Raw genomic sequence first — 54,017 nt, forward strand, 5'->3', positions numbered from 1 at the left:
CACCACGCGTGCACCGACATGGGCCGTACGCTCAACCAATCGCTGTCCTTCCAGACGATGGATCGCCTCACGTAAAGGACCACGACTAATCCCATAAATACGTGCTAACTCAGGCTCAGAAATTTTGCTGCCCGCAGGAATTTGTCCTAACACGATTGCTGATTGAATTTGCTTAAATACATGTTCCGTCAGGGTAATACTCTGACTTGTGCTGATGGCTTGAGGAACAAGGGTATCTTGCATATTGTCGACAATCTCTACAGTTTTGATGATTTTATAACGAGATAGAAGAAAAAATGCAATAGGATTGTCGACAATGAAATAGACTGACCCAGTCAATACTATTCGATTGCCTCACAATAGAATGTTCTGAAAAAGGCACTAAATACATAAAATAATTATATATAAAACATATTCTTACTAAAATTTAAGTACTTTATTTCAATTGATTCAAGGCATTTTTCCCAATATTTATATTACGTAGGCTACGACCATGGTATGACAGCTTGATTGTAGACAATCCTTATAATCGATCGATTTTCTACGAATTTTTGTAAGTAAATACTGCACCAGAAATGTAAATAACAGCGTGCTTCATAGGCGCTTTATTGGTACATTATTGGGCATCTGGAGTCATGCTCCGCAAGACACATCCATGCACCTTGTTGAATAAAAGGACATTGTTAATGTTTCAACATATCCCACCTTATGCAGGCGACCCAATTCTCTCTTTAATGGAACAGTTTAATGCTGATCCACGCGCTGAAAAGGTTAATCTAAGTATTGGTTTGTACTATAACGAAGACAGTATCGTTCCTCAGCTTGATACCATTATCGAAGCGCAAAAACGTATTGCACCTAAAAATGATAAAACCAAACTTTATCTTCCAATGGAAGGCTTTAAGCCTTACCGTGAGGCGATTCAGGCGTTGTTGTTTGGCGCAAACAGTCCAGCAGTTCAGCAAGGTCGTGCTGTAACAATCCAGACATTGGGTGGTTCAGGTGCATTAAAGGTCGGTGCAGATTTCTTAAAAACCTATTTCCCAAATTCAGAAGTTTGGGTCAGCCAACCAACCTGGGATAACCATGTTGCGATTTTCAACGGTGCTGGCATCAAGAGCAACTACTATCCATATTTCGATGCTGAAACACGTGGCGTTGATTTTGATGGCATGTTATCGACATTAAAAACTTTGCCAGATCAAAGCATTGTATTATTACACCCTTGCTGTCACAACCCGACAGGTGCGGATCTCAATCCAGCCCAATGGGATCAGGTGATTGCGGTATTAAAAGAGCGTAACCTAATCCCATTCCTCGACATCGCTTACCAAGGCTTTGGCGATGGTATGGAACAAGATGCTTATGCGATTCGTGCTTTAGACCAGGCTGGTTTAAACTTCATCGTCAGCAACTCGTTCTCTAAAATCTTCTCACTTTATGGTGAGCGTGTGGGCGGACTAACCTTTGTCTGTGACGATGCTGAAGCGGCTCAATGCACATTCGGTCAATTAAAGGCAACCGTACGCCGCAACTACTCTAGCCCACCAACAACGGGTGCATGGTTGGTTGATCAGGTGCTCAATGATGCTGATCTGAATCAACAATGGCAAGGCGAGGTCAAAGAGATGCGTGAGCGCATTATCAAAATGCGTAGCATCTTAAAAGATGAGTTGACGAAAGCACTTCCTGACCGTGACTTTAGCTACCTTGTCAATCAAAAAGGTATGTTCAGCTACACAGGCTTAACGGGCGAGCAAGTCGACACCTTACGTGAAGAATATGCAATTTACCTTGTACGTAGTGGTCGCATCTGCGTTGCAGGTTTAAATATGAATAATATTTATAAAGTTGCCACAGCAATGGCTGAAGTGCTAGCTAAATCAGCTTAACCCATCCATCATTTTTGACATCCTCCCCCACCTAAAGGAGGGGGATTCCTACTGCTAGATGGCAATGTCCTGCCACGAAACAGATACTATAGTTCTCTGCTTCTTATTCCAATGTAGTCCTACCTTTCGGATTGCAAAGAGTGCACGGATTACAATGGGGAAAACTGTTTTTTTCGTGTTGTATCAGTCTGCTGACTAAAAATATACAACGTAATTATCATAGCACATGGATTACTAGATTCAAATGTCTTTAGCAATCCTAGCTAATCCCCACAAGGGGGACTAGCGGATTGCAGCCTTATATCCTCGGGCTAAATCCCGAGGTTTTACGTCTATTCGGATAAATGATTTAATCTGTATCTACGATTGTTCAATCCAGCCCAGTCTTTGTATACTGCAACATATTAATAAACTACACAGCTCTTCTCAAAATGACTCAACTGACTTGCTTTAAAGCCTATGATATTCGCGGAAAATTAGGCACAGAACTGAACGAAGAAATCGCCTATAAAATTGGTCGTGCATACGGACAAATCTATCAACCTAGAAAAGTGGTGATTGGGTGTGACATCCGTCTGAGCAGTGAAGGTTTAAAACAAGCCACCATTCGAGGTCTCAATGATGCGGGTGTGAATGTCCTTGATTTAGGCATGACGGGTACAGAAGAGGTTTATTTCGCAGCATTCCATCTAGATGTTCAGGGTGGTATTGAAGTCACCGCCAGCCATAACCCAATGGACTACAATGGCATGAAATTGGTACGTGAAAATGCACGTCCAATCAGTGCTGATACGGGTTTAAAAGAAATTCAGGCATTGGCGGAATCAGGTATTTTTGCCGAAGTTGAGCAGAAAGGTACAACTGAAAACTATAATATCCTACCTGAGTTTGTTGAACACCTACTGACTTATATTGATCCACAGAAAATTAAACCACTCAAGCTAGTAGTGAATGCAGGCAATGGTGCAGCAGGCCATGTCATTGATGCAATTGAACAGAAATTCCAACAACTGAATATTCCTGTTGAATTTATTAAAATTCATCATGAAGCGGATGGGACTTTCCCAAATGGGATTCCGAACCCAATCTTAATCGAAAACCGTGATAGTACTCGTAAGGCTGTGCTTGCGCACAATGCAGATATGGGTATTGCATGGGATGGGGATTTTGACCGTTGCTTCTTGTTTGATGAAAAAGGTCAATTCATCGAAGGCTATTACATTGTTGGCTTATTAGCACAGGCATTCTTGATCAAACAATCAGGTGAGAAGATTGTGCATGACCCACGTTTAGTTTGGAATACCTTTGATATCGTAGAGCAATATCAAGGTATCGCGGTTCAATCAAAATCTGGGCATGCTTTTATTAAAGATGTAATGCGTGAACACAATGCAGTATACGGCGGTGAGATGAGCGCACATCACTATTTCCGTGACTTTGCGTACTGTGATAGTGGCATGATTCCATGGTTACTGACTATTGCCCTACTCTCTGAAACAGGTCAATCACTTTCAACATTAGTTGAGAATATGATTACCAAATTTCCATGTAGCGGTGAAATCAATTTTAAAGTAGCAGATACACAAGCAACGGTACAAAAGATTTTTGATCATTATGCAGACCAAAATCCATTAGTAGACCGTACCGATGGTGTGAGTCTTGATTTTGGTGCGTGGCGTTTGAATGTCCGCGCATCGAATACCGAGCCTTTATTGCGTTTAAATATTGAAAGCCGTGCCGATCAAAACCCGCAACCGATGCAACATTATGTAGATGAATTAACTGGGTTAATTCAGGGTTAATTCAACCCAATAAAAAAAGGAGCATATCGCTCCTCTTTTATTGCTTTAGCATTCAGTTAAAGCCGTTGGGATTCTGCTTCTGCCAATTCCAACTATCCGCCAGCATATCTTCCAATGTATATTGAGGCTGCCAACCGAGCTCGCTCAATGCACGCGTATTGTCTGCAAATGAAGTGGCAACATCACCTGCACGACGTGGTGCAAATTCAAACGCAACAGGCACACCATTGATTTGCTCAAAGGTGTTTTTGACTTGTAATACGGATGAACCATTGCCTGTGCCAATGTTCCATGCACGACATCCCTGCGCAGCAAGGCGATTATTCAACGCACATAAATGTGCATTGGCTAAATCTACCACATGAATATAATCACGCACACCTGTTCCATCAATCGTGTCATAGTCATTGCCATAAATGGATAATTTCTCACGACGACCAACAGCCACTTGTGTCACATATGGCATGAGATTGTTTGGAATGCCTTGAGGATCTTCCCCAATCTGACCACTTTTATGCGCGCCAACAGGGTTAAAATAACGCAGTAATGCAATCGACCAACGTGAATCTGCCTGCGCCAGTTTTTGCAACATCTGTTCAATGATGAGCTTGGTATAGCCATAGTTGTTGCTTGGCATGCCTGTTGGCATATCTTCATTCAATGGGGATATATTCGCTTCATCATAAACCGTTGCCGATGAACTAAACACCAGTCTAAATACACCTGCTTTTTCCATCGACTTCATTAACTGAATACTGCCAGCGATATTGTGATCAAAGTAAACCAATGGAATTTGCTGGCTTTCCCCAACAGCTTTTAAACCCGCAAAATGAATCACAGCATCAATCTGGTGGTCTTGAAACACCTGATCAACCTCTTGTTCAAATCGGATGTCACCTTTAACAAAAACCAAATCCTTATTCGTTAATTTCTGTACACGATGTAAAGATTCTTCAGAACTATTCGACAGGTTATCAAATACAACCACCTCATGCCCTGCATTTAGCAGTTCAACACAAGTATGAGAACCGATATAGCCAGCACCACCTGTCACTAAAATCTTAGCCATCTGTTTTTCCTAATAATATTCGAAGTAGACCTTGCGTTGAGGTATCAAATGCAGATAAATCACCCTGTTCACCATTTAGAATTGGTAATAGTTGATTGGCGATTTCTTTACCTTTTTCAACACCCCATTGGTCAAAGGGATTGATATTCCATAAAACAGATTGCACAAACACTTTATGTTCATACAATGCGATAAGCATCCCTAAGCTATAGGGATTCAACTCTTTTAATAGAATGGTTGAGCTCGGTTGATTACCCTCATATTGCTTATAACTAGGTAAATCTTTTAGCTCATCTACTGAGAGCGCCTGATTGCCAAAGGCGAGCAAACGCGATTGTGCTAAACAATTTGAGAGTGCCAAATGATGTTGCTCAACTAAGGCCTCTGCATTTTCAGCATAGGTAAATTGGTTGGCATTATAACGTTTCACTGGCGCAATAAAATCACAGCTGACCGAATGTGTTCCTTGGTGTAAGAGTTGATAGAAAGCATGTTGCGCATTCGGTCCAACTTCTCCCCAGACAATTGGGCAGGTCGCTGAACTCACTTTCTCACCATTCCGCTGGATGGATTTACCATTTGACTCCATCTCAAGCTGTTGTAAATATGCGGCGAAATACTTTAACCGCCCATCATAAGGCAGTACCGCATGAGTCTGAATATCGAGAAAATTATTATTCCATACACCTAACAATCCCATAAGTACTGGAATATTTTGGTGAAATGGAGCTGTTTGAAAATGCTGGTCAATCGCATAAGCACCAGTTAATAGTTGCTTAAAGCCCTCTACCCCAATACTCAGCGCAATCGGCAGACCAATACAGGACCATAAGGAATAGCGACCACCAACCCAATCCCATAATAATAATTGGTGATCAGATGCAATACCCCACGCGGTCATCTTGTCTGGTTTCGTAGAAACCCCAATAAAATGATGTTTGAGAATATTATTGTCTACACCTAATGTCTTCTCTAACCATTGACGTGCTGTCTGGGCATTAGAAAGCGTATCAATCGTACCAAAAGACTTGGACGAAATAATAAATAAAGTGGTTTCTGGCCGTAATTGATGCAGCAAATCAGAAAGCTGACTGCCATCCATGGTCGAAACAAAGTGAATACCTAAAGGTTTACTTGTGGTTGTTTTATAGTCTGAGAGCGCATGAGTGACCATTAATGGACCTAAATCGGAACCACCCACACCAATATTCACTACATCCTGAATGACTTCACCCGTCACACCACGGTATTGTCCCGCATGAATTTTCTCAACCAAAGCATACATACGTGCTAACTGTGTATGCACCTGTTGGTTAATTTCAGAGCAACCCTGTTCAGATTTGGGCAAACGCAATGCCCAATGCATAGCAGCCCGATGTTCAGTGTAATTAATCTGCTCGATTGAAAATAGCTTTCTAATCCATTGCGCCAAATCTCGGGTCTGGGCTAGATCAACCAACCCATCTAAAATCTGCTGATTAATTCGATGCTTACTAAAATCTAAAACAAGTTGATCATATTCAACTGAAAATTTCTGGAAACGCAAAGGATCGGCTGCAAATAATTGATTAAGATGCGTCTCTTTAGATTGTTCCTGTAAATCAGATAGATTTTCGATCACCGCTTGCTGATCTTTTAACAAAAATGGCTGGATATTTTTGACCATAATTAACGCCCCACCCCCATATATGCAAAGCCCTGAGCTTTCACATAATGCGGATCATAAATATTACGACCATCCAGAATCAAAGGGTGTGACATCAACTGTATTAATTGCTTAAAGTCAGGACTCCAGTACTGTTTCCATGCCGTCAAAATACATAAGCCATGTACACCTTGTACGGCCACATATTGGTCTTTACATAGAATAAGATCATCACGTTGCCCATACATCGCTTCGATTTCATCTAAAGCTTGTGGATCATGTAAACGTACCGTGACTCCTTGAGCCCATAAAGCTGCCAACATGGGATGGATCGGTGACTGCTGAATACTTGAGGTATTTTCTTTAAATGAAGCACCCCAAATCGCAACTGTCTTGCCATGTAAGTCACCATGGTAATAATTCCACAGTTTGCGAAATAAGATTTCTTTCTGCTGTTCGTTAATGTCCCAAACTTGCGCAAGCAACTGACTTTTAACCCCTGTATTTGCCACAGTATTGGCAAGGGTTAAAATATCATGTGAGAAATTCTCACCGCCAAAACCTGCGCCTGGAGATAAATAAGCTGAACCAATGCGATTATCGGCAGCCATTCCCTGACGTACTGAAGCAATGTCAATCCCCAGTTTTTCCGCCACGACAGCAAGATCATTGATATAGCTAATTCGTGTTGCCAACATGCCAGAAATACTCAGCTTGGTAAACTCAGCATCCAGAATTGGCATAAATAGATATTGCTGCTCCAAAGGGAAGAAAGGCCTTAACAATTCTTTAATCTTTTTTTGTACTGCGGTCTCTATGCATCCAACGATTAAGTGTTTTGCCTGGGTTAAACTTTGTAACGCATTTCCCTCTTGGATGGTATCTGGTAAATAGGCCCAGTCATCTTCAGAAAGAATTTGTTGAAAATGCTCAGTCCCATGTAAGCCAAAGGTAGATGCATTGATCATCAGTTTAGGATGAATAATTGGACGCTGTTTTAGTGATGCCAATAGTTGAAAAACTTGTTGTTCCTGGGTTTGATTAAAACTAAATAAGTAAGCATCAATGTCTAAAGGAATACTATCCAGATCACGATAAATCAGAAATCCACTACTGAGTTGTTTTTCAAGTAATCGACTGACACTTTCATCATGAAAAGAATATTGCTGACCATTTTCATTTGGGTTGATATGAGAACACCAATATACAAAATGTCCAGATTCAGACAATAATGCAGACATCACGCCTGCATATAAAGTATTACCAAAAATAGCAACTTTCATCAATATTAACCCTAAATTATAGAGCTAATTCTTTGATTAAGCCCTTAAAATCTTCACCCAGTTTTGGATGCTCAATACCATAATGCAATACAGCTTTTAGATAGCCCAACTTACTCCCACAGTCAAAAGTCTGTCCTTTCATACGATACGCTTCAACTGTTTCAGTTTGCTGTAAAGCTGCAATTGCGTCGGTTAACTGAATTTCATTTCCTGCACCACGAGGCGTATTCTCCAATAGGCTCATAATCTCAGCAGGTAGAATATAACGCCCTACCACAGATAAATTGGATGGCGCAGTACCTATCGCAGGTTTCTCAACAATTCCCTGCATGATAGCACTTTCCCCTTCATTCGGAGAAATCGCAACATCTACAATACCATATTGATCAACCAAATGGTCAGGAACTGCCTCTACCATAATCTGAGCAGCTTGAGACTGCTCAAAACGCTGGATCATTAATGACAAATCATTATCACAGCTTTGGTTCTTAACCAGTACATCAGGCAATAACACTGCAAATGCTTCATTACCCACAATATCTTTGGCACATAACACTGCATGACCTAATCCCAAAGGTTGCGGTTGGCGTACACTCACCACACTCACATGCTTCGGTAAAATATCAGTAATTTCCTTAAGCAAATCAAATTTCTTTTTTTGTTCTAAAGTTGTTTCAAGCTCAAAATTACGATCAAAATAGTTTTCAATTGATGCTTTAGATGAATGAGTCACCAAAATAATTTGTTCTATCCCAGCCTCAACTGCCTCACGTACCACATACTCAATTGCGGGACGATCGACTACTGTCACCATTTCTTTTGGAATGGATTTGCTTGCAGGTAAAAAACGGGTGCCTAAACCTGCGACGGGTAAAATTGCTTTTTTAATCATATGTCTTAACCTGATCTCGATATTTTAATTTACTTTGACTTCTTTACCACGGACATAACCATCCACATAGTGTTCAAGCTGTGCTAAAGCCCAGTCAATATCACTTTGAATTGCGGTTAAGTCATGCATACGCTCAAACACCAACAACAATTCATCCAACGGATACATTTTTTCATAAGAACGCAAAATCCGGCTGTGTTGTGTCACTTCGGTATTATCGGCATCAATCAACAATTCTTCGTAGAGTTTTTCGCCTGGACGTAAGCCTGAATATTGAATTTCAATATCACCTTCCTGACTGCCTGTTTCTCGTACTTTTAAACCACTCAATGCAATCATTTGACGGGCCAAGTCCTGAATGCGTACAGGTTCCCCCATATCCAGCAGGAATACATCGCCCCCCTGACCTAAAGCACCCGCCTGAATCACCAATTGCGAGGCTTCTGGAATGGTCATAAAGTAACGGGTGACTTCAGGATGAGTCACGGTAATAGGCCCACCTTTGGCAATTTGCTGTTTAAACAACGGCACCACCGAACCCGATGAACCCAAAACATTCCCAAAGCGGACAATGCTAATTTGGGTCTGATCTTGCGCTTCTGCCATGGCCTGACAATACAACTCTGCCATACGTTTAGACGCCCCCATGACATTGGTTGGACGCACGGCTTTATCGGTAGAAATGAGCACAAAGGTTTCTACACCTGTTTTGACCGCTGCATTTAAGCTAAATGCTGTCCCAATCGCGTTGTTTTTCAGACCTGCCAATGGGTTGCACTCTACCAAAGGCACGTGTTTGTAAGCAGCCGCATGGTACACGGTTTGAACCCTATACTGCTCCATCACCCGTTCTAGTTTGGCCTGATCGAGCACTGAACCTAAAATCGGGATAATCGTGACATCGCTATTTAAGCGTAATTCTTTTTCAATGCTATACAACGCAAATTCGGTCAGTTCATAAATCACCAAGGCTTTGGGTTTATTTTTGACAATTTGGCGACACAGTTCAGAACCAATGGAACCACCCGCGCCTGTCACCAAGACCATTTTGTTTTGAATATTTTTAGCCAACAGTTCGGGTACTGGTGGCACAGGGTCACGCCCGAGCAAGTCAATAATATCGACTTCCTGAATATCCGATACGCGAATTTCACCATCGACTAGTTTGGTCAGTCCTGGAATTTCGGTAATTTTAATATGTGCAGGCTCTAAGAATTTGACGATCTCGCTTTTACGCATACGTCCGACCGAAGGCAACGCAATCAAAATTTCATCAATATGCTTTTTCGGCATGACTTTTAATGCTGTTTCTGCATCATAGACTTTTAAACGGCCCAACTGTTGCCCAGTGAGTGACGGATCATCATCAATAAACAACACAGGTAAGTGTTCATCGGAATTGTAGAGTGCTGCTGCAATTTGCTGTCCTGCATTGCCCGCGCCATAAATCGCCACACGTTTTTTTTGTATATCGGCTTGTAAATAAGAACGCACGATAAAGCGAATAAAACCGCGGCTAAACCAAACCCATGCGAACATGAGAAAGCCGAACATAAGTGGAATAGAAGTGGGAATAAAGGCATCGGTAAAGTAAGCCAAGCCATATAGCCCTGCCACAGTCAAAGCAGTTCCCAACCCCAATTTGACCATAAACAGTTCGCTGTAGGTGCGCACAATAAAGCGATACACCCCGAAAATAAACAGCGATACAACTGCAATCACGCTTGCCCAAATTGAACCATAGGCCAAATTAGGCACAACTTCTGCACCTAAATCAAACTGGCGAATGGCATAGCACATCCACAACAGCACAGGAAGAACACAGAAGTCTAAAACAACCAAAAATGCAAGTTTGACTGAGCGTGGGGATTCTACAGCAAGTTCAATTATGGATTTCATAGATATACAATTATTAATATTTGAATTTTAAAACACCGTATTTTTAATGCAGAATACAGGTTCCAACCTCTAAAAATGAATGTGTAGCAACTCTTTGACCACCTGCTACTTTTACCCCTACACTTAAATGGGCAAATGCTTCAATGACAACATCATGATCCAATAATGCACCAATATTTAAAATTACGCCATCGTTGATCACAGTTTTACGACTAATTATACACCCTGCCATGACACTCACCCCTAGGCCAATTTGTGCTGTTGGACTAATCATGCTGTGTGGGTGAATGACCGATGTCAATTCTATACCTAGCCCCAACACGGTTTGTTGCCATTGCAATCTTAAAGCATTATTACCCACCGCCACTATCGCTTGAAGATGCATGGTGTCTAACTGATGCAAACTGGCAATATTTGCAACAATGTTATATTCCGCCACATGCTGTGTTGCAGGCCAACGATCATCGGCAAACATAATCTCTTGCCATTGTCCACTCAGTTCTGCAGCTTCTGCAACGGCCAAACCATATCCACCTGCACCCAAAATTAACAAGCTGGGTTTATTAAGCATCTGCATGTCCTGCCTTGAATTTTATAGCCACAATTAACAATGGTATATAGGCAATCAATACCGCCAATTCAGGGTACGCCCATGCTTGTGTAACCGTTATATAAGCGATAGGAAATAACCACAATAGATTAATTGCTGCAACCGCTAAAGTCACGGGAGTATGACTCCCGCATTTGCGCGATAAAATTTGATAGCTATGGCTTCGATGTGCATCATACATTTTATAGCCGCTCAACACACGTTTTATGAGGGTATAGGTTGCATCGACCACAAAGACACCTAGGCAAATGATCCACGCACAAAACAGTACCAAGTTTTCTTTGAGGGCGATGAGCGCCAAAATACCCAAAGTGAGGCCGAGAAACCCGCTACAGGCATCGCCCATAAAAATTTTAGCCTTGGGAAAGTTCCACAGTAAAAAGCCAAATACACAGGCTGCCAATAACCACAATATGTCTGAGTTTAATGTGGTATTTAGCACATAATACAAAATTGCCATACTGACGACAGTGGTGATTGCTTCAACACTGGCAATGCCGTTAATCCCATCCATAAAGTTATATAGATTCAACAACCACACCAAAAATAGTACCGCAATGATATTGGCGATAAAGCCGAGTTGCAGGCTATTAAAAGCCGTAACTTCGCTAAAGCCACCCAAGCTGATCACCACGCCAATGGCTACCAAGAAATGTACGGCTAAACGCAGCATTGAATTGATGTGACCATGGTCATCTAAAAAGCCAAGCAAGGCAATGACAAAACCCGCTGCTATTAGGGTTAAACCAATATGTAGCGTCAATTGTTGGCTATAGATTAACACCGCCAGCGCCAACAAGTAGCTACACACCACCGCAACACCACCACCACGGGGCGTGGGTATACTGTGGGAGCTACGTTCATTAGGATTATCTATTATATTTTTCTTTAGGGCGTAGGCGCGCATGAAATAGGTCATCGCAAACGCGAGTAAAAAGAAAATAAAAAGGGATAGCATGGACATATTTTTGACTAGGCTCAGTTTTTATGCGCTGTGTTAAACATTTTTTCTAGGCTTGTATCAACATTATATGGTGCAGTCCAACCTAAAAGTTGTGTATTTTTAGTGGAATCTACCACCAGTTCTGAACATAGACGTGAAGCCACTGCTTTTTTCCCCACCAAGCTTGCTAGAAAACCGATCAAGCTTTTTGGTACAGGTAGCATTAGCAATTGATTATTTTGATATTTTGCTAATTTTTCAAATAATTGTTTGACTGAAATGTCATCCTGATCACTGGCTAAAAATACTTCACGGTTGGCATTTGGATGAGTCATACAAGTATGAATCAGGTCTGCCAAGTTATAAACACTCACCATACTGCGTTTATTGTCTAAGCAACCAATCGGTAAAGGGAGTTTTTTAGTTGCCAAGTTCACCATACTTTTAAAGTTGGCTTTTACATTAGGCCCATAAATCAATACTGGGCGAATAATAACAACTTCGAGTCCGGTTTTTTTAGACAATTCAAGTAGTGCCTGTTCTGCTTCATATTTAGATAAGCCATAGGGATCATCAGTATTCACGGTATCGCTTGGTTTAAAAGGCTGGGCCGCGGTTTGTTCACCATTGACTTTAATACTGCTTAAGTAAATAAAACGCTTTACCCCAACCTTAACAGCCTTTTTCGCAAGATTTAATGTGCCTTGTACATTGGTTTGGCGATATGCTTCAAGTGGTGATTCTGCAGTTTCATTCATGACATGTGCACGACCTGCACAGTGAATAATAACTTCAATTTGATTCAGATCAATGTTGTCTAAATTATCATTCAGATCAAAATTGATATTGTGAATATTCGGATGGTCAAAAGTTTGAGCTTTACGTGTATGCGCTAAAATAGAATAGCCTTTTTCAGCCAAAAATTGCGACAAATATTGACCTAAGAAACCGTTACTGCCTGTAAGTAAGACCTTCATATTTTTAAATTCCCAATATTTCTAATAAGCGCTGGTTTACTTTTTCTGCATCAAACTTTTCAATCGCAATTTTATGGCTTTGATCACCCATCATACGAACTTGCTCTGGATGCTCAATGAAATAAATCATTTTTTCTGCCAATGCTTGTGGGTTCCATTTGGGCACTAAAAAACCATTTACACCGTCTATAACCGTATCTCGGCAACCAGGGACATCTGTTGTAATGACTGGGCGTCCTATTGCCATTGCTTCTTGTGTGCTTCTTGGGACGCCTTCGCGATATGATGGCAGCACAAACACATGAGACTGTTTAATCCACTCAGCAATATTCTCAACATGACCAGGATAATCAATTACGTTTTGGTCAATAGACTGAGTCAATTCACCTTGGGTTAAAGCGCCTAAGTTTGCTTCATCAATTCCGCCTAATACAGTGAACGTTGTTTGAGGAAATTTCTGTTTTACAATCTGAGCAGCAGCAATAAAATCATGTATTCCTTTTTCTTTTAGAAGTCGGCCAATGAACAAAAAATGTATTGGTAAATCTTTTGTTGCAGGTGAATATTTATACTGATTTAAATCTAGACCGATACCACCTAAAATATATGTTTCTTTGACTTCTATATCATTATTTATGAGCAGGTCTGTTTTATCGTCATGATTGAGTAGAATTAACTGATCTAACTTTGGTAGCGCAAGTTTATATAAAAAAACTTGAATAGCTTTAATGAGTTTAGTTTTTGAGCTTAAACCATTCGGTTGATCTGTAAATGTGTAGCCTAATCCTTCAAGCATACCTATAATTTTTGGAACTTTGGCAATTTTTGCAGCGAGCGTACCGAATATGACAGGTTTAGCAAAATATGAAAAAACTAAGTCAGGCTTTAATTGTTTGATTTGTTGTGCCAATTTATAAGTTGCGAGCATATCTGCTAAAGGGTTTAAACCACCTCGATTAAGCTGGTAAGAGATAGGAATCGCGCCTAACACACTAATTTTTTCTAGTTCTAATGCATCATTGTCGGTAGTAAATGCATAAACAGTAATATTTTTTAAGTTTAAGTTCTTTATAAGCTCTGACCTAAAACCGTAAAAACATGCAGCTGTAGTGCCAATCATTACGATCGTTTTAATTTTGCTCATACAATTTTAACCAATTTTGAACAGACTTTTCTAAAGAAAACAATTCTTCCACACGTCGACGTGCTTTTAAGTTATTTTCTTGTATCTCCAAAGATGTTTTTTCAACCGCTTGTTTTAATGCTTGAGCTAAAGCTTCACTATTTTGAGGAGGAACTAAAAGTCCTGTACCACCCATGACTTCAGCTACGCCACCGCTATTAGTTGCAATAACAAATGTTCCACATGCCATTGCCTCAGCAACGACTAAACCAAACCCCTCGTAAGCTGAAGGTAAAATAAAAAAATCTGCATCTTGCATCAACTGTGGTATATCATCTCGGCGTCCAAGCAAAATTACATTATCCTTTAGATCTAAATTTTCAATTAGTACTTCTATCTGCGGTCTAAGCTCACCATCTCCAACAATTTTAAATATACATTTTTTTCGTTGTGGGTTCTGAAGAAAAATGGCAATAGCATGTAATAAGTTTGGATAGTCTTTCTGTGCATTAAAACGTCCAACAGAGAGAAAACTTAATTCATTTGAACTTATATTTTTATCTAAAAAAAGAAACTTATTTAAATCTATACCATTATAAACTGTAATTAAATTATTTTTATTAAACGCTCCTTTTGAAATAAGGGAGTCAGATGCCTCTTGACTAACATTTGTATTAAGATTAGATAAAAAATTAGTCAACTTATAAGCGAGCATACGTAACTGACCACCTTCGTTAGAGTTATGAGCAGTACAAATTAATTTTGGTATTGCACAGCCAATACGATTGATACGTGCAAAAATGTTAGCATGTACCATATGTGAATGCACAACATCAGGTTGAAAATCTTGAATTAGTTTTTTATATTTTTTTGATGCTGAATATAATCCATAAAGATTATTCAAATCTAAAGATATTAGGTCTATATCAATACTTTTAGGTCGTACTAAAATTTCCCCTGTTAGATAGGCAATTTTAACTTGATGACCTAAGATAAACATTTGATCGGCCAAGTCACACACCACTTTTTCAGCGCCACCACCTCCAAGCCCCGTGATTAAATATAGAAGCTTCATAATCTTTCTCTCTTACTGAACTTGATAGCTAAGATAATAAAACCACTAAAGAAAATTAATGCTGGATTAGTCAATTTAACCAATGGAAGTAACACTATCATCTTTTCTTTACTTGTATAATTACTTCTAAATAACCAATAAAAGAATATTAGCAATACTAATCCACCTACTATAACACCAAAAATAGCAATACTTGCTAAAAAGAAAGTAATATCAGTAGCACCTTCAAAAAAAACAGGAGTACTTTGATTACGCACAATATTTCCATAACCAAATAATATGTGCATAGGATCAGATATAAAGTAATTAATTGCTTCTATTTTAACATTATTACTATTATCACTATCTGATCCTAATATCTCTAAACGTTCTTTAACAACCAGTTCCAAACCAACAAAAGCCAACAATCCTAGAACACCTAGAAATATAATATTCTTTATACCCTTCGAAAAAACTATTAAACAATATAAACCAATTATAATAAACCCAGCAAAAGACATGGATAAAAGCACAGACAAAATACCGAAAATACGCGGTATATCATTTTTTTTAGATATTAGATACTGTAAACATAATAATGCAACTTGTGCACCAACAAATGCTGCTGGCTCTGACATCAAGCCTGTAGGCCTATACATCCCATCCATATAATATGAACGTGATAATTGACCTCCTAATAGTACTGATATATCAACGGCAGAAGAAGATAATCCTAAAATATAGAAACCTAAGAATTGAAAAATAACTATGCAACTCAGAAACACTATATAAGCATTTAAAGAAGCTAAAATTGACTTAATATTTACTTTATCAAAAATATCTGATATTAGAAAAAATGCTACAAATAGAAATATTGATCTCTGAGTATTTACAATTAAATTATCGTATAAAGTATTTGTATTTTGTATAAAAACAAGAGTTTCCCAAAATACAACTAAAAACATTATAAATAATAGTTTTTTTACACTAATCTTAGGGTATAAAACAAATCTAAACAGAATAAGTGCAGGTATAAATAAAACTAAATTACCGTAAAACACATATGAGCTATTTAAATCTAGTGTAAAGAAAAGAAATACTAGAAATACATAGATACTCAGAAATATATTAGTATTTATTTTCATCAAATTACCCTAGTCCAAATTGTAGATATCTCCTTGATATCAAATTTTTTAGAGTTAACAAATGATGCTTCAACCATTTCACCAAATTTTATGTCATCTAGGTTACATAATTTTCTCAATGCTATTGCCAATCCAGTAACATCATCAGGATTGATTAAATACCCATTCATATCATGAGTAATAATTTCAGCAGGACCAGTGTCACAGTCAAAAGACACAATAGGTAAACCATAACTTTGGGCTTCAAGCAAAACCATAGGCAAACCTTCAAAACGAGAACTCATACAAAAAAAAGATGCCTGTCGATAAAATTGATCCATATTTTTTTGTTGACCTAAAAAAATCAGGCTATCAGAAACATTTTTTTGAGCTGCCAGAGATTTGAGCATTTTTTCATCCTCTCCTCCCCCCACAATGAGTATCTGCCAACCTGTAAGCTCATGAGCAACTTGACTCCATGCTTCAATTAACAGATCAAATCCTTTTTGGTATGTTAAGCGACCCACACACAGTATCGTTTTATTGGACAAGTGAGGAATATTATTTTGTAAGCTATAAGGACTAGGGTTAGGTATTGCAATTACTTGATCAGTACCTTTCAGCTTAAACTTATTCTCCCAAAACTGTTTATCTCTGTCGGTGAGCGTTACAATCTTGTCACACCAATGTGCCGCCATCCACCGCCCTAAAGACCTAAAAGATGAACCTAGATTTACCTTTAAATTAAAGTGTTCCCAACAAATATGATTAATTTTAATACCCATACATGCTGGAACGGTAAATACACAACTTATACTATCCACAACAATTAATGTATCGATTTTGTTTTTAATTAAAAATTTTCTAATTCGTTTAACGCATTGGAAAAAATGCTTTTTCATGGAGACTTTTTCTTCAAATAAAGCGTCTACGCGTATATCTTTATTCAGTTCAAAAAAAGGTTTATCACCATTGCTCAACGATAATACGAAAATATTATTCTGCTTTTTGTCTAATGTGTTCGCAATCAAAGTCGTTACCCGTTCAGTACCCCCTGAATGGTTAATATCCCCGATGAGAAAACAAATATTTTTCATTTTATGTCCCAGATTTTATAAATTTAGCAATATATGACAATGTGGCATAAATAAAGTTTGTATCTTTCACTCTTTGTTTAAAATTAATATTTAAAAAGTTTGCACATTGGCCAAAACGTATAATGGTTTTTATTAAAGCGAACATATTCTTTGAATATACGGCTACAGGTACGCAGTTGAGCATTGCTGAACGCGAGATATAGTGTCCTTTAGCATGCTTTAGAAGAGAGCTTCTACTCAATCTATTTTCAGTGGCTTCATCAAAAAACAAACGTAAAGCTTCTGGAACATACACAAACTGATAACCATCAGCTGAGACTTTTACATAAAACCAAATTTCTGGAATAAATTTAATATCATCAGATACAGGATAAAGGTACTTTTTTAAAATATGGGTCTTGAATACATCTATCCTTTCACCAAAATTTCCCGCATCTGCGAACTCTTCAAAATACGACTGCATAACAATATCTTCTGATATCATTTTACCGTCAAATGTTTTTTTAACATTCGAATAGGCAAGAAATCTGAGACCAATGACTTTTTCATCATCTAACAAATTTGCATATTTCGAGAAAATATCCTCAACATTATGTGAGTTAGCTAATGCATCATCTGAGTCGACACCACAAAATAGTTTTCCTCTGGCATTCAACACGGCATTGTTCCAGGCTGCTTGTTTACCCGCATTTTCTTGTTTTATATATCGAATACTTAAAACATCATCATTCATGAAACGCTTAACTAACGACTCTGTATCATCAGAAGAGCCATCATCTACAATCAACCATTCGAAATTCTGATTAGATTGCTGTTTTAAACTTTCATAAAGTCTAGGTAAGGTATGCGCCCGATTATAACTGGGTGTAAAAATTGTTAATTCTATGCTCTTCACGATTTAGTTACACCAATTTTGAAAACGATATTTAAAAACTTAGCAGGTTTGAATAAAAAATTAGATATAAATGAAAGTGCTTCTACAATAATTAATGCAAATGCCGCACCCAACACCCCTTTCTCCTTGATTAGAGTGTAAGAAATAATAATATTTAAAAAACAAAGAATAATAGACTTTATGGCTAAAAACCGAAATCCATTAAACTTAATAATAATTCTAGAAAATAGAAAGTTGATTACCCATAGAAGTTGAAAGAATATTAGATATTGAAATATTTCAATCGATTGATAAAATTCTTTTCCATATAGCCAATCAATAAAATATGGCGAAAGGACATATAAGACAAACACAATGAACAGTGACATTAGTGTAATGTTTCTGGCAATTTTTGAGCTTGTTTTTATATATGTGCTGTAATCATTGTTATTAATACTATATATAGATGTCATATAACTCATAATAAGTGTTGTCGGCACAATACACCAAGCACCAGCTAAAACAAAAGCTATCGAAAATATACCTACACTTGCTGTATTTTCTAGATATCCAAGTAAAAAGTTTGATGCTTGCCCATTCACCGTTGCTGTAATCACAGCAAGCATAAGAGGGAAACCCGCTCCTAAGAAATAAACCATATATCTCTTGTTCTTAACCGTCTTTTTTAGAACGATTCTGCTACTTACTAAGTATTTCTTATAGTAGAATAAAACCTTAATGAGAAATGGAACTAAGGTCATCATGACAATAGGTACACACAAATAAATATAGTCCACCTCCAATACAACAATGGCCCACCTCATTACTAAAGAAATTAACAATCCAATCACATTTGCAAAAACATTGATCTTTGATAAAAGCATTCCTTCATAATAAGCATTGAGCAAGTCAATTGAATTAAAATAATAAGCTAAAAAAGTAGCTAAAATAAAATAAAAGCCAGTAGGAGATGCATGAAAATAAGATATAAAAATTATTATAACTGAGAGAATTAAATAAATAATACTTACTAATTGCGAAGCATATTTAAAGAATAAAAAATGAAATGGTTTTTTTTGACTAATATATTTAAAGAAAATTTGATCCAAGCCTAGTTGTGCAATTGTTTTAATTACAATAAAGATAGAAGCAGCTAAAGATATTTCGCCGTAAATAGATGGACCTGTATATTTTGCAACAGCAGAAATAATGAATATTAACCCAAATAATGATATTGCTTTTTCTACAAGCATCCACATTGAGTTTCTGATTCTTGGGTCATCTACAACCCTTTTAATTGAAATATACATTTTATTTATAAGCGAATATCTACATCTGTATGATTTAAAATATATTTTAAATCGTATAAAACATATTTTTCTTTAGCCAATGCTTTAAATTCATCTATAGACATCCGTTTAAATTGATTATGCGCAACTGCTAAAACAATGGCATCATATTTAGCGTTCGCCAAACTAGAAACAGGGTCTATACCATATTCCTTTGCTGCGTCTAACGGATCCACCCACGGGTCATAAATATCTAAATCTAAATCATATTCTTTTAAAGCTTTGACCATATCTACAATTTTAGTATTGCGAATATCTGGACAGTTCTCTTTAAAACTCAAACCCATCACTAAAATTTTTGAACCCACCACTTGTATACGCTGCTTCACCATCTCTTTAATCAATTGTGTTGCAACATATTCACCCATACGGTCATTTAAACGCCGTGCCGCTAAAATAATTTCTGGATGCAAGCCTAAAGACTGTGCTTTATGGGTTAAATAATATGGGTCTTCCCCTATACAGTGCCCACCCACCAAACCAGGGCGGAAAGGTAAAAAATTCCACTTGGTTCCCGCAGCCTTCAACACCGCTTCAGTATCTATACCCAACTTATTAAAGATCACGGCCAATTCATTAATTAAAGCAATATTCACATCACGTTGGGTATTTTCAATGACCTTTGCGGCTTCAGCCACTTTTATACTCGGTGCTTTATGCGTACCTGCAGTCACAATCAGTTGATAAACTGCATCAACAAAATCTGCCACCTCTGGGGTAGAACCCGAAGTCACTTTTAAAATATTGGTCACACGGTGCAGCTTATCGCCTGGATTAATCCGTTCTGGGCTATAGCCTGCAAAAAAGTCCTGATTGAATTTTAAGCCTGACACTTGTTCCAAAACTGGAATACAGGCTTCTTCAGTTGCACCTGGGTATACCGTAGAGTCATACACCACTACATCGCCTTTTTTAAGTACTTTCCCAATACTGGTAGACGCTTTAATAAGTGGGGTTAAATCAGGTTGTTTAAATTCATCAATGGGGGTTGGGACAGTCACAATAAAAAAATTGCAGCTGCGTAGATCATCTAAATTAGCAGAATAAGTCAATTGCGTCGCTTGTTTAAGTTCTTCTGACGACACTTCTAAGGTATGATCATGCCCACTTTGTAATTCTTGTATGCGTTTTTGCTGAATATCAAAACCCACCACAGGCAACTGCTTACCGAATTCAACCGCTAGAGGTAACCCGACATAGCCTAAACCAATAATGGCAATTTTTAGGTCTGAAAGCTGTAGCATTTGAGCGCCTTTAAATTTATATCTGTATTTTATGAAGAATGAATCTTTCGGCAGGAATACTAGCAGAAATTTATGAAATTTCTATAATGATTTGTGCTTAAATTACTTGAAAGTGATCACAGTCTATAGTTTTATGAATATTCAACTGTTTTAATTTGGATTGAATTCACAATATGCGGTTTTTATCATTTTTTCGCAAAGAATTTGACAGAATCTGCAAAATGATTACAAATTGCTATGTACCTATTTGACAAGTTCGGTAAAATGGCGGCAATTGATTTAAAAGATTTTAATAAATTAAAAATGGAATCTCGCGTGCGACACTTTCAACTGGCTGTTTTAATGGCATGTGGCATTGCTGCCACTGGCTGTGCTGTGACCTCTGGCTTACAAACTTACGACCTACCTACACAAGGTGCGTACAAAACAGACCAAGGCGCCCAACTAACGGTCGTTCAGCTAACACAGGACAATTTACCTAGCCACTTACTCAATAATATTCAGAGTGCAAACTCGACTTATCATTTATTTAACAATAAGCAACACATTTACCGTTTAACCGCAGGTGATGTACTTTCAATTCAGCTTTGGGCTTATCCCGAAATCACGCCACCTATCCAAGATATTAGTAATATCAAGGCGGCTGGCTATCCAATTGACCCAAATGGCAATGTATATTTACCTCTGCTTGGACAAGTCAAAGTTGCTGGCAAAACGCTGGCTGAAATCAACCAATATTTACGCTCACAATTTTCGCGCTATTTAAAACACCCAGATGTTGTTGTGCGGGTTCTTTCATACGAAGGACGCCGCTATTTTGTAAACGGTCAAGTTATGCGTAGCGGTCAGTACACATTAAATGACCAACCTATCAGTATTTATACAGCTTTGGGACAAGCTGGTGGCGTAAATACTGAAACAGGTGATAACACCAATATTCAACTGATCCGACAAGGACAAACCTATCACTTAAATGCTGTAGAATTAGAAAAGCAAGGGTTGTCTTTGCACAACCTACTTATTCAACCCAATGACACAATTTTTGTAAATGCAAAACAAAATCAAAAGTTGTACGTTATGGGGGAGTCAAACAAAAGTCAGGCACTGACTTTACGTGATCAGGGCATGACCTTAAGTGATGTATTGGGTGAAAGTGAAGGTGTTAACCCTTATTCTGCAAGTGCTGCACGTATTTTTGTGATGCGTACAGATTTAAATACTAAAACCTCTACAATTTATCATTTGAACTTAAGCAGCTTAGGCAATTTAGCTTTAGCCAATCAATTTCAGATGCAAAAAAATGATATTGTATATATCGATGCAACGGGGCTTACACGCTGGCAACGTATCATGAATCAAATTGTGCCTTTCTCGAGTGCACTTTACACATTTGACCAGTTAGGTAAATAGCATGCAAATTCAAAATGTTTTAGTTGTATGCATTGGAAATATATGTCGTAGCCCCATGGCTGAATATTTTCTAAAAAACAATCATCCCAATTTAAATATTGAGTCTGCAGGTCTCTCTGCAATGTCTGGGCATTCGGCAGATGCAAAAGCTATACACTGTATGGATCAGCTGAATATTGATATGCGTCCACACATTGCCAGACAAATTACTGCCGAAATGATTAAAAAATCAGATTTAATTTTAGTCATGAGTAATAATCAAAAAAAACATCTTGAGCAAACTTGGTCTTTTGCCAAAGGAAAGGTTTTTCGTTTGGGGCATTGGCAAAATCAAAATGTGCCCGATCCTTATCAACATGATCAAGCTTTTTTTGATGAAACTTGTCGCAACATTCAAAAATACGTTTCTGACTGGCAATCCCATTTTTAATTTTTAGCAGTTTTATTTCATGAATTCGAATAGCACACCTCAAGACGATACCATTGACTTAAAAGAATTATTCTTTTCTTTGCTGTCGCAATGGAAGCTCATTGCTCTATGTACACTCCTTAGCCTCGTTTTTGCTCTGCTTTACTTAAAAGTAACGCCAAATGTCTACTCAACGGATGCTATGATTCAGGTTGAGGACGCTAAAGGTGCTGGTGCCGCAGCTCTTTTAGGGGATTTAGGAAGCGCACTACCTGGAGGAGTGGGTGGAAAGTCAGCTGCAGATGCGGAAATTGAAATCTTAAACTCGCGCAAAGTGCTCGGACAAACCATACAAGACTTAAAGCTAGATATTCGTATCACCGATGAACAAAGTAGCTTGACGTATCGTTTGCTCAACACAATTCAAAGTAAAGTTATCTATAAAAATAATGTTGTGACTTGGCAAGATAAAAAAAATGTATTTGTTATTCAATCTTTTGATGTGCCTAATTTTTATCTAGATAAAAAACTCACACTAAACTTTATCAATGGACAAGAGTTTAGCCTGTCTTATAAAAAAGATGTAGTGTTTAAAGGCAAGTTAAATGCGGTCAATCAAAGCCTAGATCAGAAAGGTTTATGGAAAATTCAAATTTATGCGAAAAACCCTATCTCGCATGATTTTTCAGTTACTAAATTATCTATGCCTTCAGCCGTACAATGGATTAAAAAAGATTACAGCGTAGCAGAAAGAGGTAAAAACTCTGGTGTGATTGGTCTTAACTACAATGGTGAAGATAAAGAACATATCACCCAAGTACTTAACCACATCTTAAATATTTACCAAGCACAAAATATTGAACGTAAATCACTGGAATCGGCTCAAACATTGAGCTTCCTTGAAAAGCAACTGCCTGAGTTAAAACAACAACTCGAAGACTCTGAAATTAAATTTAACCGTTTCCGAGAACAATACAACACAATTGATGTAACACAAGAAGCGGAGTTAATGCTAAAACAGAATGTTGAACTGGAAAAATTAAAAATCCAACTACAACAGCAACAAGCAGAACTCTCTTCAAAATATACGCCTGACCACCCATTAATGTCAGCAATTAACGCTCAACTTTCTGAAATTAACAAAAAAACTTCGGAAATGACTCAATCCATTAAGCGTTTACCTGAAACCCAGCGACTGTACTTACAACTGTACCGCGATGTTAAGGTAAATACTGAGTTATACACTGCGTTATTGAATAGCTACCGACAACTCAAAATTGCCAAAGCAGGTGAAATTGGTAATGTACGCATTATTGATACTGCAATTGAACCTGTAAAACCAATTAAACCTAAAAAGCTCATCACATTAGTACTTGCTATTTTTGTAGGTGGCTTCTTGGGCACATTATTGGCCTTACTGCGTAATATGTTGCGCTCAGGTATTAAAGACTCGAATCAAATTGAAAATGAACTTGATTTACCTGTTTATGCCACTGTACCACGTTCACCTGTGCAAGAAAGCCGTATTAACATTCTGAAAAAGAAAAAGAATATTCCAATTCTTGCGGTGAAAAATAGTGATGATATTGCCATTGAAAGCCTACGTAGCATGCGTACTACCATTCACTTTGCCTTAAGCAGTGCCAAAAACAATATCATTATGATTTCTGGCCCTGCACCAGAGTTGGGTAAATCTTTTATTTCGACCAACTTAGCGACCATTTTGGCGCAAAGTGATAAGCGCGTATTATTGATTGACGCCGATTTACGTCGTGGTTATATGCACAAATACTTTAATTACGACCCTAAGCCTGGCTTAACCGAATACCTGAATGGTCAACACGAGTTAGGCAATATTGTGCGCAGTACTGAAGTTGAAAATTTAAGCTTCATCAGTCGTGGTAAAAGCCCTGCTAATCCGTCAGAGTTGTTAAGTACGCAAAAATTTGCAGATATGCTCACGCACTTGTCGAGCCAATTTGACCATATTCTGATTGATACCCCACCAGTTCTTGCAGTCACCGATGGGATTATTATTTCACAATATGCGGGTGTGAATTTGGTAGTGGCACGTTATGCCAAGACGCAAATGAAAGAACTTGAACTGACTGTCAACCGCTTTGAACAAGCTGGCGTGAAAGTAAACGGCTTTATTTTGAATGATATTCAACGTGCTGGTGCTGGTTACGGGTATGGATACAATTATTCATATGCTTACAAAGCAAATAAAGATGATTAAAAATCCATCACAATAATCATCTCAAAAAGCCAGATCTCAAAGTCTGGCTTTTTATCGATAAACACATAAACTATATAAAAAATACACGCATTTTTTAGCTGAGTTATTCAATGCTTAAGCTTAGACATGCTAAGATCATGACCATGTTTTTTATTAAAATCTTACTTCGGACATCTCATGAGTAAAGCTTTACCTGTTGTGGTTGCAGTCGTTTTAGCTGGTGCAGCCCTTGTTCCAATTTATTATGCAACTCAACACCCAGCGACTGAGCTAGGCACCAAAGCAGATAAAAATGCGGCACCTGTTGCAAAAATCAGTTATGCGCTCGGTTATGAAGTTGCAAAGCAGACTCCGCCTGAATTGGAAACAGGTGCATTTATTACAGGTTTCCGTGATGCGCATGCACAAAAGCCTGCTGCCTATACTGAAGAGGAATTACAAGCTGCGTATATGGAGTTCCAAAAAGAATTACAACAAAAGCAACTGAACGAAACAAAGAAAGCAGAGGCAACAGGTAATTCATTCCTCACTGAAAATGCTAAAAAAGACGGCGTTAAAACCACTGCTTCAGGTTTGCAGTATAAAATCATTACAGAAGGTACGGGCAAACAGCCTACCGCCACTTCTGTGGTGAAAGTTCACTATAAGGGACAGCTCACTGATGGCAAGGTCTTTGACAGCTCCTACGATCGTGGTGAGCCCATTGAATTCCCATTGAATCAAGTCATTCCAGGCTGGACCGAAGGTCTACAGTTTATGAAAGAGGGTGGTAAAGCCACACTCTATATCCCAGCAAACCTGGGTTACGGTGCTCAGGGTGTACCTGGTTCTATTCCACCAAATAGTACCTTAATCTTTGATGTAGAACTCATTGCCGTAAAATAACTGATTAATAGGGAGAGCATGTGCTCTCCTTTATTTTGGAAGAAATAATGAAAAAATTAAGCCTTATTTTAATAGCTTCAACTTTTGCTACAGTCCACGCTGCCCCAATTACGCTAAAAAGCCCACAAAAAGATCAACTGGGCTATAGTTACGGTTATTTAATGGGGAAAGGCAATGCCGAAACCCTAAAAGACCTGAATATTGAAACTTTTGTTCAGGGAGTACAGGAAGCTGTTCAAGGAAAAGTCGCATCTTTGACTGATGAAGACATGGCGAAAGTACTCAACCAATATAAAAAACGTTTAGAGGCAAAACAGCTGATTGAGTTTCAGGAAGTTGGCCAGAAAAATGAACTTGCTGGTAAAACATTCCTCGCTGAAAATGCTCAAAAGACAGGCATCATAACCACCAAGTCAGGCTTGCAGTACCAAATTTTGCAGGAAGGCAAAGGAAAATCTCCAAAGGCAACCTCTACAGTTAAGGTGAATTACGAAGGTCGTTTACTGGATGGCACTGTGTTTGACAGCTCAATTGCCCGCAACCATCCAATTGAGTTTAAACTGAACCAAGTGATTGCTGGTTGGACTGAGGGTGTGCAAACCATGAAAGAGGGCGGTAAAAGCCGTTTCTTTATTCCAGCCAATTTGGCCTATGGCGATGTTGGTGCAGGTGATGCAATCGGACCCAACAGTACCCTGATTTTTGATATTGAATTACTTGAAGTTAAATAGTAAAAACCCTCCTGATGGAGGGTTTAGTTTTTTAGAGAGCTATTAGGCTCTTAAATGTCTTGGGCGGAACCCAGTTGCCAATAATCCTACGGCATAGGCCACTACCCCAACGACACACAGCCCAACCACTTCAGCAATCCGTAACCACTGTGAAATATCGCCCTGATACCAAGTCAGTGCATACCAAAGCGCAGCAATCATGGTCAGGTTGGCAATGGTAAATTGCACTGCCAGTTTCTTCCAGTGAGTTCCAAAGCGATAGATATTGCGTTTGTGTAAATAGAAATACAGCATACCTGCATTGACCAAGGCAGAACCTGAAGAAGCCAGCGCCAAAGCCATATGTTCTGCATGCCAGTCAATCAGCTTAAAGAAACCGATAAACACCACGTTTAAAATGGCATTCGCCGCAACCGCCATTAAACCCACACGGACAGGAGTCTTGGTATCTTGCTGAGCATAGAAGCCAGGAGCAAACACCTTAATCAACATAAAAGAAATCACACCAGCACTCATACACTGCAACGCCAACGCGGTCATATGGGTATCTTCCACGGTAAATTCACCGCGTTGGAACAATGCCTGAATAATCGGCGTAGACAGCATAAATAAGGCAATACTTGCAGGAATGCCCACCAACACAATGATCCTGGCTGCCCAGTCAATCATACTCCTGAATTTGGCTTGGTCCTGTTCAGCATGGCGGGCCGAAAGTGATGGCAGAATCACTGTACCGATTGCCACACCAATTAAGCCCAAAGGCAGTTCAGTCATCCGTTCTGCGCTATAGAGCCAGGAAACCGAACCATCCTGCATAAATGATGCCCAGATGGTATTCAGCAATAGGTTGATCTGTGTAACTGAAACACCAAACAATGCTGGTAGCATCAACTTTAAAATACGGTCGACACCCTCATGTTTAAAATCAACCTTGGGTGGAATCAGTAGATTCTTTTTCCATAATTCAGGAATCTGGATGGCAAGTTGCAAAATACCTGCAGCCACCACTGCCCAGCCCAGCGCCATAATCGGTTCAGCCATATATGGCGTTAACCACCACGCCCCTGCAATCATTGCCACATTCAGCAATACAGGTGAAAATGCGGGTGAGGCAAATGAACCATAACTGTTCAGGATACTGCTGGCAAATGCTGTCAATGACATAAACATCAGATATGGAATGGTTAGGCGGAACATATCAACCGCAAGGTCAAATTTCTCAGGATCGTTGTGGAAACCAGGCGCATACAGATAAATAATTGCAGGCGCGGCAACCATCGCCACAAAGGTCAGCAAGGTCATTGCGGTGAGTAGACAACCAAAGACACGGCTAATCAGGATCTGAACTTCGGCATGAGCACGGCTGGTTTTATATTCTGTCAGGACTGGAATAAAGGCCTGGGAAAAAGCCCCTTCCGCAAACAGCCGCCGAAAAAAGTTGGGAATACGAAAGGCAACGACAAAGGTATCAAAGTCCTTACCTGCACCAAACACATTGAGCAGCACCACATCGCGTACCAAACCCAAAATTCGGGATAACATCGTCATTGCACTGACAATTACAGTCGATCGCCACAATGCCATCGCACTCACCTACGGCTTATCTTTAAAAAGCGTTATTGTAATGAAAGTTAAAATAGATTTCGTTGTGAAATCATAAATCAGTTGATGTTTTTTCAGATAACAACTGACGGAACAATTGCCAGTCAAAATACAACCCTGGGTCGGTCTTACGTTTTGGTGCAATATCTGAGTGCCCTGCAATATGGTTCTGAATTTTTGGATAGGCCTGGCGCAGTATTTTCACCACGTTTACAAGTGATTGATATTGTTCTGACTCAAAAGGCAAGTCATCACTGCCTTCTAATTCGATGCCAATCGAATAGTCATTACATTCTTTTTGAGCGAGATAACTAGAACGTCCTGCATGCCATGAACGTTCATTAAAGTTGACGAACTGGATGACCTCTCCCGTACGCAAGATCAGCAAATGTGCGGATACCTGCATCCCTTCAATGGTCTGAAAATAAGGATGGATCGACCAATCCAGTTGATTCTGAAAAAACTGCTGGATATAGCCTCCGCCAAACTGGGACGGTGGCAGGCTAATGTTGTGGATCACAATCAACTGAATTTCGGCATCAATAGGACGGGCATTAAAATTGGGGGATGCAATCTGTGTTGCGCCTTGTAGGATTCCATCTTGGACTTGAGCAAATCTAGATTGTTGCATTGTGACCCGAATCAGCAATTTAATATTTATCCTCCACATTCTGACATGCTTTATCGTGAATAATCGAGATCAAATACTTATTTTTTACGAGGACAATGCTAAGATAAGCCCCAAGTTTTTTGGTCAACATCTACTGGAAATCGTATGAGCATCCCACAATCTTTGCTTGAACAATCTATTCAAATCAATATTCAGCAAGCATTACAGGAAGATATTGGGGACGGCGATATCACGGCCCTGCTCACACCAGCAGATGAACAGGCCACTGCGACCATTATTAGCCGTGAAGAGATGGTGTTGGCAGGACAGCCCTGGGTCAATGCATTGATTCAGGCTTATGACAATACCGTTCAAGTCACTTGGTTAAAACAAGAGGGTGAAGTGGTTGCAGCCAATGAAGCCTTTTTAAAGCTTGCTGGTTCTGCCCGTAGTCTTTTGACAGTAGAACGCCCTGCATTGAACTTCATCCAAACCCTGTCTGCGGTGGCAACCAAAACCGCAAGTTATGTAAAACAACTGGATGGTTTACATACCAAACTATTAGATACTCGTAAAACCTTACCAGGCCTGCGTATTGCGCAAAAATATGCGGTTGGTATCGGTGGCGGACAGAACCACCGTTTAGGTTTGTTTGATGCATTCCTGATCAAGGAAAACCATATTATGGCAGCAGGTGGAATTGCTCAGGCCATTGCCAAAGCCCATGAGATTGCCCCAGGAAAAGCTGTTGAAGTTGAGGTTGAAACTTGGGATGAACTGAATCAGGCACTGGAAGCAGGTGCCGATATTGTAATGCTGGATAATTTTAGCCAACAGCAAATGATTGATGCCGTGAAACACGTTGCGGGACGTTGCAAACTGGAAGCATCAGGCAATATCACCATTGAGAACCTACGTGAAGTTGCCAGCACAGGGGTTGACTACATTTCGATGGGCGTATTGACCAAAGATGTAAGAGCTGTTGATTTATCCATGCGTTTTAACGGCTAGACCTGTTCGGAATCATCTTCCTCTACAGTTGTTTTATCTTTAGCCGAAGCATCTGCAACCTTTGGGGTTTCAGATGTCTTGAGTTGTTTAGTCCAAGCTGACTTGGCCTCAGTTGAATCAGTTGGGCGTGGATCGGCTGCCATGAGAACGAAAGTCACTGCGGTAAGAAATACTAAAAAAACCTGTAACATGATTATCCCTATTTATTGTTCCTGTTTAATTTGCTTAATTTAACAGGGCAAAGTGAGATGAATTTGCTGACTTTGTTACAACATAGACAGACTAAGTGAATTTATGTTGAAGAGCATGCTGTTCTGTCTAATTCTATTTAGACTTATGTAAATATCCGATATCAAACGCCCAGATTGATTAGGACAAAAAAAAGGCGGTCTAAAGTAGCCAGACCGCCTGTACTATCAACTGGAAATTACCAACCCAGTGCCTGCTGTTGTTTTTGAATCAATTCCTTGATTCCTTTTTCTGCAAGCTCCAACATGGCATTGCACTGCTGACGAGTGAACGGCTTGTCTTCCGCCGTTCCCTGAATCTCAATAAATTCGCCCGCCTGCGTCATCACCACGTTTAAATCCGTTTGGCAATTTGAATCTTCTTCGTAGCAGAGGTCGAGTAAAACCTCGTCCTGATACATCCCCACCGAGATGGCTGCCACCAGACCTTTTAACGGGTCCTGTTTAATTTTCTTGTTGCTGAGCAACACATTCATTGCATCAACCAAGGCAACCGCTGCGCCTGTAATGGCTGCCGTACGTGTCCCACCATCTGCCTGAATCACATCACAGTCGATGGTGATGGTGTTTTCACCGAGCTTTTTCAGGTCAACCATTGCTCTTAGGCTACGGCCAATCAAACGCTGGATTTCCTGGGTACGGCCTGTCTGTTTTCCCCGTGCCGCCTCACGATCACTTCGTGTATGCGTTGAACGCGGTAACATGCCATATTCCGCAGTGACCCAGCCTTGCCCCTGTCCTTTCAAAAAGCGTGGTACTGAATTGTCAATACTCGCTGTACACAGCACCTTGGTATGACCAAATTCAACCAAAACTGAACCCTCTGCATAGCGGGTATAGTTACGGGTAATTTTTACCTCACGTAATTGGTCTAATGTTCTTTGGTCAATACGCATAACGATTCCTTAAAACTATGGCACAAATATAATTGCACCATAGTATAGCTCAATTACACGCGATTTCAGTTTTACTTATTCGTTACAATTCCACGAATACGCAATCCTTTAAGCAAATTTAAATCTCGCTTTTAAATTTGTCCAACCTTGCGCCAATTGTGCCGACATATCATTTGGCAATGAACATTTCGCCAAAGCCACCCACACAGTACCAAATTGTTTCATGAAATTAGCTTCGTTATAGTTCACGCCATATTCAGCACATAAAGCTCTGATCTGCGGTGCCACTTGCTCATAACGATTTGCTGGCATATCTGGGAACAAATGGTGCTCAATCTGATGGCTTAAGTTACCACTCATAAAGTGCATCCATTTACCACCTGTGAAGTTGCTTGAGCCACGAATCTGACGTAAGTACCATTCTGCCTTGGTTTCGTTCTCAGTATGATCCGCTTCAAAGGTTTCTGCATCTTCAGTAAAATGACCGTTAAAAATCACTGCCGAAGACCATAAGTTACGAATCACATTGGCTACAGCATTGCCTGCCAATACTGGGATAAAGTTAATCGTCGCAATCGCTGGGAAAAACACATAATCTTTGAGGATTTGGCGAGTCGCTTTTTTACGAAACTCGGCTGCATCTGCCCATACTTGTTTCCATGTTTTAGTTTTATACACGAGCGCATCTTCTAAATGTAGGTTTTGTACGCCCACATACCATTGGAAAAAGAACATTAACTGTAATGCCAATGGAATATTTGCCAAATGACGAACTTCCCATTTTTGGTCTTCCGTGACACGTAAGATGCCATAGCCAACGTCATGGTCTTTGCCCACAATATTGGTATAAGTATGGTGCATATAGTTATGGGTAAAACGCCAATCATTTCCTGAGCAGGTATTGTCCCAGTCATAATCTTCACCACGTAAACTTGGGTCATTCAACCAGTCAAACTGACCATGCATGACATTGTGTCCAAGTTCCATGTTTTCGACGATCTTAGATACGCCTAACATTGCTGTACCTAATAACCATACAGGTGGAATCCAACCACCAAACATCAACATGCCACGAGATGCAATCTCGGTATAACGCACAAAATCACGGACTTTATAGATATATTTGGAATCTTCTTCGCCTAAATTCTGCATAACAGCTAAACGAATTTCTTCGACACGGCGACCCAATTCCTGAACTTGTTCAGGGCTTAAATGTGCTGACTTTGATGCTGCTTTAAATTCTAATGCCATATTCATTTCAATTATCCTCAATATTTGTTTTTATAGGTCAATCGTGACTGGGCTAAGGGCTTGGCTTACGCATAACTTGATCGCACGATTAGGCTGATCATCAATCTCACCCGTAATCACGTTCTGTGTTACACCACTAACTTTGGTACAGCTACAGCGATTACATACCCCCATGCGACAACCATGCTGTGGGCGTAAACCTGCTTGCTCCGCACTACTTAATAGATTGGTCGTTGCAATAAAATTCTGTTGTGCACGACGGAAAGTAATCGGTTGAGCTCCGTTCGACTGCTCAATTTGTACAGGCTGGAAAAATTCTTGATGAAAATTTCCTACCGCATCCTGTTGAGCATAAATCTCTTGTGCTTGGCGCATCATGCTATGATGACCACAGGCATATGTCTGTAATTCTTTAAAGTTCGGAACTAACTTTTCTAATAAAGCGGTATCTAAATGCTGCTTTTGCTGTGCTGTATTAAAAAAGTGATATTTCAGTTGTGGATATTGTTCTGCTAAAGCCAATATTTCCTGATGGAACACTTCAGCACGGTTAAAATACACCACGTGAACTTCTTTTAAATTCTGTGCAACAGCTTGTTTTAACAACGAGTAAATTGCAGTAATCCCAGAACCAGAAGCAATCAAGAGTGCAGCTTGTGATCCTTGATGCAGGACGAAATCACCTTGCGCCTGTGAAATCTCAATACTATCACCCACATGCAAAAGTTGCGCTGCGCTTGACACCAAGCCCTGTACTTTAATACCCAGACGAATTTCGCCTTGTGCGGTAACATCAATAATTGAGTAGCTACGTTGATGATAAACCCCGTGAATCATCAAGGTAAGCAAAATACTTTGACCTGCACGTACCGCAGCGATATCAAAGTTTTTGTTTGGTTTTAAAGTCAATAAAACCATATCTTTACTTAAGGACTGTACCCCAGTCACTTCAGCAAGGATGCGTTTCCATGCAAATGTCGGCTTGATTTTCTGTAAGATAAAATCAACAAAATCTTCTCTAACCCAATGTGGCTGATAGCTTAACTGTGCGTTCATAAGTTCCTCGTTTTGTATCTGGCTATTTATCTTGAGTGAACGTATGTTCATATAGTGAACATATGTACACTATATTTATTTGTGTTCACTGAGTCAACACTTGTTCACTAATTTTTTGAATATTTTTTATTCTTTTTATAAGTGGCTAAAAATCATGAAAAAATAAATGATTTAAACCTGATGCTTTTTGCCCAGCCACAATGCCCTGGTTTTGGACAAGCAGGAATCTGTCTTATTTAGCAATGGTTGGGGCTAAAAAAGTTTTGTTTTTTTTGCTAGACTCTGCTTATGGTTTTAATGGAACTTATTCATGTCGATTAGAGATGAACGAAAACAACAGAGTCGGCAGGCTCTACTGGATGCGGCACTTCATCTCAGTACCTCTGGGCGCTCATTTAGTAGCATCAGTTTGCGTGAGGTGGCTCGCGAAGTTGGGTTGGTTCCAACGGCGTTCTATCGTCATTTTCAGGACATGGATACATTGGGAAAGGAGCTGGTTGACCAAGTGTCACTCCATTTAAAAAGCCTGATCCATCAGTTGGGACAAAGCTATCTACAGCATGGCGGAAGCGCCAAAACCCGTACCAGCATTGAACTATTTGTACAGGCAGTCAACCATAGCCCGCAGCAGTGGCAGTTCATGATTGCTGAACGCTGGGGCGGTTCTGAGACGGTAAGAATCGCAATCGCACGGGAAATTGAGTTTTTGATTGAGGACCTTGCCATTGATTTGTGCAAGCTTGAAACCTTTAAGCACATTAAAGAGTCCAAGGACCTGCAAGTGCTATCCACCATCCTGATCAATATGTCATTTACATGGGCCATGACCTGGATCAACCTCCCGAAACAGTTCACGATTGATCATTTACTCGAACAACAGAAGCTGTTTATTGACAATGCGGCAACTCAGGTACGCTTATTATTCCGTGGCATCTCCAACTGGGAACCACAAAATGCCTGATCATATCTAGGCCATGGTTTGATATATAAAAGCATTGCCTAAGGTTGTTATGCGTTAGACAATAGTGCGATGCCGTTTAGAACACTATAAGGAGCTATAAGCACCATGAATCCTGATCGTCATACCCAGTTCCTAATTCGTAAAGAAAAAATTTTGCAGGTTGCAGAAAAACTTTTACTAGAAAACAACCAAGAAATGACCCTGGATGAACTGGTTGCCGAGCTAGATATTGCTAAAGGTACTTTATATAAACATTTCCGCAGTAAAAATGAATTACTGTTGGAACTGATTATTCAAAATGAAAAAGAAATCCTCAAGATTTCAGAAAAATATAACACTGATGTCAAAGAATATGCGCCTCGCTATATGCTTTATCATTTAACCTCACCGAGTCGTACGATTTTACTGCATCAGTTAGAAGAACATCTGACCATGACCGAGTCAAAGCTGAAGCACCTGTTTGATGAGCTGTATGCGGTTCGCCAGCAACGTATTGTTTCACTAAAAGAAATGACTGAGAAATATTTAAAGTCACTTAACTATGATATGTCGATCCGTGACTATCTGTCCTATATCTGGTCCTTGACCTACGGTGCCGCCCTATTGCTTAACTCAAGCTATTACCAGCGTTCAATTGGTTCCCGCCAGAAGCTGATCAACCTCTATGTCAGTCAGGCGCTGTCACTACCGACCCAGACGGTACAGATTGACTTAAAAGAGTTTCAACTGGAACAGCCCTAAAATAAAAAGGACCGTATTGAACAGTCCTTCTTTACACCACCACAAACCCGTAAATTATTTACCGCCCTTGCGCTCTTTCTCAAGCAGATAGTCAACTACCTGGGTGACCTTGCCATCTTCACCTTGCACCACATATTTACCCGCAACCACCACGGCTGGCACACCCGTCAACTGGTACTGCTGCGCCAACTGATTAGATTCAGCCACTTTTGCAGTGATCGGGAATGAATTAAACATGCTGTTGAACTTCTGCTCAGGCACACCATAACGGGCAAAGAATTTTGCTTGTGAAGCCTGGTCAAAAATCTGCTGACCACCATCATGGATGGCGTGGAACAGTGGAATATGGGTTTTCTTACGTACACCTAGTGCCTCAGACACATAATAACCACGAGCACCCTGTTCCCACACCTTGTTCATTGCCGCTGGGGTACGCAGGAAATACACATCTTTTGGAATTTTCTTTAACCACGTTTGCATATGTGGTTCAAGCTTAAAGCAGTGCGGGCAACCGTACCAAAAGAATTCACGTACTTCAATTTTTCCCGCTGGGGCAGCTGTTTTACTTGGATTGGCAACCACGGTATAGTCTTTACCAGCAACAAAATCAGCAGCCATTGCATTCATTGAAAACGCCATTACAACTGCACTTAAACCACTTAATACTAACTTTTTCATTGAGTTTGCTTTTCCTCTAAGCATTTTTCGTAAGTTTATATACTAAATATAAAACAAACACGACCAATTCGTTTTGCTTCTGTGAAGTTTTTTATTGGATTTATCGCTTTTTTTTCCAGAATCGCTACACTACCAACAGATTAAACCAAAATAATCATCCTAATATGAATGAGGTGACACCATGTCGCAGTTGAATGTTGATCCACAGGAAATCGCAAAATTTGAGGCCTTGGCTGCCAAATGGTGGGATCAGCATTCCGAGTTTCGTCCCCTGCATCAAATCAACCCGTTGCGCTTAAACTGGATTGATGAGCGGGTCGGTGGACTGTCGGGCAAAAAAGTGCTGGATGTGGGTTGTGGTGGCGGTATTCTGGCGGAAAGCATGGCACGCCGTGGTGCCAATGTGCTGGGCATTGACATGGGCGAGGCACCACTTGCGGTGGGTCGCCTACATGCACAGCAGGATAATGTACAGAATATTGAGTACCGCCAGATTCCCGTTGAACAACTGGCGCAGGAACAGGCAGGACAATACGATGTAGTCACCTGTATGGAAATGATGGAACACGTTCCCGATCCAGCCTCCATCGTCAAGGCTTGCCAAAGCTTGGTCAAGCCAGGTGGTCATGTGTTCTTCTCCACCATTAACCGTAATCCCAAATCCTACTTGTTTGCGATTATCGGTGCGGAATATGTGCTGCGCCTACTGCCAAAAGGCACACACGATTATCATAAGTTCATTCGTCCATCGGAAATGGCGCATGACATCCGCAATGCAGGTCTTACCTTAAAGGAAATGACTGGCCTGCATTACAATCCATTGACCAAGCATTACTGGCTGGCACCCAATGTCGATGTCAATTACATGGTTCATACAGTCAATACAGGTGCCTAATGAAAGCGGTTTTATTTGATCTTGATGGTACCCTGATTGACACCGCGGCGGACTTTGTCCGTATTATCCAGCAAATGTGCCGTGATGAGCAACGTCCTGTGGTGGAGGCGGAAATCATCCGAACCCAGGTGTCTGAAGGCGCACGAGCAATGGTCAAACTGGTTTATCCTGAAATGGACGTAACAGACCCCGTATTTTTGGCGCATCGTCAGCGTTTTCTAAATACCTATGGCGACAATATCGTGGTCGACACCAACCTGTTTGAGGGAATGTATCCCCTGCTTGAGGAACTCGAAGCCCATCAAATTCCCTGGGGTATTGTCACCAATAAACCGCGTGGTTTAAGTGAATTGTTGCTGGCCGCACTAAACCTGACCGAACGCTGCGCGGTACTGGTGTGTCCAGAGGATGTCAGCAAAACCAAGCCTGACCCTGAACCGATGTATTTGGCAGCGAAACAGTTGAATCTGGAGGCCAGGGACATTATCTATGTGGGGGATCACCCACGTGATATTGATGCAGGGCGCAATGCGGAGATGTATACGATTTTGGCAGCCTATGGTTACCTGCCTGTTGAGTCCCGTGATGACCTGCTGGCATGGCAGGCTGATGCGATTATTCAAACCGTGCCTGAACTTCACCAACTGTTAAAAAATAAAATCGCGGTTTTAGCCGAAAATCAGGGTATGATGGGCTAAGCATACAAGATAACAATAGGAGGTATAACAATGAAATATTCAGAATATCAACCTCGTCCAGACCTGCTCAAGGATCGCATTATCCTGATTACAGGTGCAGGTGATGGAATTGGGCGTGCTGCTGCTATTAGTTATGCCTTACATGGCGCCACGGTTGTGCTTCATGGTCGTACCCTGAACAAACTCGAAGTCATCTATGATGAAATTGAGGGTCTGGGTGCGCCACAACCTGCCATTCTGCCCTTACAGCTTTCAACCGCCTCCAGCCATGACTATGAGCTTCTGGTCAATACACTGGAACAGCAGTTTGGCCGCTTAGATGGTATCCTGCACAATGCGGGCATGCTGGGTGACCGTGTTGAACTGGCACATTATCCAATTGATGTGTGGGATGACGTGCTTTCCGTCAACCTACGTGCGCCTTTTGCCCTGACACAGGCACTGCTTCCACTGCTGCAAAAATCGGCACACGCCTCGGTGGTGTTCACCAGTTCCAGTGTGGGACGTGAACCGCGTGCGTTGTGGGGCGCCTATTCCGTCTCCAAGGTGGCCACGGAAGCCATGAGCAAGATATTTGCCTCAGAGAATAGCTATCCAAACATCCGCTTTAACTGCATCAATCCAGGGGGCACACGCACCGCCATGCGCGCCAAGGCCTATCCTAATGAAGACCCGAAAGTGCTGCCAACAGCTGACGAGATTATGCCTGCCTATCTTTACCTCATGGGTGATGATAGTTTGGACATGAATGGTCAGAGCATTGATGCGCAGGCCTAGGTTTTCAGCATCAACCAACAATAGGCCTGTAACGGTCACAACCTATCGTTTTTAAAGTGCAACTGGGGAGAGTCTCCATCTTTTTAATGGAATAATGAATTGATCTTCACAGTTTCTCTGCATTTTTAGAGTAAAGTTTTCCCATGAGAGACATCCGCCTAGGTGCATCATGAAAAAAGTTTTCATCATCTTGATATTAGGTTCAACCACCCTTTTCAGCAGTATGGGTAGTTTTGCAGGCCCGCATTTTGACCGTGACGATTCCCGTGGCGGTGGTTGGCAGAGCCGCAACCTTGATCGTGATGATGATCCGCGTGGCAACTGGCAGGGCCGTCCAGCCCATCGTCCAGGAGAAGAAAACCGTGATCGTGAGCGCCGCATGCGTCAGGAACGTGGGGTTGAACGCCTGAAGCAGCATCGCTGGCAGGCGGGCTATGTCATGCCTCAGCATTATCGTGGCAATAGCTACAAGGTTGACTACAAGGACAATAACCTGCCAAAACCAGGCCGTAACGAGCAATGGTACAAAATCAACAATGACTACATCCTGGTCAACTCGGATGACAACAGCATTGTGCGCATCATGGGATTCTAGACGTTTTCCCATGTGCAGGTCCAATAAACTTGGGCCGTTGTTTTAGGAATAGATTTATCTTTTCATTTTTTTCGTTAGAATCAGATTAATTGATAGCGATCTGAGATCAACATGGCGAACCAAATCACTGAAATATCACAGAGTAGCACACAGGATTATGTGCATTGGTTTCGCCATTCCGCACCCTATATCAATGCGCACCGCCATAAAACCTTTGTGCTGATGTTTGGCGGTGAGGCGGTTCAGCATAAAAATTTCCAGCACATCATCCATGATATTGCCCTGTTACATTCACTCGGCATCCGCCTGATTCTGGTACACGGCGCACGACCACAGATTAACCAGAACCTCACTGAACGGAATATTGAAACACCTTTCCACCAAAACCGCCGCATTACCACACGTGAGTCACTGCGTGGGGTGATGAATGCCGTGGGTTCAATTCGCCTGGAAATTGAGGCACTGCTTTCGATGGGACTTGCCAACTCTCCGATGTATGGCGCACGCATTGATGTGGTTTCTGGAAACTTTGTCACCGCCAAACCCTATGGCATCCGTGATGGCGTTGACTTCCAGCTTACAGGCGATGTACGCTCAATTGACACCGATGCCATCCATCGTCATCTGGACAATCACAATATTGTGTTGTTAGGGCCAACGGGTTACTCGACCACAGGCGAAGTGTTTAATTTGCTGGCGGAGGAAGTAGCCACCAAAACGGCAACCATGTTAAAGGCGGACAAGTTGATTTTTCTGGGCGAACAACAAGGTTTAATGGATGCCAAACAGCAGTTGCTGCGTGAGCTCAGCCCACGTCAGCTTGATCCCTATATTCAGCAATACCAAAACCAGTCTCCCGAATTTGCCCTACATTTAAAACAGGCGCAACAGGCTTCCCTGTCAGGCGTACATCGTGTACACCTGATTTCCTATGCCTATGATGGCGCACTGATTGAGGAACTGTTCACTCGTGATGGCATTGGCACCATGATTACCGATGCCCATTATGAGGAGGTACGGATTGCCAATATTCATGATGTGGGCGGCCTGATAAACCTGCTGCGGCCACTTGAGCAGGAAGGTATTCTGGTGTATCGCTCCCGCGAACGCCTTGAAAGTGAGATTGAGCAGTTTGCCGTGATTGAGCGTGATGGCATGATTCTGGCCTGTGCCGCACTCTACCCGATTCCAGCGAAAGCCAATGAAAAGTGTTCTGCCGAAATCGCCTGTGTTGCTGTCGACTCCAGTTACCGCAAATCTAACCGTGGTAGCCAGATCTTGCAGTTTCTGGAAAACAGGGCGAAACAGCAAGGTATTCAGCAACTATTTGTCCTCACCACACGCACGGCGCACTGGTTTCTGGAACACGGCTTTAGCCCTGCCAGTGTGGATGACCTGCCAAATGCACGTCAGGCACTTTATAACTATCAACGTAATTCTTTGGTATTTAAAAAATCCCTTGACTAATGCCTCTGGAGATATTGTTATTTTTGATAATGATATCTCCACATCCTGTCTTTTTGTTATATCTTCCCTCAGCAAAACCATAGCCTTAAAATAGAAAAACACTAAAAACAATAGCTTATAAAAATAACGCTCCTTTTTGATATCTATACCCACGATAAGCATATCCAATATTCTGTTTTGCACTTTTTAAGATAAATAAAGCCTGATTATTTATTTTTTATGCAATAAAAAAAGTTTTAGTTTGATTGCTCAGCTTATTTCATCTTTTGATTTTCGGGGAGCACAAGCAGCATGGCCATTTTTATCAGTCGTTTATGGACACAACCTATCCTGATTACAGCAATGCTTGCCAGCTTGGTTAACATCACAGGTTGTGCAAAAAAAGCTGAGCAGCAAGAAGCCAAACCACAAGAAACCACAACATTAAATATCGGCTTTCAGAAGTATGGTATTTTGCCGATTGTTAAAGCAAAAGGTGAACTAGAAAAAAACCTTGCTGCTCAAGGCGTAAATGTCAAATGGGTGGAGTTTCCAGCGGGTCCACAACTTCTGGAGGGCTTGAATGTTGGCAGTGTCTCTTTGGGTGAGGCAGGTGAAGCCCCGCCTATTTTCGCTCAGGCAGCCAATCCAAATCTGGTGTATGTGGCCAACCAGCCAGCAGCACCTACTGCTGAAGCCCTGATTGTACAAAAAGATTCGCCAATTCAATCCGTACAAGACCTGAAAGGCAAACGTATTGCACTGAACAAAGGTTCAAACGTCCACTATTTATTATTGAAACTGTTGGAAGCCAACAACCTCACCCTCAATGACATCCAGCCTGTCTATCTTCCACCCTCAGATGCCCGTGCCGCATTTGAAAAGGGCGCAGTTGATGCCTGGGTGATTTGGGACCCATTCCTAGCTGCGGCGGAACATCAGGTACATGCGCGTGTCATTGCCAATGGCGAGCATTTGGTCAGCAATTACCAGTTCTATTTAGCGGACCGTAAATTTGCCGAAAATCATCCTGAAATTTTAAAGACCGTTGTTCAAACCCTGAACCAGACCACCGACTGGGTCAAGACCTATCCAGATGATGCCGCGAAACTACTGGAAAAACCAACCGCACTGGAATTTGAGGTGTTAAAAGCATCGATTTCACGCATGGGCTTCGGGGTTCAGCCCATCTCTGAAAAGGTTGCCAAGGAGCAGCAATATGTTGCTGATGCATTCTACGCGCAGAAACTGATTCCAAAACAGTTGGTAATTCAGGACGCGTTGCTTAAGAACGAAATCAGGTAATAGGGGGAACGGGATCGCACAGCGGGTTTTAGACAAGCGCCCAAAACCCTTGCCTGTACATGCACTCACGACCGAGGTGATCAACAATCAGCAACAGATCGCCGATCTGTTTAAACAGGAACAGCTCATCCCCCTACAGATCGACATTCAGCACAGTGTCTGGTCTGCCAAATAAATTTTTTACTTTTTCATAAGGAACATCGACATGAATATTTTCTGGTTTATCCCCACTCACGGTGACAGTCGTTATCTAGGCACCAGCAAGGGTGCGCGTCAGGTCGATCATGCCTATATGAAACAGATTACAGTGGCCGTTGACAACCTGGGCTATGATGGCGTACTGATTCCAACAGGCCGTTCCTGTGAAGACCCATGGATTACAGCTGCCAGCCTGATTGATGCCACCAGACAACTTAAGTTTCTGGTGGCCCTCCGTCCAGGCATTACCACGCCTGCGCTCGCCGCCCGCATGGCAGCGACTTTCGACCGTCTTTCCAATGGACGTATCCTGCTCAACCTTGTCACAGGTGGAGATGAACAGGAACTCAAGGGCGATGGCCTGTATGAAGACCACAGTACCCGTTACCAGACCGCTTCTGAATATGTCAAAATCTGGCGTGAAATCCTGACCCGTTCGCATACAGGTGAATCGTTTACTTTTCATGGCGAACGCTTAAGCGTCGATGATGCCAAACTGCTCTATCCACCCGTACAACAGCCTCATCCCCCGTTATGGTTTGGTGGCTCATCCGAAGCGGCGACTGAGCTGGCAGCAGAACAGGTCGATACCTATTTGACTTGGGGTGAACCTCCTGCTGCGGTCAAAGAGAAAATTGAATATCTCCGTGCCAAAGCAGTTGCCAAAGGCCGCACACTCACTTATGGCATTCGCCTACATGTGATTGTACGTGAAACCAATGAACAGGCCTGGGCAGCGACGGATGAACTGATCCAGTATCTGGATGATGCCACGATTGCCGCAGCACAGAAGAAATTTGCGCAAATGGATTCAGTGGGCCAACAACGCATGGCGGCGTTGCATGGTGGACGTAAAGATCAACTTGAAGTGTCCCCGAATCTTTGGGCAGGCATTGGTCTGGTTCGCGGTGGTGCAGGCACGGCATTGGTGGGTGACCCAGAAACGGTGGCTGCAAGGATTCAGGAGTATGCAGATTTAGGCATTGATACCTTTATTTTCTCAGGCTATCCACATCTGGAAGAATCGATTCGTTTTGCGGAATTGGTGTTTCCACTCTTGCCGCTGAAAACACGCAAGAAACTGGCACAACCGCACTTAACAGGACCATTTGGGGAAATCATTGCCAACAACTACGTCCCTGAGACTACGGAAGCAAAAAATCTGGTCAAGGAGACAGCATGAGTGCAAAAGTTTTCTTAAACAATGTTTCACGTGGAACACAGCAGCTTGGCAAAGGCCTGTTACCGTGGCTGTTACCGATCTTATTGATCGTCATCTGGCAAATTGCCTCAAGTACAGGTTTACTGCAAAGTCGGGTTCTGCCCGCGCCCACTGCTGTGGTCAGTGCCTTTTGGCACCTGCTCATCAGTGGTGAGCTTTGGCAGCATGTCAAGGTCAGTGCAGGTCGGGCTTTACTCGGCTTATTGGTGGGTGGGGGGCTGGGGCTAGTTCTCGGCTTGCTGAATGGCTCATCCCGTTTTGCATCAACGCTGCTGGACACCACCCTGCAAATGATCCGCAACATCCCTGCACTTGCCCTGATTCCACTGGTGATCTTATGGTTTGGCATTGATGAAACCGCCAAGTTGTTTCTAGTGGCGGTCGGGGTGTTTTTCCCGATCTATATCAATACCTATCATGGCATCCGTTCAGTTGATCCGCAGCTGATTGAAATGGGCAGAAGCTATGGGCTGAACCGCTGGCAACTGTATAAAGACATTATTTTACCTGGCGCAATGCCCTCCATTTTAGTGGGGCTACGTTTCTCTCTCGGTTTGGTGTGGGTATTGCTGATCGTTGCTGAAACCATTTCCGCCCAGTCAGGCATTGGCTATATGACCATGAATGCACGGGAGTTTTTACAAACCGATATCGTGCTAGTGGGTATCCTGCTGTATGCCTTGCTGGGGAAACTGGCCGATGTCTTTGCGCAACTGCTGGAACGTTATTTATTACGCTGGCATTCAGGTTATCAAAAATAAAAAAGGAAAATAAACATGAGCAACCTCAATCTAAACCTATATGAAAATAATTTCATCCAGCCCATTATTAAGCTAGATACCACAAACGCCCCAGCCAATGGTGCAGATATCCTGATTGAGCAACTGTATAAGTTCTATGGCGAGGTCAAGGTACTTGAGGATCTGGATTTAAACATTCAGGCAGGCGAGTTTGTTGCCATTGTCGGGCGCAGTGGCTGTGGTAAAAGCACCCTGCTACGCCTAATCGCACAACTGGAAAAGACCAGCTATGGTGAAATCAAGTTCCAGTCCGCACGCAACTTCCGTGAGGGCATCACCAATGATGACATTCGGGTGATGTTTCAGGACCCACGCCTGCTACCCTGGAAAAGTGTCATGCAAAATGTGCAACTGGGATTGGCCAAAAGTCAGCGTGGGCTTGCAGAGCAACTTCTAGAAAAAGTCGGCCTAAAGGAAAAGGCTGCACAATGGCCTGCCCAGCTATCAGGCGGTCAGCGTCAACGTGCCGCACTGGCTCGGGCATTGTCACATGCACCGCGTATCCTGTTGCTGGATGAACCACTTGGCGCACTGGACGCACTTACCCGTCTGGAAATGCAGAACCTGATTGAACGCCTCTGGAAAGAACAGGGCTTTACCGCAATTCTGGTGACACATGATGTCAGTGAAGCAGTACAGCTTGCTGACCGAATTATTCTGCTGGATCAGGGACATATTGCGCATAATTTTCAGGTCAATCTTCCACGTCCACGCAAAAAGAGCATTGCCTTTGCCCAGTTGGAACAACAGGTCCTTGATGCGGTTTTAGCCACCTAAAACCGCTTTTACCCATCTCAAAAACCACATTTCAAGAACAACAACCACTCGACAATTTCTCGCAATGACTGAGGAATTATTTACAAAATATGTCTTACCCATTTTAGATTTCAATAATTATCAAGTACATCGTGACTACTGGTCTGGCAATCCCTGCTTTTTCGATAAAAAATACGGTTATTTTGCACAAATCCGCCAATTTATCTTACAATGTCAATGACATTTTTTGAATCAAGCTCGCAGATGGAACAGAAAAAGAGTACACAAAAGCGCAATCAACTGCTGAATGCTGCCCTGGATGTTTTTTCCGTCTATGGATTTAGTGGTGCAAGTCTGGATGAAATTGCACAACTGGCAAATATGCATAAATCCAATATCTTTTATTATTATGAAAACAAAGAGTCACTGTATGTTGAAGTGCTCACCACCGTAATGCAAAAGTGGTTGGCACCCTTACAGATATTGGAAGTCGAGCTTGAGCCAACTGAGGCCTTAACTCATTATTTGATGCAAAAAATCGAAAGTTCAAAAGATCAGCCAAAAGCTTCTCGTTTATTTGCATTGGAAATCATTCAGGGTGCACCACATATTTTACCAATTTTAAAAGGGCCATTAAAAAAGCTATTTAAGCGTAAAACCAAGGTGATTCAAACTTGGCAAGAACAAGGTAAATTGTCGGCAGAGATTGACCCTGAATTGTTGATTCTCAATATCTGGGCGATCACCCAAAACTATGCGGATTTTTCTACTCAAATGGAAATGGTCACAGGCAAGACCCTGCGCAACCGCAGTATGTATCAACGCACCATTGAGCATACGGTACACTTGATGCTATATGGTGTATTGCCACGTTAAAACCAGAAAGCATTGATCAGGCCTATCTCAACAGATAGGCTTTTTTATTTAAAAATGGGTCTGGTATAAAGCTAATAATTTCTGCGCGCCCACCAGCAGATTTTCCTCCCAGTCCAGATGCGCAGTATCGTTGGCGCCATCGGTAATATACTTGACTGAAATCAGGCGCACCCCCAGCTTCTGACACACTTTAGCGAGGGCATAGGCTTCCATGTCTACCAGATTACAGGATACTTTTGGCTGTCCTGTTTCAAAGGAGTCACCTGTACCACAGATACCTTTAGGTAAATGTTCAAAATGCGGCTGAACATGGATTTCGGCAGGAATGTCCTCATCCATTGGGGTCACGCCCACGGCAAAACCTAGCGGTGACACATCCATGTCGCGTTGCACAAAGGTGATCACCTCAACCAGACTGTGGGCATCAAAATGTGGACTGCCTGCACTGCCCAGATTGATCAGGGTTTTACAGCCAGTTTTCTGAATCACTTCAAAGGCTTTAAACGCCGCATTAATTTTGCCAATGCCACTATAGTGAACCTGAATGCCTGCCTGCTCAAACAGACCCTTTGATTCATTCGGCAATGCCATAATTAAAGCAATCTCAGACTGCATCATGATCACCCAACAATTTAAAATGCGTAGTGTAGCGGATTATCCCACAGAATGAAGTAGGGTCAGCAATTGCCCTGACAACCCTTTCTGCGAATTTTTTGCTGATGAAAAACACAACAGCAAGACGAAACGCCGAGAATATGGCAATATATAGCCTTTGCAAAATTCACTGTATTCAACGCCCATGAAGTTGCTTCGTCTCAACGCATTATCGCCAGATTTTCAGCTCGCTCCAACTGCGGTCACAATTGGCAATTTTGATGGTGTTCATTTGGGACATCAGGCGATGATTGCCCAGCTTAAAACGCTGGCTGAAGCGCAAGGCTTAAAAACATTAGTGATGATTTTTGAGCCACAACCACTTGAATTCTTTAAAGGTTATGATGCCCCACCCCGCATCAGCTCGCTCAGAGAAAAAGTAGAATATTTAACTGAGCTTGGTGTGGACTACATTGCTGTAGCGAAATTTGACCAGCACTTTAGAAGCATGAATGCCACTGCCTTTGCCGATTTACTCAAAAATAAATTAAACGCACAAAGTCTGGTTTTAGGTGATGACTTTCATTTTGGTAAAGACCGTCAGGGCAACAGCGAGTTTCTACGCAAATATGGCTTTGATGTCACCAATTTAAATACGGTGGCACTGAATGGAGAACGAGTCAGTTCAACCCGTATCCGTCAGGTTCTACAGCAGGGCGACCTTGCTTTGGCGGCAAAGCTGCTGGGCCGTCCCTACAGCATTACGGGACGGGTGCAATATGGCGACCAGATTGGACGCACCCTTGATTTTCCAACCATCAATGTTCGTTTAAACCGTCATAAACCTTGTTTAAACGGCATTTATGCGGTGGATGTCGTCTGTGAAAATGCCTCACTCACAGCAAAAACAAAGCACACTGATCCTGCTTTGAACGGAATTACAGGCTATCAAGCTGATAGTTTGTTTGGTGCAGGTCATGTCGGAACACGCCCAGCCATCAAACAAGACCAGCCAGAATGGCGATTAGAGGTACATTTCCCCGATGTTTCTGCTAATCTGTATGGCTTATTGATGCGGGTAACTTTCCTTCACTATCTACATGGTGAACTGAATTACCCTTCGCTTGAAGCACTCAAAGCTGGGATCGATGATGATGTGCAAAAACTACGAGACTATCGTGAACACACAGCAGAATTTCCTTTTTAAATTTAAATTTCATTTGTAATACATGTCAGTTTAGACTGATAAAACTGGAAGAAAACTTGCATGAGCGATAAGCAAACTCCTGAAAATGCAGTGGATTATAAAGCCACACTCAATTTGCCTGATACTGAATTTGCCATGAAAGCAAATTTGGCTGTGCGTGAAGCCAAATGGTTAGAAGAGTGGTATGCCGACAACATTTATCAGCAGATTCGTGAATCGCGTATTGGCAAGAAAAAATATGTTCTTCATGACGGCCCTCCATATGCCAATGGTCAAATTCATTTGGGTCATGCTGTCAATAAAGTCCTTAAAGACATTATTATTAAAAGCCGTGTGATGGATGGCTTTGATGCACCTTATGTACCTGGTTGGGACTGTCACGGTCTTCCAATCGAACTGAAAGTTGAAGAAAAAGTCGGCAAAGTGGGCGTTAAAGTCGATGCTTCAACTTTCCGTAAAGCGTGTCGTGAATATGCCTACACCCAAGTCGAATTACAGAAAAAAGACTTTGTGCGTATGGGCGTATTTGGTGACTGGGATAATCCATACCTCACCATGAACTTTAAGCAAGAAGCAGACATTGTTCGTTCGCTTGGCGCAATTGCCAAAGCAGGTCATATCGAACCGGGTTTAAAACCTGTGAACTGGTGTTTAGACTGTGGTTCTGCGCTGGCAGAAGCGGAAGTTGAATACGAAGATAAAAAATCAGATGCAATTGACGTTGGTTTCACCGTTGTTGACCTCAAAGATTTAAGCAGTCGTCTTGGTGTAAATGTCCAAGATGTGACGGACATCGTGATCTGGACCACTACACCCTGGACACTGCCTGCCAACCAAGCAGTGGCACTCCATGCTGAAATCGACTATCAACTTGTTCAAGTACAAAGTGATCGTGGTACACAAAACTTTATCCTAGCCAAAGATTTAGTTGAATCAGCAATTGAGCGTTATAAGCTCGAAAATCCAGTGGTACTGGCTGATTTTAAAGGTTCAGCAATCGAGAATGTCTTATTACAACATCCTTTGATTACTGATCGCCAAGTGCCTGTGATCTTAGGTGAACACGTTATTGCAACCAGCGGTACAGGTGCAGTACATACCGCTCCTGGACACGGTGTAGACGACTATAAAGTAGGACTGCAATACAATCTAAAAGTCGATAATCCAGTCGGTGGTAATGGCGTATATTTACCAACTGCACCAATTTTTGCGGGTGAGCACATCTACAAAGCCAATCCAAAAATTATCGAAGCTTTGGGTGCTGTAGGTCGTTTATGGGCACATCAGCCAATTAAACATAGCTATCCACATTGCTGGCGTCATAAAACACCGATTATCTTCCGTGCAACACCACAATGGTTTATCAGCATGGATGCCAAAGGTTTGCGCCAAACGGCACTGAATGCCATTGAAAATGAGATCGAATTTGTACCTGATTGGGGTAAAAACCGTATTCACTCGATGATTGAAGGTCGTCCAGATTGGTGTATCTCACGTCAACGGACTTGGGGTGTGCCAATCCCATTCTTTGTACACAAAGATACCAATGCTTTGCATCCTCGTACGCCTGAATTGATCGAAGAAGTTGCTCAACTGATCGAACAAGAAGGGATTGATGGTTGGTACAACCGTGATGCCAGCGACTTCATTGGTGCGGATGCTGAACAATATAATCCCGTACGCGATACTTTAGACGTTTGGTTTGACTCAGGTACAACACATTACGCAGTATTGCGTGAGCGTGAAGAATTACAAGATCCAGCAGACTTATATCTTGAAGGTTCAGACCAACATCGTGGCTGGTTCCAATCATCGTTGTTAACTTCAATTGCAATCAATGAACGTGCGCCATATAAAGGTCTTCTCACCCACGGTTTCGTGGTCGATGAGAAAGGTCGTAAAATGTCTAAGTCATTAGGCAACATCATTACCCCACAAGATATTATTAAAGATATGGGTGCTGATGGTTTACGTTTCTGGATTGCATCTGCTGACTATCGCTATGAAATGACGGCTGGTAAAGAAATCTTTAGCCGCGCATCAGATGGTTATCGTCGTATTCGTAATACCTTACGTTTCCTATTGGCAAACCTGAATGGCTTCAAACCATCAACTGATGCTCTACCTGTAGATGAATTGATTGCATTGGATCAATACATCTTACAACGTGCTGCTGAAGTGCAGAAAACAATTCAGCAAGCCTATGAAGAGATGAATTTCCATATTGTGACCAATGCATTGACCAACTTCTGTATTAATGATTTAGGTGGCTTCTATCTCGACATCATCAAAGATCGTCAGTACACCACCAAAGCGGATTCACAAGCCCGTCGTTCTGCTCAAACAGCGCTGTATCATATCGTGCAAGCCTTTGTTCGTTGGATGTCTCCAATTTTAAGCTTTACCGCACAAGAAGCTTGGCCATTGATTCCTGAACAGACAGGTAAATATGTGTTTACTGCTGAATGGTATGACATTCCAACTGCATCAACAGCAAACTTACTGTCAGAAGCAGATTGGCAAACATTGATTAGCGTAAAATCAGCAGTAAACAAACAGATTGAAGCAGCGCGTAACGCTAAACTTGTCGGTAGTAACTTATCTGCAAAAGTTGAACTTTGGGCAGATGAAGCATTACAGAAATTGTTAAACCAATTGGCTGATGAATTACGTTTTGTCTTGATCACTTCTCAAGTCATCGTTCACCCTTACGCTGAACAAGGTGAAAACACGGATCTCCCAGGATTACGTGTCCAAGTCTCCGCAGCAGATGGTGAAAAATGTGTACGTTGCTGGCATGTATTGCCAGATGTAAATACACACGTTGGTCATACTGGATTATGCGCTCGTTGTATCGTCAACGTCACTGGCAGTGGCGAAGTGAGAAAGTATGCCTAATACACAAGCAAAAACAGGCTTGTTTCAATTTTATCCGCACAATTTACTTTGGCTCGGGCTATCGGTCCTTGCCATTGTGTTGGATCAATGGACTAAATGGATTGCCAGCTCGCATTTAAATTATGCTGATCCCGTTCCAGTGCTACCTTTTTTAAACTGGACCTTACTGCATAATCATGGCGCAGCATTCAGCTTTTTGTCAGATGCGGGTGGTTGGCAACGTTACCTGTTCACCTCTTTAGCAGGCGTAGTCTCGGTTATTTTCATTTTCTGGCTGATGCGTATGCCTAAGAAAATGATCGTTCTACCTATGGCAATTTCCTTGATTCTAGGTGGTGCAATTGGCAATCTGATTGACCGTGTTAGCTTAGGTTATGTGGTCGATTTTATCCACGTTTACTACCAAAACAGCCATTTCCCAGCATTCAACCTTGCCGATAGTGCGATTACCTTAGGAACAATCCTGCTACTTATTGATACTTTCTTCCTTGAAAAGAAACGTATCCAAAATGCGGATGCATAAGATGACTGAAATTATCCAACCAAACGAAGAAATTCGTATTCAAGATGGCTCAAAAGTCGACTTGCATTTTTCTGTTTCAATCGAAAATGGTGTTGAAATTGACAACACCCGTAACCGTGAAGAGCCTGTAAGTCTGGTCATGGGTGATGGCAGCTTATTGCCAGGATTCGAAAAGGCTTTATTTGGTTTACGTGCAGGTGACCGCCGTACCGTACACCTCCCGCCTGAAGATGCGTTTGGACCTTGGAATCCTGAAAATATCCAAACTTTCGATACCGTGAAATTTGAACAACGCCCTATTGTTGGTCATATGATTGAGTTTGAAGACAAGGCCAAGGCAACACTTTTTGGTGTAGTAAAATCGGTCAATGATGACATCACCGAAATTGATTTTAACCACCCGCTTGCAGGTAAAAACATTACCTTTGAGGTTGAAATCTTTAAGGTCACCCCTGCTGGACAACAAGGCGTTCAATTGATGTAACACAAAAGCTCTCAAATGAGAGCTTTTTTAATCAATAAACAATTATAAAATCATTTAGGTTCATCCAATTCCATTAAAAAATCAATCCAACATCAGAAATATAGGAATCCACCCATGCTTATTTATATTATCGTTGGCAGTGTTCGTGAAAACCGAACCGCAATTAAGGTTGCCAATTGGCTACATCAAGAGATTGGCAATTTTTCCTTACAAGACATCCAAACAGAAATTATTGACTTAAAGGAATGGGATTTACCAATTTTTGCAGGTGCCCACCCACCCGCGACTGGAATCTATGATCAACCGAAGCAACAGCAATGGGCAGATAAAATTGCCACGGCAGATGCATTTATTCTTATCAGCCCTGAATATAATCATGGCTACAGCCCAGCCCTTAAAAATGCACTGGATTACATTGGTAAAGAATGGCAGGGTAAACCCGCAGCATATATCGGCTATGGTTCAACCAATGGTTCACGTTCGATTGATCAAATCCGTCAGGTAGGTACACAACTTGGACTGATTGATTCCAATGCCATTCTTGAAATCCGAGATATTTTTAGACGAAACCAAACAAAAGCTTTTGAGGCAAATGAATTTGAAATCAAGACACTCAAGGCCATCATTGAAAAATTACAGAAATATCATTTGGCATAAATGTAAGCTTAAACGTACATTAATCAGAGTCATTGACGAATATACGGCTATCAACTTTAATTTTAATATACACATTATAGAGAGACAGGAAGTCTCATTCAGAACAACAAGATGCACAGGATGTGTTTGTTTATAGGTAATAAACTGAATATGAAGAAGCCCCGTCAGAATGATGGGGCTTTTTTTATCTATCATTTTTAAACGCGATTTAAAGACTTTTAAGATAAGCAACCACTTCGCTATGCTCTGCCATTTCAGCAAGCTGTAATGCTGTATATTCGCCTTTATACGCGACATTTGCTCCTTTACTCACTAGTAGCTTCACCACAGCTAAATTGTCATTTTCAGCAGCTGCTTGTAATGCGCTATAGCCTTCATCATCGGTCTGGTTGGGATCTGTACCTGCTGCCAATAATTGCTCGACTTGTTCCACATCACCGAGTGATGCCCAATACACTAGTTCAGGAAGATGGAGTTCTGCATCATCTTCTGGAATTGGAGAGATTGAGTTAAGTTTCATAATAATTCTCTTTAATAACCTTTCAAATTAATAATTCTCAACGATAAATTCACCATGAGATTCAGCAACAAGAAGTTGAACCACATTTTCACGTGTCTCTAGAACCCATACACCTGTAAATTCTGGTGTCCGTATTACAGTAAAATACAACGCAGATTCAAATCCCAAGTGCAACACATTTGTAGTTAGTTGAAAAAGTTAGGTGTATTCATAGAATCATTAGACTTTTTCAACTCGTAATTGGAAAGCACACAATGAAGAAATACACCCAACTTTCTCAAGATGAAAGATACGAAATTTATGCTACTTTGAAAAGTAAAAGTTCAATCGCTACCCTTGCTCGGGAATTAGGACGTTCACGATCAACCATCTACCGTGAATTAAAAAGAAATACTGGGCAACGTGGATATAGAGCTCAACAGGCAGCTAAATTTGCAAGTCAAAGACGGTACCGTCCTTCATCATCAATGACAGCATTTGCCTTCGCTTATATTGATTATTTGATTGGTTTGGACTGGTCACCCGAACAAATTTCAGGTGCTTTAACACAACGCGGTTGGCTGGATGTACCTTCACATGAGTGGATTTACCAGTACATTTATCAAGATAAATCAAAAGGCGGTAAACTTCATCTACATTTAAGGCATCAGAAGAAATATCGAAAACGCGGTTACAAAAACACGGATCGTAGGGGTCAAATCATTGATAAAACAAGTATTCACTGCCGACACCAGGTCATTGATCAACGACAACGTTTAGGAGATTTCGAAGGTGACACGGTGATTGGTAAACATCATAAAGGTGCTTTATTGACTCTCGTTGATCGAAAGAGCCTGTATGTACATATTGTTCATTTAGGGCCAACAAGAGCATCCTCTCAAACGATTACTTGTGCATTAGATCGTTTACAAATGAGCCATGCTTATAGTGTGACATTTGATAATGGCAAAGAATTTTCCGAACACAAAAGAATTACTGATGCTGGCATAGAGACGTATTTTGCTGATCCTTACAAGTCTATTCAGCGAGCTAGAAATGAAAATACGAATGGTTTAATCCGTCAATATCTGCCAAAATCATCATCGTTTGATGACGTGTCAAAGGAACAAATAGAGCAGATAGAATTTGCACTCAACCATCGTCCTAGAAAAACCCTAGGTTGGTATACACCGAGTGAAGTTATGGCTGGTTTTTATACTGTTGCACTTGCCGCTTGAATCCGCCCAACTTAAAAAGATCACGGATGGAACTTATACCATCCCTTACTACTAAAGCAAAATCTTCCCATTCTTTATTGTTTCCCTAAGGATTATCGGCGTGTAAATATTTTCCTAATCGATCATACAATTTAATAAACTGATTTTTGTCAAAGAATTTTCCTATTTTTCTATTAAAATGCCAAGTCCCATTCTCTAACTTTTTAGGTGGTAACAAAGGTATAGGGTAAAAGTCAGAATTTATTCCACTTAAAGCTTTTAAAATTGAGCTAGCTTTATAAGCTTTTGTATAGTCAGGATTTTTATCAGCTTGAGCACGATATTCTTGATATTTGATTTTATTTGGGGCGATCGAAGCTAAAGCAAATATTTCTAATGCTTTACGTAAATGTAATATTGACGATTCTAAATCTAATAAATCTTTAATTTCGAAATATGACTCTATAAGACTTTCACACTTCTGTAATCTAAAAAGTGCCTCATTTACTTTATCAGTATAAATTTTTTGTAAATCTTTCATTTCAATATCTGTTTAAAATTCAAACAATATATTACTTTCGCAATAAAAAACACCCTCTCTGCTTTTGCGGAGGGGGTGTTTAGTATTTAAAAGCTGGCGATGACTTACTCTCACATGGCAAACGCCACACTACCATCAGCGCGAAGAGGTTTCACTTCTGAGTTCGGGAAGGGATCAGGTGGTTCACTCTTGCTATTGTCGCCAGCAAACTGTTGTGGTGTTTT

At 41.2% G+C, this 54,017-nt stretch carries 53 protein-coding genes, 1 rRNA gene and 1 pseudogene (1 of these 55 only partly in view); 27 read left to right on the forward strand and 28 right to left on the reverse strand.

Features of this window, described 5'->3' with window-relative positions; genetic code table 11:
- Positions 1-243, reverse strand: the 5' end (the start) of a protein-coding gene (locus F973_RS00305) for a GntR family transcriptional regulator (RefSeq protein ID WP_004665303.1). The gene continues 468 nt to the left of window position 1, outside the view; only the first 243 of its 711 coding nucleotides appear in the window; its start codon is at positions 241-243; its stop codon lies beyond the left edge, outside the window.
- A gap of 443 nt (positions 244-686) precedes the next feature.
- Here F973_RS00305 and F973_RS00310 point away from each other — a divergent pair, with 443 nt between their 5' ends.
- Together F973_RS00310 and F973_RS00315 are read left to right on the forward strand one after the other, a co-directional pair.
- Positions 687-1,892 carry an amino acid aminotransferase gene (locus F973_RS00310; RefSeq protein ID WP_004675301.1) on the forward strand — a complete coding sequence of 402 codons (1,206 nt, stop codon included), beginning with the start codon at positions 687-689 and terminating at the stop codon, positions 1,890-1,892.
- Positions 1,893-2,323: 431 nt separating this feature from the next.
- Positions 2,324-3,694 carry a phosphohexomutase domain-containing protein gene (locus F973_RS00315; RefSeq protein ID WP_004758601.1) on the forward strand — a complete coding sequence of 457 codons (1,371 nt, stop codon included), beginning with the start codon at positions 2,324-2,326 and terminating at the stop codon, positions 3,692-3,694.
- Between the two features lie 52 nt (positions 3,695-3,746).
- Here F973_RS00315 and galE read toward each other — a convergent pair whose 3' ends face one another.
- Genes galE through tviB form a run of 15 tightly spaced genes read right to left on the reverse strand, consistent with a single transcriptional unit; the run spans position 3,747 to position 20,877 of the window.
- A complete protein-coding gene (gene galE / locus F973_RS00320; RefSeq protein WP_004758602.1) occupies positions 3,747-4,763 on the reverse strand; it encodes a UDP-glucose 4-epimerase GalE in 1,017 nt (338 codons plus the stop codon).
- Positions 4,756-6,429 (reverse strand): glucose-6-phosphate isomerase, encoded by a 1,674-nt coding sequence (gene pgi / locus F973_RS00325; RefSeq protein WP_004758603.1) that lies wholly within the window; start codon positions 6,427-6,429, stop codon positions 4,756-4,758. The genes galE and pgi overlap by 8 nt, the downstream gene beginning before the upstream one ends.
- 2 nt (positions 6,430-6,431) lie before the next feature.
- Positions 6,432-7,691: a UDP binding domain-containing protein gene (locus tag F973_RS00330; RefSeq protein ID WP_004758604.1), complete on the reverse strand. Its 1,260-nt coding sequence runs from the start codon at positions 7,689-7,691 to the stop codon at positions 6,432-6,434.
- A 16-nt stretch (positions 7,692-7,707) separates the two neighbouring features.
- Entirely contained in the window at positions 7,708-8,583 is an 876-nt protein-coding gene (gene galU / locus F973_RS00335) for a UTP--glucose-1-phosphate uridylyltransferase GalU (RefSeq protein WP_004680119.1), read from the reverse strand.
- Between the two features lie 24 nt (positions 8,584-8,607).
- Positions 8,608-10,482: a nucleoside-diphosphate sugar epimerase/dehydratase gene (locus tag F973_RS00340; protein WP_004758605.1), complete on the reverse strand. Its 1,875-nt coding sequence runs from the start codon at positions 10,480-10,482 to the stop codon at positions 8,608-8,610.
- Between the two features lie 43 nt (positions 10,483-10,525).
- On the reverse strand, positions 10,526-11,053 hold the full coding sequence (locus tag F973_RS00345; protein WP_004758606.1) for an acetyltransferase: 528 nt from the start codon (positions 11,051-11,053) through the stop codon (positions 10,526-10,528).
- Complete coding sequence (locus F973_RS00350; protein WP_004758609.1) at positions 11,046-12,056, reverse strand: MraY family glycosyltransferase; 1,011 nt, start codon at positions 12,054-12,056, stop codon at positions 11,046-11,048. The genes F973_RS00345 and F973_RS00350 overlap by 8 nt, the downstream gene beginning before the upstream one ends.
- 14 nt (positions 12,057-12,070) lie before the next feature.
- On the reverse strand, positions 12,071-13,012 hold the full coding sequence (locus F973_RS00355; protein ID WP_004758611.1) for an NAD-dependent epimerase/dehydratase family protein: 942 nt from the start codon (positions 13,010-13,012) through the stop codon (positions 12,071-12,073).
- A gap of 4 nt (positions 13,013-13,016) precedes the next feature.
- Positions 13,017-14,156: a glycosyltransferase family 4 protein gene (locus F973_RS00360; RefSeq protein ID WP_004758613.1), complete on the reverse strand. Its 1,140-nt coding sequence runs from the start codon at positions 14,154-14,156 to the stop codon at positions 13,017-13,019.
- Entirely contained in the window at positions 14,143-15,210 is a 1,068-nt protein-coding gene (locus F973_RS00365; protein WP_004758614.1) for a glycosyltransferase, read from the reverse strand. Before F973_RS00365 ends, F973_RS00360 begins: the two co-directional genes overlap by 14 nt.
- Positions 15,207-16,334, reverse strand: coding sequence for a hypothetical protein (locus F973_RS00370; RefSeq protein ID WP_004758616.1), 1,128 nt, complete (start codon positions 16,332-16,334; stop codon positions 15,207-15,209). Before F973_RS00370 ends, F973_RS00365 begins: the two co-directional genes overlap by 4 nt.
- Positions 16,334-17,410, reverse strand: coding sequence for a glycosyltransferase family 4 protein (locus F973_RS00375; RefSeq protein WP_004758619.1), 1,077 nt, complete (start codon positions 17,408-17,410; stop codon positions 16,334-16,336). The genes F973_RS00370 and F973_RS00375 overlap by 1 nt, the downstream gene beginning before the upstream one ends.
- A gap of 1 nt (position 17,411) precedes the next feature.
- The gene (locus tag F973_RS00380; RefSeq protein ID WP_004758621.1) at positions 17,412-18,305 is read right to left on the reverse strand and encodes a glycosyltransferase family 2 protein; all 894 of its coding nucleotides are present in this window, start codon (positions 18,303-18,305) and stop codon (positions 17,412-17,414) included.
- Positions 18,302-19,594, reverse strand: a complete 1,293-nt coding sequence (locus tag F973_RS00385) for an oligosaccharide flippase family protein (protein WP_004758622.1) — start codon at positions 19,592-19,594, stop codon at positions 18,302-18,304. The genes F973_RS00380 and F973_RS00385 overlap by 4 nt, the downstream gene beginning before the upstream one ends.
- Positions 19,595-19,599: 5 nt before the next feature.
- Positions 19,600-20,877 carry a Vi polysaccharide biosynthesis UDP-N-acetylglucosamine C-6 dehydrogenase TviB gene (tviB, locus tag F973_RS00390; protein ID WP_004758623.1) on the reverse strand — a complete coding sequence of 426 codons (1,278 nt, stop codon included), beginning with the start codon at positions 20,875-20,877 and terminating at the stop codon, positions 19,600-19,602.
- A gap of 342 nt (positions 20,878-21,219) precedes the next feature.
- Between tviB and F973_RS00395 the strand changes: the two genes are divergently transcribed.
- The 5 genes from F973_RS00395 to F973_RS00415 all read left to right on the forward strand — a co-directional run bounded on the left by F973_RS00395 (position 21,220) and on the right by F973_RS00415 (position 26,551).
- Complete coding sequence (locus tag F973_RS00395; RefSeq protein WP_414630949.1) at positions 21,220-22,287, forward strand: polysaccharide biosynthesis/export family protein; 1,068 nt, start codon at positions 21,220-21,222, stop codon at positions 22,285-22,287.
- 1 nt (position 22,288) lies between these two features.
- Positions 22,289-22,717 carry a low molecular weight protein-tyrosine-phosphatase gene (locus F973_RS00400; protein WP_004680161.1) on the forward strand — a complete coding sequence of 143 codons (429 nt, stop codon included), beginning with the start codon at positions 22,289-22,291 and terminating at the stop codon, positions 22,715-22,717.
- A gap of 19 nt (positions 22,718-22,736) precedes the next feature.
- A complete protein-coding gene (locus tag F973_RS00405; protein WP_004758625.1) occupies positions 22,737-24,935 on the forward strand; it encodes a polysaccharide biosynthesis tyrosine autokinase in 2,199 nt (732 codons plus the stop codon).
- Between the two features lie 177 nt (positions 24,936-25,112).
- Positions 25,113-25,820: a BamJ family beta-barrel-assembly machinery protein gene (locus F973_RS00410; RefSeq protein WP_004758628.1), complete on the forward strand. Its 708-nt coding sequence runs from the start codon at positions 25,113-25,115 to the stop codon at positions 25,818-25,820.
- 47 nt (positions 25,821-25,867) lie between these two features.
- Entirely contained in the window at positions 25,868-26,551 is a 684-nt protein-coding gene (locus tag F973_RS00415) for a BamJ family beta-barrel-assembly machinery protein (protein ID WP_010589301.1), read from the forward strand.
- A gap of 42 nt (positions 26,552-26,593) precedes the next feature.
- Here F973_RS00415 and murJ read toward each other — a convergent pair whose 3' ends face one another.
- Both murJ and ampD read right to left on the reverse strand, forming a co-directional pair.
- Positions 26,594-28,144 carry a murein biosynthesis integral membrane protein MurJ gene (gene murJ / locus F973_RS00420; RefSeq protein ID WP_171062278.1) on the reverse strand — a complete coding sequence of 517 codons (1,551 nt, stop codon included), beginning with the start codon at positions 28,142-28,144 and terminating at the stop codon, positions 26,594-26,596.
- A gap of 61 nt (positions 28,145-28,205) precedes the next feature.
- Complete coding sequence (gene ampD, locus F973_RS00425; protein ID WP_004758632.1) at positions 28,206-28,784, reverse strand: 1,6-anhydro-N-acetylmuramyl-L-alanine amidase AmpD; 579 nt, start codon at positions 28,782-28,784, stop codon at positions 28,206-28,208.
- Positions 28,785-28,928: 144 nt separating this feature from the next.
- Between ampD and nadC the strand changes: the two genes are divergently transcribed.
- Positions 28,929-29,774, forward strand: a complete 846-nt coding sequence (gene nadC, locus F973_RS00430; protein WP_004675342.1) for a carboxylating nicotinate-nucleotide diphosphorylase — start codon at positions 28,929-28,931, stop codon at positions 29,772-29,774.
- Here nadC and F973_RS00435 read toward each other — a convergent pair.
- The 4 genes from F973_RS00435 to F973_RS00450 all read right to left on the reverse strand — a co-directional run bounded on the left by F973_RS00435 (position 29,771) and on the right by F973_RS00450 (position 33,225).
- Positions 29,771-29,965, reverse strand: a complete 195-nt coding sequence (locus F973_RS00435; protein ID WP_004675344.1) for an ABZJ_00068 family colistin stress protein — start codon at positions 29,963-29,965, stop codon at positions 29,771-29,773. The two genes, nadC and F973_RS00435, sit on opposite strands and share 4 nt — an antisense overlap.
- A 236-nt stretch (positions 29,966-30,201) precedes the next feature.
- Positions 30,202-30,918: a ribonuclease PH gene (gene rph, locus F973_RS00440; RefSeq protein WP_004758634.1), complete on the reverse strand. Its 717-nt coding sequence runs from the start codon at positions 30,916-30,918 to the stop codon at positions 30,202-30,204.
- A 108-nt stretch (positions 30,919-31,026) separates the two neighbouring features.
- Entirely contained in the window at positions 31,027-32,169 is a 1,143-nt protein-coding gene (locus F973_RS00445; protein ID WP_171062282.1) for a fatty acid desaturase family protein, read from the reverse strand.
- Positions 32,170-32,199: 30 nt separating this feature from the next.
- Positions 32,200-33,225, reverse strand: a complete 1,026-nt coding sequence (locus tag F973_RS00450) for a flavin reductase family protein (RefSeq protein ID WP_004758636.1) — start codon at positions 33,223-33,225, stop codon at positions 32,200-32,202.
- A gap of 310 nt (positions 33,226-33,535) precedes the next feature.
- Between F973_RS00450 and F973_RS00455 the strand changes: the two genes are divergently transcribed.
- Positions 33,536-34,186, forward strand: a complete 651-nt coding sequence (locus F973_RS00455; RefSeq protein WP_004758638.1) for a TetR family transcriptional regulator — start codon at positions 33,536-33,538, stop codon at positions 34,184-34,186.
- Between the two features lie 105 nt (positions 34,187-34,291).
- Complete coding sequence (locus F973_RS00460) at positions 34,292-34,927, forward strand: TetR/AcrR family transcriptional regulator (protein ID WP_004675353.1); 636 nt, start codon at positions 34,292-34,294, stop codon at positions 34,925-34,927.
- 54 nt (positions 34,928-34,981) lie between these two features.
- Here F973_RS00460 and F973_RS00465 read toward each other — a convergent pair whose 3' ends face one another.
- Complete coding sequence (locus F973_RS00465; protein ID WP_004758640.1) at positions 34,982-35,605, reverse strand: thiol:disulfide interchange protein DsbA/DsbL; 624 nt, start codon at positions 35,603-35,605, stop codon at positions 34,982-34,984.
- A 181-nt stretch (positions 35,606-35,786) separates the two neighbouring features.
- Between F973_RS00465 and ubiG the strand changes: the two genes are divergently transcribed.
- From ubiG to F973_RS00515, 11 genes and pseudogenes are all read left to right on the forward strand, one after another.
- Positions 35,787-36,500: a bifunctional 2-polyprenyl-6-hydroxyphenol methylase/3-demethylubiquinol 3-O-methyltransferase UbiG gene (gene ubiG / locus F973_RS00470; RefSeq protein ID WP_004675359.1), complete on the forward strand. Its 714-nt coding sequence runs from the start codon at positions 35,787-35,789 to the stop codon at positions 36,498-36,500.
- On the forward strand, positions 36,500-37,198 hold the full coding sequence (locus F973_RS00475) for an HAD family hydrolase (protein ID WP_004758642.1): 699 nt from the start codon (positions 36,500-36,502) through the stop codon (positions 37,196-37,198). Before ubiG ends, F973_RS00475 begins: the two co-directional genes overlap by 1 nt.
- A 30-nt stretch (positions 37,199-37,228) precedes the next feature.
- The gene (locus F973_RS00480; protein ID WP_004758644.1) at positions 37,229-37,975 is read left to right on the forward strand and encodes a YciK family oxidoreductase; all 747 of its coding nucleotides are present in this window, start codon (positions 37,229-37,231) and stop codon (positions 37,973-37,975) included.
- 169 nt (positions 37,976-38,144) lie between these two features.
- A complete protein-coding gene (locus tag F973_RS00485; protein ID WP_004758645.1) occupies positions 38,145-38,570 on the forward strand; it encodes an RcnB family protein in 426 nt (141 codons plus the stop codon).
- A 111-nt stretch (positions 38,571-38,681) separates the two neighbouring features.
- Positions 38,682-40,037, forward strand: coding sequence for an amino-acid N-acetyltransferase (gene argA / locus F973_RS00490; protein WP_004758647.1), 1,356 nt, complete (start codon positions 38,682-38,684; stop codon positions 40,035-40,037).
- Positions 40,038-40,328: 291 nt separating this feature from the next.
- Positions 40,329-41,321, forward strand: coding sequence for a sulfonate ABC transporter substrate-binding protein (locus F973_RS00495; RefSeq protein ID WP_004758648.1), 993 nt, complete (start codon positions 40,329-40,331; stop codon positions 41,319-41,321).
- A 13-nt stretch (positions 41,322-41,334) separates the two neighbouring features.
- A pseudogene (locus tag F973_RS14895) lies at positions 41,335-41,496 on the forward strand (aliphatic sulfonates ABC transporter substrate-binding protein); the annotation flags it as partial.
- 30 nt (positions 41,497-41,526) lie between these two features.
- Positions 41,527-42,702 (forward strand): FMNH2-dependent alkanesulfonate monooxygenase, encoded by a 1,176-nt coding sequence (gene ssuD / locus F973_RS00500; RefSeq protein ID WP_004758649.1) that lies wholly within the window; start codon positions 41,527-41,529, stop codon positions 42,700-42,702.
- Complete coding sequence (gene ssuC / locus F973_RS00505) at positions 42,699-43,502, forward strand: aliphatic sulfonate ABC transporter permease SsuC (protein ID WP_004758650.1); 804 nt, start codon at positions 42,699-42,701, stop codon at positions 43,500-43,502. The genes ssuD and ssuC overlap by 4 nt, the downstream gene beginning before the upstream one ends.
- A gap of 15 nt (positions 43,503-43,517) precedes the next feature.
- A complete protein-coding gene (locus F973_RS00510) occupies positions 43,518-44,318 on the forward strand; it encodes an ATP-binding cassette domain-containing protein (RefSeq protein WP_004758651.1) in 801 nt (266 codons plus the stop codon).
- Between the two features lie 243 nt (positions 44,319-44,561).
- Positions 44,562-45,173, forward strand: a complete 612-nt coding sequence (locus tag F973_RS00515; protein ID WP_034432027.1) for a TetR/AcrR family transcriptional regulator — start codon at positions 44,562-44,564, stop codon at positions 45,171-45,173.
- Between the two features lie 48 nt (positions 45,174-45,221).
- Here the strand turns inward: F973_RS00515 and F973_RS00520 are convergent, their stop codons facing one another.
- On the reverse strand, positions 45,222-45,788 hold the full coding sequence (locus F973_RS00520) for a phosphorylase family protein (RefSeq protein WP_034432029.1): 567 nt from the start codon (positions 45,786-45,788) through the stop codon (positions 45,222-45,224).
- 184 nt (positions 45,789-45,972) lie between these two features.
- Here F973_RS00520 and ribF point away from each other — a divergent pair, with 184 nt between their 5' ends.
- The 5 genes from ribF to F973_RS00545 all read left to right on the forward strand — a co-directional run bounded on the left by ribF (position 45,973) and on the right by F973_RS00545 (position 51,536).
- Positions 45,973-46,974, forward strand: coding sequence for a bifunctional riboflavin kinase/FAD synthetase (gene ribF / locus F973_RS00525; protein ID WP_004758657.1), 1,002 nt, complete (start codon positions 45,973-45,975; stop codon positions 46,972-46,974).
- Positions 46,975-47,034: 60 nt separating this feature from the next.
- Entirely contained in the window at positions 47,035-49,872 is a 2,838-nt protein-coding gene (gene ileS / locus F973_RS00530) for an isoleucine--tRNA ligase (protein WP_004758659.1), read from the forward strand.
- Positions 49,865-50,395, forward strand: coding sequence for a signal peptidase II (gene lspA / locus F973_RS00535; RefSeq protein WP_004675385.1), 531 nt, complete (start codon positions 49,865-49,867; stop codon positions 50,393-50,395). Before ileS ends, lspA begins: the two co-directional genes overlap by 8 nt.
- Position 50,396: 1 nt before the next feature.
- Positions 50,397-50,879, forward strand: coding sequence for an FKBP-type peptidyl-prolyl cis-trans isomerase (locus tag F973_RS00540; protein ID WP_004758661.1), 483 nt, complete (start codon positions 50,397-50,399; stop codon positions 50,877-50,879).
- A gap of 114 nt (positions 50,880-50,993) precedes the next feature.
- Complete coding sequence (locus F973_RS00545; RefSeq protein WP_004758662.1) at positions 50,994-51,536, forward strand: NADPH-dependent FMN reductase; 543 nt, start codon at positions 50,994-50,996, stop codon at positions 51,534-51,536.
- 208 nt (positions 51,537-51,744) lie between these two features.
- Here the strand turns inward: F973_RS00545 and F973_RS00550 are convergent, their stop codons facing one another.
- Positions 51,745-52,056 carry an ankyrin repeat domain-containing protein gene (locus F973_RS00550; protein ID WP_004758663.1) on the reverse strand — a complete coding sequence of 104 codons (312 nt, stop codon included), beginning with the start codon at positions 52,054-52,056 and terminating at the stop codon, positions 51,745-51,747.
- A 27-nt stretch (positions 52,057-52,083) separates the two neighbouring features.
- A complete protein-coding gene (locus tag F973_RS14900) occupies positions 52,084-52,224 on the reverse strand; it encodes a hypothetical protein (RefSeq protein ID WP_155756440.1) in 141 nt (46 codons plus the stop codon).
- An 86-nt stretch (positions 52,225-52,310) separates the two neighbouring features.
- Between F973_RS14900 and F973_RS00555 the strand changes: the two genes are divergently transcribed.
- Positions 52,311-53,273 (forward strand): IS30 family transposase, encoded by a 963-nt coding sequence (locus F973_RS00555; protein WP_004758665.1) that lies wholly within the window; start codon positions 52,311-52,313, stop codon positions 53,271-53,273.
- Positions 53,274-53,358: 85 nt separating this feature from the next.
- Here the strand turns inward: F973_RS00555 and F973_RS00560 are convergent, their stop codons facing one another.
- Both F973_RS00560 and rrf read right to left on the reverse strand, forming a co-directional pair.
- Positions 53,359-53,793: a hypothetical protein gene (locus F973_RS00560; RefSeq protein WP_004758666.1), complete on the reverse strand. Its 435-nt coding sequence runs from the start codon at positions 53,791-53,793 to the stop codon at positions 53,359-53,361.
- A 91-nt stretch (positions 53,794-53,884) separates the two neighbouring features.
- Positions 53,885-53,999: ribosomal RNA gene (gene rrf / locus F973_RS00565) — 5S ribosomal RNA — on the reverse strand.
- Positions 54,000-54,017: the final 18 nt, after the last annotated feature.

The organism is Acinetobacter sp. CIP 102129 (assembly GCF_000368305.1).
In the GTDB taxonomy this organism is placed as follows: domain Bacteria; phylum Pseudomonadota; class Gammaproteobacteria; order Pseudomonadales; family Moraxellaceae; genus Acinetobacter; species Acinetobacter parvus.

What these genes read in the sequence shown, in the direction of transcription:
- F973_RS00310 (WP_004675301.1), top strand. Translation starts at nt 687, where the DNA reads ATGTTTCAACATATCCCACCTTATGCAGGCGACCCAATTCTCTCTTTA.
- F973_RS00315 (WP_004758601.1), top strand. Translation starts at nt 2,324, where the DNA reads ATGACTCAACTGACTTGCTTTAAAGCCTATGATATTCGCGGAAAATTA.
- galE (WP_004758602.1), bottom strand. Translation starts at nt 4,763, where the DNA reads ATGGCTAAGATTTTAGTGACAGGTGGTGCTGGCTATATCGGTTCTCAT.
- pgi (WP_004758603.1), bottom strand. Translation starts at nt 6,429, where the DNA reads ATGGTCAAAAATATCCAGCCATTTTTGTTAAAAGATCAGCAAGCGGTG.
- F973_RS00330 (WP_004758604.1), bottom strand. Translation starts at nt 7,691, where the DNA reads ATGAAAGTTGCTATTTTTGGTAATACTTTATATGCAGGCGTGATGTCT.
- galU (WP_004680119.1), bottom strand. Translation starts at nt 8,583, where the DNA reads ATGATTAAAAAAGCAATTTTACCCGTCGCAGGTTTAGGCACCCGTTTT.
- F973_RS00340 (WP_004758605.1), bottom strand. Translation starts at nt 10,482, where the DNA reads ATGAAATCCATAATTGAACTTGCTGTAGAATCCCCACGCTCAGTCAAA.
- F973_RS00345 (WP_004758606.1), bottom strand. Translation starts at nt 11,053, where the DNA reads ATGCTTAATAAACCCAGCTTGTTAATTTTGGGTGCAGGTGGATATGGT.
- F973_RS00350 (WP_004758609.1), bottom strand. Translation starts at nt 12,056, where the DNA reads ATGTCCATGCTATCCCTTTTTATTTTCTTTTTACTCGCGTTTGCGATG.
- F973_RS00355 (WP_004758611.1), bottom strand. Translation starts at nt 13,012, where the DNA reads ATGAAGGTCTTACTTACAGGCAGTAACGGTTTCTTAGGTCAATATTTG.
- F973_RS00360 (WP_004758613.1), bottom strand. Translation starts at nt 14,156, where the DNA reads ATGAGCAAAATTAAAACGATCGTAATGATTGGCACTACAGCTGCATGT.
- F973_RS00365 (WP_004758614.1), bottom strand. Translation starts at nt 15,210, where the DNA reads ATGAAGCTTCTATATTTAATCACGGGGCTTGGAGGTGGTGGCGCTGAA.
- F973_RS00370 (WP_004758616.1), bottom strand. Translation starts at nt 16,334, where the DNA reads ATGAAAATAAATACTAATATATTTCTGAGTATCTATGTATTTCTAGTA.
- F973_RS00375 (WP_004758619.1), bottom strand. Translation starts at nt 17,410, where the DNA reads ATGAAAAATATTTGTTTTCTCATCGGGGATATTAACCATTCAGGGGGT.
- F973_RS00385 (WP_004758622.1), bottom strand. Translation starts at nt 19,594, where the DNA reads ATGTATATTTCAATTAAAAGGGTTGTAGATGACCCAAGAATCAGAAAC.
- tviB (WP_004758623.1), bottom strand. Translation starts at nt 20,877, where the DNA reads ATGCTACAGCTTTCAGACCTAAAAATTGCCATTATTGGTTTAGGCTAT.
- F973_RS00395 (WP_414630949.1), top strand. Translation starts at nt 21,220, where the DNA reads ATGGCATGTGGCATTGCTGCCACTGGCTGTGCTGTGACCTCTGGCTTA.
- F973_RS00400 (WP_004680161.1), top strand. Translation starts at nt 22,289, where the DNA reads ATGCAAATTCAAAATGTTTTAGTTGTATGCATTGGAAATATATGTCGT.
- F973_RS00405 (WP_004758625.1), top strand. Translation starts at nt 22,737, where the DNA reads ATGAATTCGAATAGCACACCTCAAGACGATACCATTGACTTAAAAGAA.
- F973_RS00410 (WP_004758628.1), top strand. Translation starts at nt 25,113, where the DNA reads ATGAGTAAAGCTTTACCTGTTGTGGTTGCAGTCGTTTTAGCTGGTGCA.
- F973_RS00415 (WP_010589301.1), top strand. Translation starts at nt 25,868, where the DNA reads ATGAAAAAATTAAGCCTTATTTTAATAGCTTCAACTTTTGCTACAGTC.
- ampD (WP_004758632.1), bottom strand. Translation starts at nt 28,784, where the DNA reads ATGCAACAATCTAGATTTGCTCAAGTCCAAGATGGAATCCTACAAGGC.
- nadC (WP_004675342.1), top strand. Translation starts at nt 28,929, where the DNA reads ATGAGCATCCCACAATCTTTGCTTGAACAATCTATTCAAATCAATATT.
- F973_RS00435 (WP_004675344.1), bottom strand. Translation starts at nt 29,965, where the DNA reads ATGTTACAGGTTTTTTTAGTATTTCTTACCGCAGTGACTTTCGTTCTC.
- rph (WP_004758634.1), bottom strand. Translation starts at nt 30,918, where the DNA reads ATGCGTATTGACCAAAGAACATTAGACCAATTACGTGAGGTAAAAATT.
- F973_RS00445 (WP_171062282.1), bottom strand. Translation starts at nt 32,169, where the DNA reads ATGGCATTAGAATTTAAAGCAGCATCAAAGTCAGCACATTTAAGCCCT.
- F973_RS00450 (WP_004758636.1), bottom strand. Translation starts at nt 33,225, where the DNA reads ATGAACGCACAGTTAAGCTATCAGCCACATTGGGTTAGAGAAGATTTT.
- F973_RS00455 (WP_004758638.1), top strand. Translation starts at nt 33,536, where the DNA reads ATGTCGATTAGAGATGAACGAAAACAACAGAGTCGGCAGGCTCTACTG.
- F973_RS00460 (WP_004675353.1), top strand. Translation starts at nt 34,292, where the DNA reads ATGAATCCTGATCGTCATACCCAGTTCCTAATTCGTAAAGAAAAAATT.
- F973_RS00465 (WP_004758640.1), bottom strand. Translation starts at nt 35,605, where the DNA reads ATGAAAAAGTTAGTATTAAGTGGTTTAAGTGCAGTTGTAATGGCGTTT.
- ubiG (WP_004675359.1), top strand. Translation starts at nt 35,787, where the DNA reads ATGTCGCAGTTGAATGTTGATCCACAGGAAATCGCAAAATTTGAGGCC.
- F973_RS00475 (WP_004758642.1), top strand. Translation starts at nt 36,500, where the DNA reads ATGAAAGCGGTTTTATTTGATCTTGATGGTACCCTGATTGACACCGCG.
- F973_RS00480 (WP_004758644.1), top strand. Translation starts at nt 37,229, where the DNA reads ATGAAATATTCAGAATATCAACCTCGTCCAGACCTGCTCAAGGATCGC.
- F973_RS00485 (WP_004758645.1), top strand. Translation starts at nt 38,145, where the DNA reads ATGAAAAAAGTTTTCATCATCTTGATATTAGGTTCAACCACCCTTTTC.
- argA (WP_004758647.1), top strand. Translation starts at nt 38,682, where the DNA reads ATGGCGAACCAAATCACTGAAATATCACAGAGTAGCACACAGGATTAT.
- F973_RS00495 (WP_004758648.1), top strand. Translation starts at nt 40,329, where the DNA reads ATGGCCATTTTTATCAGTCGTTTATGGACACAACCTATCCTGATTACA.
- ssuD (WP_004758649.1), top strand. Translation starts at nt 41,527, where the DNA reads ATGAATATTTTCTGGTTTATCCCCACTCACGGTGACAGTCGTTATCTA.
- ssuC (WP_004758650.1), top strand. Translation starts at nt 42,699, where the DNA reads ATGAGTGCAAAAGTTTTCTTAAACAATGTTTCACGTGGAACACAGCAG.
- F973_RS00510 (WP_004758651.1), top strand. Translation starts at nt 43,518, where the DNA reads ATGAGCAACCTCAATCTAAACCTATATGAAAATAATTTCATCCAGCCC.
- F973_RS00515 (WP_034432027.1), top strand. Translation starts at nt 44,562, where the DNA reads ATGGAACAGAAAAAGAGTACACAAAAGCGCAATCAACTGCTGAATGCT.
- F973_RS00520 (WP_034432029.1), bottom strand. Translation starts at nt 45,788, where the DNA reads ATGCAGTCTGAGATTGCTTTAATTATGGCATTGCCGAATGAATCAAAG.
- ribF (WP_004758657.1), top strand. Translation starts at nt 45,973, where the DNA reads ATGAAGTTGCTTCGTCTCAACGCATTATCGCCAGATTTTCAGCTCGCT.
- ileS (WP_004758659.1), top strand. Translation starts at nt 47,035, where the DNA reads ATGAGCGATAAGCAAACTCCTGAAAATGCAGTGGATTATAAAGCCACA.
- lspA (WP_004675385.1), top strand. Translation starts at nt 49,865, where the DNA reads ATGCCTAATACACAAGCAAAAACAGGCTTGTTTCAATTTTATCCGCAC.
- F973_RS00540 (WP_004758661.1), top strand. Translation starts at nt 50,397, where the DNA reads ATGACTGAAATTATCCAACCAAACGAAGAAATTCGTATTCAAGATGGC.
- F973_RS00545 (WP_004758662.1), top strand. Translation starts at nt 50,994, where the DNA reads ATGCTTATTTATATTATCGTTGGCAGTGTTCGTGAAAACCGAACCGCA.
- F973_RS00550 (WP_004758663.1), bottom strand. Translation starts at nt 52,056, where the DNA reads ATGAAACTTAACTCAATCTCTCCAATTCCAGAAGATGATGCAGAACTC.
- F973_RS00555 (WP_004758665.1), top strand. Translation starts at nt 52,311, where the DNA reads ATGAAGAAATACACCCAACTTTCTCAAGATGAAAGATACGAAATTTAT.
- F973_RS00560 (WP_004758666.1), bottom strand. Translation starts at nt 53,793, where the DNA reads ATGAAAGATTTACAAAAAATTTATACTGATAAAGTAAATGAGGCACTT.